Below are 57,005 nucleotides of genomic sequence, written 5' to 3'. Positions count from 1 at the left end.
CTGACCTGCGCGTCGGCTGTCGGCGCTGCGGCCGGCCGCCCGACCCGGCCGCAGCCGAGGTGATCCGGCTCGACCGGGAGATCGTCCTGCTCGCCGGGCGAATGGAGCAGGCCCGCCGGACGTACCTCGAACTGGCCGGGGTGGTGCGGTCGGCGCAGGCCCGCCGGGCGGAGCTGGCCGCCCTGGTGCGGGCGGTGACCCCGGCCGGCGCCCCGCGCCCGCCCGCGCCGCCGCAGGCCCGGCCCGTTCCCGCGCCCGCCGTCGGTCCTGCCCGGCCCGTTCCCGTGTCCGCGCCCGCACCCGCGCCCGCGCCTACGGTCGGCCCCGGCCGGCCCGCGCCGGGCCCGGCGGTGTGGGGTGCCGGACCGGTGCCGGCCGGGTCGCCCGGACCGGTGCCGCCGCAGCGGCCGGTGCCGGCCGCGCCGGTCGGCGGGGCGGAGACCTCCACCCGGACGGTGCAGGGGCTGCTCTTCGTCCTCGGCGGCCTGCTGCTCGGCACCGCGGCGGTGGTCTTCACGGCGGTCGCGTGGGCCGCCGTGGGCGTCGTCGGTCGGGCGCTGATCCTGCTCGCCTTCACCGCGCTCGCCCTGGCCGTCCCGCCGCTGCTGGCGCGGCGCGGGCTGCGCGGCACCGCGGAGACCTTCGCCGCCGTGGGGCTGCTGCTGGTGGTGCTCGACGGGTACGCCGCCTGGTCGGTGGACCTGTTCGGGGTGGCCGGCTGGTCGGCAGCCCGCTACGCCGCGCTGGTCGGGGGGGCCGGCGCGGCGCTGGCGGTCGGCTACGGCCGGCTGACCCGCCTCACGGTGCCGTGGTTCGCGGCGCTGCTCACCGTGCAGCCGGTGCTGCCCCTGCTCGCCGCCCCGGCCCGCCCCTCGGCGGCCGGGTGGACGCTGGTACTCATCGGCGTCGCGGCGCTGAACCTGGCCGTGGTCGCCGCCCTGCGCGGCCCGCGTGTGGCGGTCGGTCCCGGGCCGATGGGGGTGCCCGGTGCGTGGGTCGGTCCGGTTCCGGCGGGGGTGCCGGGTGCGTGGGTCGGTCCGGTTCCGACGGGGGGTGCGGGACCGGCGGTCGGGGGGCCGGCGGTGGTGGCGACGGCCGCCGGGGGGTCGGCCGTCGCCGCCGGGCGGGTGCTGGCCTGGCTGGGCCACGGGGTCGCGCTGGCCGCTGCGGCGGGGTGCGCGCTGGTGCCGCTCGCCCTGGGCCGGGTCGCCGGCACGCCGCTGCTGGCCGGGGGGCCGCTGCTGCTGGTGGCCCTGACGCTGCTCGGCGCGGCGCTGATCGCCGGCGGGCGGTTGTTCCGGGCGATCACGGCCGGGGCGGTGGTCCCGGTGCTTGCCCTGGCGCTGCTCCGGCCGGTGGCGGAGCTGCGGCCGAACCTGCTGACCGTGGCGACGGCGCTGATCGCCCTCGTGCTGGTCGGCGCGGTCCGGCCGCTGCCCCGCCTGGTCGGGCCCGGCCCCCGGGTCGGGGCCCTGGTGGTGGCCGCCGGGGCCGCCCACGTCGCCGCGCTGCTCGCGATCGTGCTCGGCGCGGTCGCGGTGGGCCGGGCGCTGCCGCCGTGGCGGGGCGTCGGCGCCGGTCCGGACCTGTCGTGGGGGTGGCAGGTCCCGGTCGCCGTGGTGCTGTCGGCGGTGGCGCTGGCGGCGCTGCTGCCCCGGGCGGCGAGGCCGGTAACCGGGGCGGTCACGGTCGCGTTCGGCACCCTCGCCCTCGCGGGCGTCGGGCCGGTGCCGTGGCCGGCGGTGCCCGCCGCCGACATGGTCGTCGGAGCGGCCCTGCTGCTGTACGCGGTCACCCGGGCCCGGCCCTGGTGGGAGGCGCTGGTGGCGGCGGTCGCCGGCGGGGCGCTGGTCGGGCACGCCCTCCTGGTCGGGCTGGCCACGCGGGCCGGGGAGGCGGTGCTGCTCGGCGCGGTCGTGCTGGTCGGGACGGCGGTCGCCGCCCGGGGCCGCCGGGCCACCGGCGTCGGCCGGGGCGTCGCCGGGGCCGCCCTGGCCGCCGCGCTGCTGGCCTTCCAGGGCGCGGTGGCCGTCGCGTGCTTCGCGGCCGGGGCGGCACCCTGGTGGCAGGCGCGGGCCGCCCTGGCCGCCGTCGGGCTGGCGCTGGTCGGCCTGCTCGCCGTTCGCCACTGGTGGCCCGAGCTGACCGGCTACGCCTCGACCGCCTTCGCCGTCGGGTCCGTGCTGGTCGGGCTGGCGCCGCTGGTCGTACGGGCCGACGAGCCGGTGGCGCTCTACGCCGCGCTGACGGTGCTGCTGACGGTGCTCGCCGGGCCGGGCACCCGCCCGACGGACGCGCCCCGGGTCGCCGGCCTGGGGCTGCTCGTGGTCGCGCTCCTCGCCGCCGTCCCGGCGGTCGTGGCGGCGCTGGTCGCCCCGCACGGCGGGCCAGCCCTGCCCTGGTCCGGTGCGCCGGCCGGTGGGACGGTCCCGGGGGCCACCCCGGCCGGCGTGGCCCTGCTCGTGCTCACCCTGGCGGCCGTGCTCGTGGGCCGGAAGCGGGTCGGAGGGCCGGCCGACGTGCAGCGCCCCGGGGCACCGGTGGGCGGGGGGAGCCGGGCCGGCGTGCTGCTGTCGGCGTTGCCGTTCGCCGCGGCGGCGCTGCCGGTGCTGCTGGTCGCCGCCGGCACGCCGTGGCCGGTGGTGCCGGCGGTCCTCCTGCTCACCGGGCTGGCCGCCCTGCTGGCCGCCACGCTCGCCGGGCCCCGGCCGCTGCTCGTCCCGGTCACCGTGCCGGTGGGGCTGGTGGCCACCGCGTTCGGGCTGGCCGGGCTGCTCGCCACCCGTGTCGGCACCCTCGCCGGCCTCGGCGCGCTGGTGGTGGCAGCCACCGCGGTCGCCGTCGGGGGCCGGGTGGGCCCGGTCCGGCAGGGCGGGGCCCTGGTGGCGGTCGGCGCGGCGACCGGGTTCGCGGTCACCGCCGCGTTGGCGGCGAGCCTGCCGCTGCGTTCGGCCTCGTTCGCCGTGCTGACGGTCGCGGTGCTGGTCCTGGCCGTCGCCGCGCTCCCGGCCGGGCGCGACCCGGCCCGGGGCCCGGCGCTGGACGCCGCCGCCCAGGCAGTCGCCCTGCTCGCGGTGCTGCTGGCCGTCGGGTCACCCCGGCATGCCGCCGCGGTATGCGTGCTCTGGGGGGTCGCCGTGGGGCTGCGGCTGCTGCGCCGCGGCGAGCCGGCCGGGCGGCGGTGGGCGTTCGCGGGCATCGCCGGGGGCAGCGAGCTGCTCGGCACCTGGCTGCTGCTGGGCGCGGACGGGGTGGTGCTGCTGGAGGCGTACACCCTGCCGACGGCCGGGGTGGCGCTGGCCGCCGGGGTGGTGGCGCTGCGCACCCGGCCGGGCCTGAACAGCTGGCTCGCGCTCGGGCCGGGGCTGGCCGCCGCGCTGCTGCCCGGCCTGGTGTCGGTGCTGTTCGCGCCGGAGCCGCAGCCCTGGCGGCGGCTGCTGCTCGGGGCCGGCGCGCTGGCCGTGGTGCTGGCCGGATCGGCCCGCCGCTGGCAGGCGCCGGTGCTGCTCGGCGGGATCACCCTGACCCTGCTCGCGCTGCACGAGCTGGTGCGTAGCTGGGACCTGCTGCCCCGCTGGATCTTCCTGGCCGTCGGCGGGCTGGCCCTGATCGGCCTGGCCGCCACCTACGAGCGGCGTCGGCGCGATCTTGCCCGGCTCCGGTCGGTGGTCGGCCGGATGGGGTGAACCCGCCGGCGTTCCGCACGTACGGTGAACACGCGCGGTGAACAGGACGAAGCCGGAGAGGGCGGGGCAGGGCGGGCATGGCCGGAGGGAGCCCGGGCGGGCCGGGGTAGGGCACGCCCTACCCCGGAGACGGGGGGTGCCCGGGTTACCCTGCGCAACCGGTCGCCGCAGACTTGACGGTAGGGCACGCCGTCCGGCGTGACTCGGTGCGGAGACGCAGGAGCCCAGATGGTGCGTGCAGCGACAGTGGACCGGCCCGCCAGGCGGGGCAGCGACTACGCGGAGTTGTCCCGGCGGATCAGCCGGGCGGGTCTGCTGGACCGCCGGCCAGGCGGGTACGCGGCCCGGATCGCGCTGACCGTGGCGGCCTTCGTCGCCGGTTGGGTGGCGGTGCCGCTGGTCGGCGACTCGTGGTGGCAGCTCGCGGTGGCGGTCGGCCTGGCGGTGGCCACCACCCAGGTGGCGTTCCTCGGGCACGACGCCGGGCACCGGCAGATGTTCCGCCGCCGGGGCCCCAGCGAGGTGACCGGGCTGCTCGCCGGCAACCTGGCGGTCGGGCTCAGCTACGGCTGGTGGGTCGACAAGCACAACCGCCACCACGCCAACCCCAACCATGAGGACGAGGACCCGGACGTGGGGGCCGGGGCGCTGGTCTGGACGTACGAGCAGGCCGCCGTGACCCGGGGGTTCGGCCGCCGGCTGGCCCGCCGGCAGGCGTGGCTGTTCTTCCCGATGCTGCTGCTGGAGGGGCTGGCCCTGCACGTGGCGAGCGTGCGGGCGCTGGTCGCCCGGGGGCCGGACGGCCGGTACGCGACGCCGATGCGACACCGGGCCGTCGAGGGGCTGCTGCTCGCGGCGCACGCCGTCGGCTACCTCGGCCTGCTGTTCGCGGTGCTGTCGCCGGGGAAGGCGCTGGCGTTCATCGCCATCCACCAGGGCCTGTGGGGGCTCTACATGGGCTGCGCGTTCGCCCCGAACCACAAGGGCATGCCGATGCCGACGGCCGACGACGACCTCGACTTCCTGCGCAAGCAGGTGCTCACCGCGCGCAACGTGCGGGGCGGCCGGTTCGTCGACAGCGCGCTCGGTGGGCTGAACTACCAGATCGAGCACCACCTGTTCCCGAACATGCCCCGGGGGAACCTGCGCCGGGCCCAGCCACTGGTGCGGGCGTACTGCGCCGAGCTCGACCTGCCGTACGCGGAGACGGGGCTGGTCGAGTCGTACCGGCAGGCGCTCGCCCACCTGCACGAGGTGGGACGCCCGCTGCGCGACTGAGCCCGGACGCGCGACGGGGCGGCGCCGACCGGCGCCGCCCCGTCCCGGTGCTCCGCACAGGTCAGCCGCCGAACGCCTTCTTCAGCGACTCCGGCGCCTCTTCGGTCTCGCCGGCCGCGGGCTTCTCCGGCGACACGGTGGCCCCGAAGTCCGAGTACGTGGTGGTCATCTTGCCCAGCGAGGCAAGCAGCACGCTGGTGTCCACGTCCAGCTCGACGAGCCGGCCCTCGGCGTCGGTCTTCGCGGTGAAGGGGACGGCCTTGGCCTTCTCCCCGAGCGCCTTGATGTCCTTGTCGTCCGGGTTGGCCTTGGTGTAGTCCAGCGTGCCGGAGAAAGCGCCCTCTCCGGTCTTCTTCACCTCGACCACGCCACCGATCATCTTCTTGGCGCCGCCCGGGTCGCCGTCGGGCATCAGGTTCATCTGCCCGTTGGCGCCGAGCTTGGTGGCGTCCATGTGCAGCCACTTGTCGGAGATGCTCTTCGCCTTGAGCCACATGTCGTCACCGATGGTGACCATGCGGATCTTGCCGCCCTGGGCGCCCAGGTCCAGCGTCATGTCGGCGGACTTGCTCCGCGGGTCCATCAGGCCGCCGCCGTTCATGACCGAGGACTTGATGTTCACCCGGACGCTCTGCTCGTTCAGCTTCAGCGCGGCGGCGGTCAGCTCGGCGAGCGCGTTGGCCGGGGCGCTGCTGGCGGGCACCGAGCTCGTGCCGGCGTTGCCGTTGCCGACTGGAGCGTCCCCTCCGTTCTGGTTGCCGCAGCCGGTGAGACCGAGACCGAGACCGAACGCGGCGACGAGCGCGACCCCCGTGGTTGCCAGTCGTCGAGTGTTCATTGTGGATGACTCCTCGTGAAGGGTGGGCCGGGCGGCGGCGTAGCTGCCCGGCCGGGCCGCGGGCCAGCGTAGCGGGCCGGGGCGACAACCGCTGGTCCGTCAGCGGCCACCTCCCCCCGCCTCCGTGCCCTGCCCGGCCCGTCCGCGCAGGTCGGCGGGGGCGGACGAGGTGGCGGGAGAGCCGGTCGCACAGCACTGCCGGTAGGGTCGGGGTCATGGCAGACGTGCTCACCGCAGAGGCGGTGCGAGACGGGCTGGGCGGCCTGGCGGACTGGACGGGGGACCCGACCGGGATCAGCCGTACCACCGAGCTGGGCAGCTTCCCGGCGGCGATCGCTGTGGTCGACCGGGTCGCCGAGGTGGCCGAGGAACTGGACCATCACCCCGACATCGACATCCGGTGGCGGGCTCTCACCTTCCGCTGCGTCACCCACTCGGCGGGTGGGGTCACCGAACGTGACCTGGAGTTGGCGCGGCGGATCGACGACATCGTCCGGAGTGCCCGATGAGATTCGAGATCAGCAAGGTGCTCGACGCCATCGAGGGGCGGGTCTGCACCGACCCGTCGCTGGCCCGGGCCGTCCTCGACCTGGCCGAGGTGATCCGGTACCAGAACCTCGACGGCGGCCGGCCGGCGAGCCTGCTGCGGCTCGGCATGGTGATCGACGCGCTCGCCCGCGACCTGGAGGAGGACAGCGTCCCGGTCTACGCGATCGTGCACCGGGCGCTGCTCTCCGACGCCGACCTGACGTCCAACGAACGGATGGTGGTCCGCCGCTGGGCCGACGACGGCCTGGTGGAGGTGCTCGACAACCCGGGCGACCGGATGCTGGAGGTCGCCGACCTGCTCGGGCTGCCGGTGCTCAGCCGGGCCCGGTTCGACGGCCTGCGCGGCCGGTTCCCGTGGGTGGCCGAGCAGCCCGGCCGGGTGCTGGCACCGGTGCCCGGCGCGGGCGGGCCGGTGTTCATCGGCCACGTCGGCGGCGGGAACGTGCCCGTCGCCGGCACCCGCTCGGCGACCGGCGCGAAGCTGCTCGCCCGGCAGTGGCGCTGCCCCGAGCCGGGCTGCGCCCTGTTCGGCGGCGGCGGGGGCGGCGGCGCGTTCGCCGACCTGGCCCGGGTGGAGCGGGCCCCGGCCGGGCAGCCGCCGCCCGCCCTGCGCGGCGGGGTGCCGACCTGCCCACGGCACGGCGCCCGGCTCGGCGACGCCGGGCCGCGCCCGCGTACCGAGGTGCTGGCCGTGCGCGTCGGCGGGCTGATCCGCCGTCGGTTCGTGCTCACCGAGGGGCAGTCGGTGCTGGTCGGGCGCGCGCCGGAGCAGCAGGGCGGAATCGTGCTCGGCCAGTGGCTCAACGACGAGGCGCGGCGCTGGATCAGCCGCGGCCACGTCCGGTTCGAGCTGCGGGTCGGCGAGGTGATCGTCACCGACGTCAGCACCAACGGCTCGGGCATCCGCCCGTCCGGCTCGATGGCCGAGCCGGACCGGATTCCGCTGAAGCCGCAGCAGTCCCGGGTGCTCTCCGCCAACGACATGGTCGAGCTGTACCCGGGGGTGCAGATCGGCCGCGCCGACGAGCTTCCGACGGGCGCCCCGTTCACCCCCACCTCGGTGATGGCCGAGGCCCCCACCATGGCGATGCGCCTGCCCCGGCCCTGACCCGGGCCGTCGGGCGGGCGGACGACGGCGGGCGCCGGGACCGTGGTCCCGACGCCCGCCGCTGTCGTACGAGAGGATCAGCCGGCCAGCACGGCGGCGAGCTGGGCCACGGCGTGGTCGATCTCCTCGGCGGTGATCACCAGCGGCGGGGCCAGCCGGAGCGTCGAGCCGTGGGTGTCCTTGGCCAGCACGCCCCGCTCCATCAGCCGCTCGCAGGCCTGCCGGCCGGTCATCAGCGTCGGGTCGATGTCCAGGCCGGCCCACAGGCCCCGGCCCCGGACGGCGACCAGCCCCTTGCCGACCAGCGACTGGAGGCCGGCGTGCAGCCGCTCGCCCAGCTCCGCCGAGCGGCGCTGGAACTCGCCGGTGGCCAGCAGCCGGACCACCTCGGTGGCGACGGCGCAGGCCAGCGGGTTGCCGCCGAAGGTCGAGCCGTGCTGGCCCGGCTTGAGTACCCCCAGCACGTCGGCGTTCGCGGCGACCGCGGAGACCGGCACGATGCCGCCGCCGAGCGCCTTGCCCAGCAGGTACATGTCGGGCACCACGCCCTCGTGCTCGCAGGCGAAGGTGGTGCCCGTCCGGCCCAGGCCGGACTGGATCTCGTCGGCGACGAGGAGCACGTTGCGCTCGGTGCAGACCCGGCGTACGCCCGGCAGGTAGCCCTCCGGCGGCACCACCACGCCCTGCTCGCCCTGGATCGGCTCCAGCAGCACGGCGACGGTGTTCTCGTCGATCGCGGCGGCCAGCGCGTCCAGGTCGCCGTACGGGACCACGGTGAAGCCCGGGGTGTACGGCCCGAAGTCCGCCCGCGCGTCCTCGTCGGTGGAGAAGCTGACGATGGTGGTGGTGCGGCCGTGGAAGTTTCCCTCGGCCACCACGATGTTCGCCTGCCCTGCCGGCACGCCCTTGACCTGGTAGCCCCACTTGCGGGCCACCTTGATCCCGGTCTCCACCGCCTCGGCGCCGGTGTTCATCGGCAGCACCAGGTCCTTGCCGCACAGCTCGGCCAGCTCGCGGCAGAAGTCGGCGAACTGGTCGTGGATGAACGCCCGGCTGGTCAGGGTCAGCCTGTCGAGCTGCGCGTGCGCGGCGGCGATCAGCCCCGGGTGCCGGTGGCCGAAGTTGAGGGCCGAGTAGCCGGCGAGGCAGTCCAGGTAGCGCCGGCCGTCCACGTCGGTGAGCCAGGCCCCCTCGGCGGAGGTGATCACCACCGGTAGCGGGTGGTAGTTGTGCGCGGTGAAGCGTTCCGCGTCCCGGACCGCGCCTGGCGTCCGCAGCCTGTCGTCCACGATCAATTGCTCGCCTTTCCCTGACGGAGCCGCAACGTGCAGCACTTCGGTCCACCGCCGGCCTTGCGCAGCTCGGACAGGTCGACACCGATGGTCTCGTAGCCCCGGTCGCGCAGCTGCGCGGCCAGGTCGGTGGCCTGCGCGGGCAGCACCACGTGCCGTCCGTCGCCGACCGCGTTCAGGCCCAGCACCTCGGCGTCGGCCATGGTGGCGTGGACCGCGTCCGGGAAGAGCCGGCGCAGCGCGGCCTGGCTGCCGGGCGAGAACGCCTCCGGCAGGTACGCCACGGTCCGCTCGTCGAGCACGGTCAGCGCGGTGTCCAGGTGGTAGAAGCGCGGGTCGACGAGCTGCATGGTGACCACGGGGTAGCCGAACACCTCCTGCAACTGGGCGTGCGACGCGTGCGCGGTGCGGAACCCGGTGCCGGCCAGCAGGACGTCGCCGACCAGCAGGATGTCGCCCTCGCCCTCGTTGACGTGCTTCGGGTCGTACACGTCGAAGCCGGCGGCCTCGAACCAGGCCCGGTAGGCGGGGGCCTCGTCGGCGCGCTGCGGGTCGCGGAACTGCACGGCCATCGCCCGGCCGTCGATCACGGTGCCGCCGTTGGCGGCGAAGACCATGTCGGGCAGGCCGGGCAGCGGGGCGATCTCCTCGACCGTGTGGCCCAGCTCGCGGTAGATCCCGCGCAGCTCCTCCCACTGCCGGATCGCCAGGTCGGCGTCGACCGGCGCGGTGGGGTCCATCCACGGGTTGATCGCGTAGTCGACGGCGAAGTACGTCGGCCGGCACATCAGCAAGCGCTGGCTGGTGGCGTCCATCGTCATTGTCCTGCTCCCAGGGGTCGGACGCGCCCCGGCCACCTTCGGCCCACGGGGCTGGCGCCGTGGCCCAACCGTATGCGGCCGGCGTCGACGACATCCACCGGTGGAACTTGCGTCGACCGACCGATCATTGCGTATAGCAGGCCCCGCCCGGCGATTCGTTGCGCAGCCCCCTCACCCACCAACACCCACCCCCACCGACCACCCCCCGGCCCCACCCCACCCCACTGACCCCACCCTCCCCGCGCCGATCTTGCAGTTGCGGCCCGGGCGAAGGGGACACAACGGGCGTACCGAGGGCCCGAAGTGCAAGATCGCGGGAGGGGGCTGGGGGTGCGGGGTGAGGCGAGTCCGGACGTGCTTCGGGGGGCGGCGAACCGCCGCCCCCCGAAAGAGGATGTGCCCGGCTGGTGAACCACCAGACTGGTCGGGCTGGGCCGGCGAACCGCCGGCGGGGATCAAACTGCCCGTCAGAAGCGGTCGACAAACTGTGAGTCAAGCCACTCACGGAGCCGCTGCACCCAGTCGCCGTCCGTGGTCGGCCAGTCGAACTGGCCGGTCATCGCGAGCACGCCGAGGACCACGGCGGCGATGCCGAAGGCCATGCCGAGCAGGGCGTCGGTCTTGCCGGCGATATGCCGGCGCCGGGTGGCGAGCAGGCCGAACACGGACAGCACCGCGCCGAGCACACCGACCGCGATGCCGTACCCGGCGAGGGTCCCGGTCAGCACGGCGAGCGCGCCGGCGACGCCGACGATCAGGCCGAGGGTGGCGAGCAGGCTGGCCCGGGGCCTCGGCCCGAGCGCCACCGGCTCCGGCCGGGTCTCGCCGTCGGCGCCGGTGCGGTCCACCGGCGCCGGCCGCTCGGCGGTACGGCCCCGGCCCGCCGGCCGTCCGATCGTGGGGTCGGCCGGCAGCGGCCGTCCGGCGGTGCGGTCCCGGTCGAGGTCGAGAGTCGGTTCCGTGGTGGGGGAGCCGGTCGTGGTGGGTTCGGCCGGCGCGGTGGACGGGCCGGTGGTCGGCCGCTGGGCCTCGCCGTCCGGGGTGCGGGCGGTGGCCGCGCGGGCGGTCGCGGCGCGGGCGCGGGCTCCCTGCTCGGCCGCCTGTCGATCCGCGTCCGAGGCCCGCTCGCCGTCGCTGGCGGTCGTGCTGCTGCGGTACGTCGTCTGCTCGTCGCCGCGGTCGGTGAGCACCGGCCGCCCGTCGGGGCGGCTGCCGGTGTCCGTCGCGACGGCCCTCTCGAACCCGTCGACGCGGCCGTCGCCGTTGCTGTCGTTCGTCGTCGCCGGCTCGTTCCGGCGCGACAACAGCGAAGGAATCTTCACCTCATCACCTCCTGATTTGTGCGTGATCTATGCGTGGCGGCCTCGGAAACGCTGGTCGGCAGCCACGCGGTACGGCGTCCGAGGTACCCAACCGGAGCCCCGCCGACACTTCCGCCACCCGTTCGGGGTGACGCTGCCGTCGCCGGAAGCCGGTGTGCGGGTGGGCGACAGGAGGTAGGTCGTGGCCACGCAGAGATCGCGCTCGAACACGGAATTAGTGGCCACCCAGCGCAGGTAGGCCACTAATTCCGTGTTCGAGCGTGCTTGTGTGACCCGCGCCCGGTCGGCGGGAGCGACCACGGTCGGTCGGTCGTTGGCCGCCCGGTCGTCGGCCGGCGTCGGGAGATACCGTTGCGGCGTGCCAGAGGGACACACCATTCACCGGCTCGCCGGCCGGCACGCCGAGCTGTTCGTCGGCGACAAGGTGCAGGCTGCCAGCCCGCAGGGCCGCTTCGCCGAGGGGGCCGCCCGGCTGTCCGGCACTGTCCTGGACGGCACCGAGGCGTACGGCAAGCATCTGCTGCACCACTACGCGCACGAGCTGACCCTGCACGTGCACCTCGGCCTGTACGGCAAGTTCGCCGACGGGCCGGGCGAGCCACCGCCGCCCGTCGGTCAGGTGCGGCTGCGGCTGACCAGCGACGCGCACTGGCTGGACCTGCGCGGCCCCACCGCCTGTGACCTGCTCACCCCGCCCGAGGTGGCGGCGCTGCGCGCCCGGCTCGGCCCCGACCCGCTGCGCGCCGACGCCGACCCGTCCCGCGCGTACGCCCGGATCTCCCGCAGCCCGACCCCGCTCGCGGCGCTGCTGCTCGACCAGTCGGTGGTGGCCGGCACGGGGTTGATCTTCGTCACGGAGGCGCTGTTCCGGGCCGGCCTGCCGCCGCTGCTGCCCGGCCGGGAGCTGACCCCGGCGCTGTGGCGGGAGTTGTGGGCGGACCTGGTGGCCCTGATGACCCGGGCCGTCGAGGCGGGCCGGATCGACACCGTCCGGGACGCCCACCTGCCGGAGGCCACCGGCCGGGCACCCCGGGTGGACCGGCACGGCGGCGAGGTGTACGTCTACCGCCGCCCCGGCCAGCCCTGCCACGTCTGCTCCGGCGAGGTGCGCCGGGGCGACCTCGCCGGGCGCAATCTCTACTGGTGCCCCACCTGCCAGCGATAGCTAGCCCAGGCCCGCGAGCCAGCGGGCCGTCTCGATTTGGTGGCCGGACACCGCGTCCTCGGCGATGCTCCAGGCCAGGTTGTGCCCGATCGCCCAGCCCCGGACCCGCTCCCGGTCCAGGCCCAGCTCGGCGGTCAGCCGGTCGAGCCGGTGCCGCACCGCCGCCGGGGAGTGGCCCAGCTCCCTACCCCGGACGATCGCCACCACGCCGAACTCGCGCTCGCCGGCCAGCGGCTTCGGGTCGATCACCAGCCACGGCTCGCGGCTGGCCCGCAGCACGTTGCCGGCGTGCAGGTCCTGGTTGACCAGCACCTGCTCGCCCTGCGTCCCGACCAGTTCGGCGAGCCGTCCCAGCGCGGTGTCCAGCAGCCGCCGCTCGTACGGCCGGCCGGCCCGTTCCCAGTCCGCCGGCATCCGCTCCAGCCAGCCGGCCGCCTCCTCGGCCAGCGGGGTGAACGGCGCGGCGGCCGGCCGCCAGAGCCGGGGGAGCAGCTTGGCGATCACGTCCAGCGCCTCGTCCGGCGGCGCGGCGTGCAGCGGCGTACCCGGGTCGCAGCGCTCCACCAGCAGCGCCCGCCGGCCCGGGTCGTGCGCGAGCAGCCGGGCCGCCCCGCCGCCCGCCCAGTGCGCCAGCGCCGTGGCCTCGTGCTCGCTGTCAGCGTCCGGGTACTGGAGCTTGAGCACCGCCCTGTCGCCGTCGGGCAGCTCCGCCGGCAGTGCCAGCGAGGCGAACGCCTGCGGGAACGGCCGCCCCAGCCGCAGGCCCCACTGCTCGACGCACCCGGCCAGCCGATCGGGAAGCGCCGCCAGCCACTCCCGGCCGGCGGGCACCCGTCGCACCCAGCCCAGCCCGTCGGGGATCTCCACCTTCGTCTCCATCGGACCATCCTGGCCCAACTGCCCGGCCGGCCGGTGTGGGCTTCTGTGGCCGACCTCTTGACTTCCCACTAACCCGGGCGTAAACAAAGCACAAGCAAAAACGAAACGGCGGTGAAACAACATCGTGTACGCCGAAGAGCGACAGCAGGAGATCCTTCGCATGGCCCGCACCGAGGGCCGGGTCGAGGTGGCGGGCCTTGCCGAGGAGCTCAGCGTCACGCCGGAGACCATCCGGCGCGACCTCACCATCCTGGAGCGGGCCGGGGTGCTGCGCCGGGTCCACGGTGGAGCGATCCCGGTCGAACGGATCGGGTTCGAGCCCGCCCTGGCGGCGCGCGACGCGGTGCTCATCGAGGAGAAGGAGCGCATCGCCAAGCTCGCCCTGAGCGAGGTGCCCGAGGAGGGCGCGATCATTCTCGACGCCGGCACCACCACCGCCCGGCTGGCCCAGCTGCTGCCGGTCGACCGGGAGCTGACCGTCGTGGTCAACTCGCCGGTCATCGCCACGACCCTCTGTACCTATGCCAACCTCAATGTCCTGCTGCTGGGCGGACGGGTCCGCGGGAAGACCCTCGCGACCGTGGACGACTGGGCACTGCGGCCGTTGGCGGACCTCTACGTCGACGTCGCGTTCATCGGGACCAACGGCATCTCGGTCGAGCGCGGCCTGACCACCCCGGATCCGGCCGAGGCGGCGGTTAAGCGGGCGATGGTCCGCGCGGCCCGCCGTACGGTGCTGGTCGCCGATCACACCAAGATCGGCAACGACTACCTGGCCCGGTTCGCCGACCTGGCCGACCTCGACCTGCTGATCACCGACAGCCGCGCCGACCCCGACCTGGTCGGGGACCTGGAGTCCGCAGGCGTCCGCGTGGTACGAGCATGAAAGCCGGCAGGGCATGATCGTCACCGTCACCCTCAATCCCAGCCTCGACCGGGCCGTCGAGGTCGACTCGCTCACCCGGGGCGAGGTCATCCGGGCCGCCACGGCGCACCTCGACCCCGGCGGCAAGGGCGTCAACGTGTCCCGGGCCCTGCTAGTGCTCTGACCATGAACGTTCACGGTGTTGATGACACGCCGTCTGGCCTGTCGGCTGGGCGGCGTCGTGACGGTCAGGCTGTGGCGGTGGCAGAACCTGTTCGCGTTCGGCGGCTCAGTGACCAGGAGGGTCAGCAGCTGCTGAGGATCACTCGTAGAGGTACCGGCTCGCCGATCCGGTTACGGCGGGCGATGGTCGTGCTCGCCTCGGCCGGCGGGAACACGGTGCCGGCGATCGCTCGCCTCGTCCAAGCCGACGAGGACACGATCCGGCAGGTCATCCACCGCTTCAACGAGATGGGGATGGCCAGCCTGGACCCTCAGTGGGCGGGTGGCCGTCCCCGCCAGATCAGTCCTGACGAAGAACAGCTCATCGTCGAGACGGCCAACACCCGCCCCGAGAAACTGGGGCGGCCGTTCACCCGCTGGAGCATCCGCAAGCTCGTCGACCACCTGCGCGTTCACTCCACTCGACGGGTCGGGGTGGGCCGGGAACGGCTGCGGCAGATCCTGCACCGACACCGGATCACCTTCCAGCGGACCAAGACGTGGAAGGAGTCCACCGACCCTGACCGGGACGCCAAGCTCGCCCGGATCGAGCACGTGAGCAACCACCTCCCGCAGCGGGTGTTCGCCTTCGACGAGTTCGGGCCCTTGGTGATCCGTCCGCAGGCTGGCACGGGCTGGGCGCCGGCCGGGCACCCACACCGGTTGCCCGCGAACTACCACAAGCTGCACGGCGTCCGACAGTTCCACGGCTGCTACTCCGTCGGTGACGACCAACTCTGGGGCGTCGTCCGTCGCCGCAAGAGCGCCGGGAACACCCTCGCCGCCTTGAAGTCAATCCGGGCCGCGCGTCCGGACGGGGCACCGATCTACGTCATTCTCGACAACCTGTCCGCGCACAAGGGCCGAAAGATCCGGGCGTGGGCGGCCCGGAACAAGGTCGAACTCTGTTTCACCCCGACCTACGCCTCCTGGGCCAACCCGATCGAGGCCCAGTTCGGGCCGCTACGCACCTTCGTCATCGCCGGCTCGAACCACCCCAACCACCCCACGCTGACCCGGCGGCTGCATGCCTACCTGCGCTGGCGCAACGCCAACGCCCGCCACCCCGACGTCCTAGCCGCCCAACGCCGCGAACGCGCCCGCATCCGCAGCGAACGCCAACGACGCTGGGGCCAACCCGCCACCCGCGCAGCCTGACCCCAACACCGTGAACGTTCATGGTCAGAGCACTAGCCAACGGGGTGCCGTCGGTGGCGGTGCTGCCGTCCGGCGGTGACGAGGGCGACCAGCTCATCCGCCTGCTCAAGGCGGAGGGGGTGGAGGTCCTCGCGGTGCCGATCTCCGGACGGACCCGTTCCAACATCACCCTCGCCGAGCCCGACGGCACGGTCACCAAGGTCAACGAGCCCGGCCCGGCCATGTTCCGCGCCGAGCTCGACGAGGTGACCGACCGCGTGCTCACCCGCGCCGTCGATGCCGACTGGGTCGTGCTGTGCGGCAGCGTCCCGCCCGGCCTGCCCGCCGACGCCTACGCGCAGCTGTGCCGGAAGCTGCGCGCCGCCGGCGTCAGGGTCGCCGTCGACACCAGCGGACCCGCCCTGCGTGAGGCCGCCCTGGCCGGGGCGACCCTGCTCAAGCCCAACCGCGACGAGCTGGCCGAGGTGGTCGGTAGCCCCCTGGCGGACCTCGGCGACGTGGTCGACGCCGCCCAGCGCCTGCGGGCGTGGGGGGCCGGCACCGTCGTGGCCAGCCTCGGTGCCGACGGTGCCGTCCTCGTCGACGCCGACGGGGTCGTCATGGGTACCTGCCCGGTCGTCCGGCCCCGCAGCACCGTCGGTGCCGGCGACGCGCTGCTCGCCGGGTTCCTCGCCGCGGGCGCGCGGGGCGCCGCCGCCCTCGCCGAGGGGCTGGCCTGGGGCGCCGCCGCGGTGAGCCTGCCCGGCAGCCGCATGCCCGGCCCCGCGGACCTGTTCCGCCACGCCGTCACCATCCACCCCCGACCGGACGAGCTTCTCCCCCTGCTGCCGCCCGGTCCCCCTTCCTGAAGGAGACGCCCCCGTGACCTCCTCCTACACACCCAAGGTGCAAGGCCAGGGCTTCAGAGCCTCGGTGCAACGCCTCGGCGGCCACCTGGCCGCGATGGTCATGCCCAACATCGGCGCGTTTCTCGCCTGGGGTCTGATCACCGCGTTGTTCATCCCGACCGGCTGGTTCCCCAACAAGACCCTTGCCGAACTGGTCGGCCCGATCATCAGCATCCTGCTGCCGGTGCTCATCGGCTACACCGGCGGCCGGCTGGTCCACGGGCAGCGCGGCGCCGTCGTCGGTGCGGTGGCGACCATGGGCCTCGTGGTCGGTGCCGACGTGCCGATGATCCTCGGCGCGATGATCATCGGCCCGCTCACCGCCTACGTCCTCAAGCTGTTCGACGGCCTGGTCGAGAACAAGATCCGCCCCGGCTTCGAGATGCTGGTCGACAACTTCAGCGCCGGCATCATCGGCGGCGCGATGGCCATCGGCGGCGTCTACGGCATCGGCCCCGTGGTCGAGTGGTTCACCAAGCAGGCCGGCTCGGGCGTCGACTGGCTCGTCGACAAAGACCTGCTGCCGCTGACCTCGGTGCTCGTCGAACCCGCGAAGGTGCTGTTCCTCAACAACGCCATCAACCACGGCGTGTTCGGCCCGCTGGGCATGGCCGAGGCGGCGGACAAGGGCAAGTCGATCCTGTTCATGATCGAGTCCAACCCCGGACCCGGCCTCGGCCTGCTGCTCGCCTTCATGGTCTTCGGCCCCCGCGCGCTGCGCCCCAGCGCCCCGGCCGCGATCATCGTGCAGTTCCTCGGCGGCATCCACGAGATCTACTTCCCGTACGTGCTGATGAAGCCGAAGCTGATTCTCGCCATGATCTGCGGCGGCGCCGCGGGCGTCGGCACCTTCATGATCACGGGGGCGGGCCTGGTCGCCACCCCGTCGCCGGGCAGCATCTTCGCCTACCTGGCGGTCACGCCCAAGGGCGACTACTTCGGGGTCATCCTCGGTGTCGTCATCGCCACCGCGGTCACCTTCGCGATCGCCTCGGCCCTACTCGGCTTCGGCCGCGGTGAACCCGCCGAGGACCCCCTCGGCCCCGACGAGGAGACGGTCGTCGACCCGGACGAGGCCATCAACAAGTCGGCGAAGCTGGAGGTTTGAACGCCATGCCCACGATCAACGGCACCGAGATCAAGAAGGTCGTCGTCGCGTGCGACGCCGGCATGGGCAGCAGCGTGATGCTGGCCAGTCAGCTACGGCGGCAACTGGCGAAGAACGCGGTGACCGTCGAGCACACGCCGGTCAACTCGATCCCGGCGGACGCCGACGTCGTCATCTGCCACCAGGGCCTCGCCGCCCGGGCCCGGGTCAGTGCGCCCGACAAGGTGATCGTGCCGATCCAGGTGTTCATCGGCGACCCGGCCGTCACCAAGGTCGTGAACGCGGTGCAGCGTGGTGGTGAGCTCAGTGGCTGAACTGCTGTCCCGTGACGCGATCCGGCTCGACGAGCGGGCCGGATCGCGGGACGAGGCAATCCGCCGCTGCGGTGCGGTGCTCGTCGAGACCGGCGCGGTCGCACCGGCGTACGTGGACGCGATGCTCGCCCGCGAGCAGAGTGTCTCCACATACATCGGGGAGGGCGTGGCGATCCCGCACGGCACGCTGAACAGCAAGGAGTCGGTCCAGCGCGACGCCCTCGCGGTGTTGCGCTTCCCCGGCGGTGTCGACTGGGACGGCTTCGACGTACGGGTCTGCGTGGCCATCGCTGCGGCAGGCGACGGGCACGTGGACATCCTGGCCAAGCTCGCCTCGGTGCTGATGGACCCGGCGCAGGCGGAGCGGCTACGAAACTCGACAAGTGCCGATGAAGTGATCACCATCCTTGAAGAGGAACCATCGTGAGAGTTGTTCGATTCCACGCCCCTGGTGACATTCGCATCGAGGACGCGCCTGAGCCCACGCCGGGCCCCACCGACGTGAAGATCCGCGTCCGGGCCTGCTCCACCTGCGGTACCGACGTGAAGATCTCCCGCTTCGGCCACCACCACATCGTCCCGCCGCGCGTGATGGGCCACGAGATCGCCGGCGAGGTCGTGGAGGTCGGCGGCGACGTCACGGGCTGGCAGCCGGGGGACCGGGTCCAGGTCATCGCCGCAATCCCGTGCGGCAAGTGCGCGGAGTGCCGGCGCGGCCGGATGACCGTGTGCCCCAGCCAGGTGTCGATGGGGTACCACTTCGACGGCGGGTTCGCCGAATACATGGTCGTACCGCACAACGTTCTCGACGTCGACGGGCTCAACCGCATCCCCGACGGACTCAGCTTCGCCGAGGCGTCCGTCGCCGAGCCCCTCGCCTGCGTCCTCAACGGCCAGAACCTCGCCGATGTCGGGGAGGGCGACGACGTGGTCGTCGTGGGCTCCGGGCCGATCGGCTGCCTGCACGTCCGCCTGGCCCGGGCGCGCGGCGCGGCCCGGGTGTTCCTCGTCGACCTCAACCGCGAACGCCTCGACCTGGCTGCCGACCTGGTCCAGCCGGACGCGGCGATCTGCGGTGCCGAGACCGACGTCGTCGACGCGGTGCTCAAACTCACCGAGGGCCGGGGCGCGGACGTCGTCATCACCGCCACGGCAGCCGGCGCCGCACAGGAGCAGGCGGTGCAGATGGCCGCGCGGCAGGGCCGGATCAGCTTCTTCGGCGGCCTGCCGAAGGACAAGCCCGTCATCTCCCTGGACTCCAACCTCGTGCACTACCGCGAACTGACCATCGTCGGCGCCAACGGCTCCAGCCCCGAGCACAACAAGCAGGCGCTGCGGCTCATCGCCGACGGCTCCGTGCCGGTGGCCGACCTCATCACCCACCGCCTGCCGCTCGACCGCGCCCTCGACGCCTTCGGCATCGTGGCCCGTGGCGAAGCGATCAAGGTGACGATCGAACCGTAGGAGGACTCGTGCCCACCAGGACAGTCGTCGTCGGCTCCGCCAGCGGGCTGCACGCCCGCCCGGCGGCGCTGTTCGTCGCCGAAGCGGCGAAGCAGCCGGTACCGGTCACCATCCGCACCGGCGACAAGAAGCCCGTGCCGGCCCGCAGCATGCTCGCCGTGCTGTCGCTCGGCGCCAAGAGGGGCACCGAGGTCACCCTGGAGGCCGACGGCGACGGCGCGCAGGCAGCCGTCGACACCCTGGCCGACCTCCTCGAACGTGATCTGGACGCCGTCGATGCGTGAACTCCGGGGAATCGGGGCCAGCCCCGGCGGTGCGGCGGGGCCGGTCCACCGGCTGGCCGCGCCACCTGCCCTGCCGTCCGTCCCGGCAACCGTCGATCCCGCGGCCGAGAAGGCGGCCGCCCGGGCGGCGGTCCTCGCCGTCGCCGCCGACCTGACCCGTCGCGCCGACGCCGCCCCGGACACGACCGCCGCCGAGGTGCTGCGGGCACAGGTCCTGATGGTGCAGGACGAGACGCTGATCGACGCGGCCGACGTCGCCATCGACGGCGGCACGGACGCGTCGCACGCGATCACCGACGTGCTCGCCGTGCACCGAGCCGCCTTCGAGGCCGCGGGCGGGTACCTCGCCGAGCGGGTCAGCGACCTCGACGACCTGCGGGACCGCCTCGTCGCGGCGTGCCGGGGGCTGCCGATGCCGGGTGTTCCGGACCCCGGCCATCCGTTCCTGCTCATCGCCCGCGACCTGGCGCCCGCCGACACCGCCGGGCTCGACCCGGCCATGGTGCTGGGCCTGGTCACGGCCGAGGGCGGGCCGACCAGCCACACCGCGATCCTGGCCCGGACACTCGGCATACCGGCCGTGGTCCGCTGCGCCGGCATCCTGGACGTGGCCGACGGCACGCTGGTCAGCCTCGACGGCTCGACCGGTGTCGTGGCGACCGGCGTCTCCGCCGAGACGGCAACCGGCGTCAACGCCGCCCGGCTCGCGGAGATCGAACGTCGCGCACGCTCCCACGGCCCCGGGCGGACCGCGGACGGTCATCCCGTCGCGTTGCTGGCCAACATCGGCTCCGCCCGCGACCTCACCGGCGAGGTCGAAGGCGTCGGGCTGTTCCGCACCGAGCTGCTCTACCTCGACCGCAGCGACCCGCCGTCGCATGAGGAGCAGGTCGCCGCGTACCGGGAGGTCTTCGCCGCGCTGCCCGGCCGCAAGGTCGTCGTGCGCACCCTCGACGCCGGCGCCGACAAGCCGCTGCCGTTCCTGCGCCTGGCCGGTGAACCCAATCCGGCGCTGGGCATCCGCGGTCTGCGGGTCGCGCGGCAGACACCGTCCGTGCTCACCACGCAGCTGGGCGCGATCGCGGTGGCGGCTGCGGCGGCGGACGCCGAGGTCTGGGTGATGACGCCGATGGTCGCCACGGCGGCGGAGGCGTCCGCGTTCACGGCATCCTGCCGCGAGCATGGCCTGTCGACCGCCGGCGTGATGATCGAGGTGCCGGCCGCGGCACTGCGCGCCGGCCAGGTGCTGCGTGACGTGGACTTCCTCAGCATCGGCACCAATGACCTCAGCCAGTACACGTTCGCCGCCGACCGCATGTGCGGGGACCTCGCCGAACTGCTCGACCCCTGGCAGCCCGCGCTGATCGGGCTCATCGCCTCCTGCGCGGCGGCCGGCGTCGAGGCGGGCAAGCCGGTCGGCGTGTGCGGAGAGTCCGCCGCGGATCCGGATTTCGCCCTGGTACTGGCTGGGCTGGGCGTCACCAGCCTGTCCATGGCACCCCGCAGTATCCCGGCGGTGCGCGAGTCCCTGGCCGCGCACACCCTGGACGAGTGCCGGCAGATCGCCAAGGCTGCCCTGGCCGCCGACACCCCGGCGGCAGCCCGGGCAGCGGTCCGCCGCTGAGGCGCGTCGACCCCAAGGAGGCGGGCGCCGGCCGGCGACTCGCCGGCCCCGGTGGAGAAGGGCGCCCCTCTCCCGGGTCGGGCGCGACGCCGGCCGGCGTTCAGCGCAGCCGCCGGCCGGGTCAGCGGAGCCGGCGGATGTCGCCGTAGGCCCGGTAGAAGCCGCCCCGGCCCGCCTCCCGGACCTCCGTGATCAGGTAGCGCGCCCCCGCCTCGCGGATGCCCTTGGGGAACTGCACCGACCAGTCGCGCTGGTAGCCGGCGGAGAGCACGTGGACGCGCAGCCGGCCGCCCTCGTCGACGCACTGCACCACCACGCCACCCAGGTCATCGGTGGCGACCTCCACCGTGGTCCAGGCCGCCGGCTCGGGCAGCCGCGCCGGGGCCTTGACGTCCACCACCTCCGGCACGCTGCCCTGCTCGGCGGCCCGGATCGCCGGCTCGCTCGCGTCGACGCAGGCCAGGTAGCCCGAGGTGGTGACCACGTAGAGCCGCTGGTCGTGGTACTGCATGGAGTACGCCGAGCCGCAGCCGGTGCCGAGTTTCCACAGCCGGTTGCCGGCCGCGTCGAAGCAGTAGATCGAGGACTGGTTGTCGCCGGCGAAGACGTACCGCCCGTCCTCGGCGGTGGCGCAGGAGAAGACCGGGGCGTCGCAGCGGTACGACCGCTCGGTGTGCCCGTCCTTGCGCAGCCGCACCACCTCGCGGGTGCCGGTGCCGGCGAACACGGCGTCCCGCTCCTGCCAGCCGAAGAGCACCGACCCGGTGCGGGTGTGCCACAGCTCCCGCCCGGTGCGCCAGTCGTAGCCGGTCACTCCCTGGGAGTGGCCGTGGTAGAGCGCGTCGGCATCGCAGCGCACCATCCACGCGGACCGGCCGCGCCCCGGCCGCCGCCAGAGGAACTCGTCCTCGTGGTCGATCGCGGCGATCCCGCCGTCGGCGTCGGAGACGCCCAGCACCCCGTCGTGGATGTCCAGCCAGTAGATGTCGATCTCCGGGGTGATCGCGTACGCCACCCGGGGCACCTTGCCGGAGAGGTCGTAGACGTTGCCGTCGTCGCAGCCCGCGTAGATCCAGGCGTCGTCGGCGACGATGCACTTCACCCCCTCGGGGAGCCGGACCTGGTTCAGCACCCGGGCGTCGTGGTCGAGGGTGGTGATCACCCCGTGCTCGTTGCCGACCATGCAGTGCTGCCCGTCGACGAAGATGCCGAACGCGGGCGCGCCGGAGGCGTACCGCCACAGCACCGGGGCGGTCCGGGCGGTCGAGCGGGTGCTGACGATCTGGCGGCGGGAGACCGGCCGCTTCTGGCGGGCGCCGGGCACCGCCGGGGCGTACCCCTTGCGGACCTTGTCGCCGATCTTCTTCGCGGCGGTGGCGCGGGCGCGGGCGTTGTCCGGGAAGGCCGTGGTCTTCACCTGACCCTGGTCACCGATCCGGCCGTAGCGAACGGTCATCGTGGTGTCGTCCACCACCACCTCGTAGAACTTGTGCGCCGCGCCGTCCACTTCGGACAGTTCGAGGTAGGTCGTCTCCTGCGACATGGGGATGCCTTTCGAGGGGGAGGGGCGCCGGACCCGGCACCGCGACAGCGCGCACGCTAACCGTGCCCCCCGACAGGTTCGGTCTGTCCCCGGCTGCGGTCGAGGGCGTCGACGGCCTTGCGGGCCGCGATCAGCACCGGGTCCCACACCGGCGCGTACGGCGGGGCGTAGCCGAGGTCGAGGGAGGTCATCTCGTCCACCGTCATGCCGTTCCACAGCGCCACGGCCAGGGTGTCGATCCGCTTCGCGGCCTCCGACCAGCCGACGATCTGCGCCCCGAGCAGTCGCCCGCTGGGGCGCTCGGCGATCAGCTTCACCGTCATCGGCCGCGCCCCCGGGTAGTAGCCGGCCCGGTTCGTCGACTCGGCCACCACCGAGACGAACTCGAAGCCGCTGGCCGTGGCGTCCCGCTCGCGCAGGCCGGTGCGGCCCACCTCCAGCTCGCAGACCTTCGTCACGGCCGTGCCGATCACACCGGGGAAGGTCGCGTACCCGCCGCCGAGGTTGATCCCGGCGACCCGGCCCTGCTTGTTGGCGTGGGTGCCGAGCGGCACGTGCACCGGCAGGCCGCTGACCAGGTGCAGGCTCTCCACGCAGTCGCCGGCCGCCCACACCCCCGGCGCCCCGACCACCCGCATCCGCCGGTCCACCCGGATCCCGCCCGAGGGGCCGACCGGCAGGCCGGCGGCCTCGGCGAGGGCGGTGTTGGGGCGTACCCCCAGGCCCAGGACCACGACGTCGGTCGGCACCGGCCCGTCGTCGGTGATCACGGCGGACACCCGCCCGTCGCGCTGGTCGAGCCCGGTCACCCCCACGCCGGTACGGATGTCGATGCCGATGCCGCGCATGGCCGTCGCGACGAGAGCGGCCATGTCCGGGTCGACGGTCGCCATCGGCTGGTCGGCCTTCTCGACCAGGGTGACCGACAGCCCGCGCTGCACCAGCGCCTCGGCCATCTCCACCCCGATGTAGCCGCCCCCGACCACCACCGCCCGCCGGGGCGTCGGGTCGCCGTCCAGCCAGTCGCGCAGGGCCCCGGCGTCGTCGAGGGTCTGCACGCCGAAGACGCCGCCCATGTCCGTGTCGGCCCAAGCGGGCTTTGTCGGCACCGCTCCGGCGGCGTACACCAGGTCGTCGAACCGCTCGCGGACCTCGCCGCCGCGGTCGAGGTCACGGGCGACCACCTCCCGACGGTCCAGGTCGATCGCGGTGACCTCGTGCCGCAGCCGGACGTCGATGTCGAACTCGTCGCGGAAGGTGGCCGGGGCGCGGGCGACGAGCTGGTCCCGATCCGCGACCATCCCGCTGATCCAGTACGGGATGCCGCACGCCGAGTACGACGTGTGGTGCCCCCGCTCGAAGGCCACGATCTCCAGGTCCGACCGGTCGCGGCGACGCCGCGCCTGGGAGGCCGCCGCCATACCGGCGGCGTCCCCGCCGATGACGACCAGCCGTTGCGCCACGCCGGTCATCCTGCCATCCCGAGCCCGCCGGCGGGCCCGTCCCGCCGGGACGCCCGCGCGGCTGCGGTGGGCTCAGCCACGGGTCTGCCGCGCCACGTCCCGTACCACGTCCACCAGGCTCCCGGTGCGCGCGAAGACCGCCCGCTGCCGGGCCGCCCCGGTGCCGTGCCGGCGCAGCCCGCCGAGCAGGTCGGTCACCTCGGCCAGGTCGTCGTGCCGCTCCAGCTCGGGGCGGAGCCGCTCGACGAGCCGGTCCAGCAGCTCCCACGCGGGGCGCAGCTCGCCGTCGGTCAGGTCGACGCCGTCGCCCTCCAGCCCGTCGTGGGCGGCCCGCCAGTGCGCGGCGACCAGCAGGTGGTGGTCGGTGCGGACGGGCTCCCGACCCTCGGCGATGTCGGTCATCGCGCTGGCCACCAGGGCTCGGACCAGGGCGGCGACCAGCACGGCGTCGTCCACCGACGGGCAGACGTCGCCGATGCGCAGCTCCACCGTCGGGTACTTCGCCGACAGCCGGGCGTACCAGTAGAGCATCCCCTCGTCGAGCATCACGCCGCTGGCGATGAGCTGCCGGATCAGCCGCTCGTAGTGCTCGTGCGACTCCAGGTACGGCGTCGGCGCCACCGACGGCCACCGCTCCCACTCCACGGAGCGCCAGCTCGCGTAGCCGGTGTCCACGCCGGCCGAGAACGGGGAGTTGACCGTCGCGGCGTGCAGGATCGGCAGCCAGGGCCGGACGTGGTTGAGCACCCGCACCCCGGTCTCGGGGTCCGGCACCCCGACGTGCACGTGCATGCCGTTGTTGCCGGGACCCGGCACCAGCAGCCGGAACCGCTCGATCATCCGGTCGAAGCGGGGCTTGTCGACCACCGGCGGGACCGGGCCGTCGACCGGGCCGGTGCCGATGGCCAGCACCCGTACACCGGCCCGTTCGGCGGCCTCGGACAGCGCCCGGCGCAGCACCCCCAGGGAGTGCCGGATCGACGACAGCTCCAGCCCTGGCGGGCTGCCGATCTCGATCTGGCTCGTCTGGAACTCGCGCTCGACCTGGCCGCGCAGCTCGGCCGGCACCTGCTCCATCACCAGGTCCACGGCCGGCACGGCGGTGCCGGTGTGCGGGTCGACGAGCAGGAACTCCTCCTCGACGCCGACGGTGAGCAAGTCGGTGCCGCCCGGGGCCACGGTCGGTTCCCGCTGCACCACTGAACCGCTCATCGTCCTCACCGTCCGTTTCCGTGCCGGCCGCGGCGCTGTGCCGCGACGTGACCGGCCATTACCCGCAGTATCGGTGCGGGGAAACTCCGCCGTCCGCGTGTCGCCCGCCGGCACGCCGCTCACGTTCCGCAACCCCGTTGCCGGGACCCCGCCCACGTTCGGGGAAGGAACGCCGGCCTTCGGGGGGAGGAACGCTCCGCCCGTCGGGGGGAGGAACGCTCCGGTCCTTCGGGGTGGACGGCGGGGCATAGGGTGATCGCGTGGGCGGGTTGCTGCTGACGGTGACGGGGATGTGGGCGTACGCGCTCACCCACCTGACCGTGCTCGCGGACCGCCCGGCCGAGCTGCTGGCCGGGGCGGCCGTGGCCGCCGCCGTGCTGCTCGCCGTGTTGCTCGCCGGGCGCCCCCCAATGGCGGCCGGCCCGCCGGCCAGGGCCGCCGGGCACGGCGTCGGCCTGCGGGAACGCGCCCGGCGCCGGGGTGTCCCCCGGCAGGTCGACCCGAACGCCGCCGGTCGTCCCCGACCCCGCGCGCCCGGACTGGGCCCCGCGGCCGGGTAGCTTCCCGGGCCGCGCCGGCTGCCGTCGGCGTCGGCCCCGGAGCGACGGACGGGGCCGTCGGCCCCGCGCGACGGACGGGCATTCCCCGTCGCGTCGCCATCCGCCATCCGGTATCCGGCCGCCTCTGCCGTCGTCCGTCCCGCCGCGCGCCCGTCTCCGGGCCGGTCGGGGCATCCGGAACCGGACCGAGGGGTCACCCATGCTCGCCTTCGCACCGCTGCACGACGCGGTCTCCGCCGCCGCCACCGCCGTCACCTGGCTCGCCGACACGCTGAACCCGCTGACCGGCGGGGCCGCCACGGCAGCCGCCATAGTTCTGTTCACCGTCGCCGTCCGCCTGCTGGTCTCGCCGCTCACCCTGGCCCAGGTCCGCGGGGAGCGGCGCCGCGCGGCCCTCGCCCCGCAGGTCCGCGACCTGCAACGCCGGTACGCCGACGACCCGGCCCGGTTGCAGAGCGAGCTGTTGGGGCTCTACCGGTCGGCCGGGGCGAGCCCGGTCGCCGGCTGCCTGCCGGCCCTGCTCCAGGCCCCGTTCTTCCTGATCATGTACCGGTTGTTCAGCACGGACGAGGGCGGCACCGGCCTGCTCGACGAGCGGCTGGCCGGGGTGCCGCTGGGCTGGCACCTCTCCGACGGCCTGATCGGGGCGGCCGGCCCGCTGTTCGGGGCGTTGCTGGCGGCGCTGGTGGCGCTGGCCTGGTGGTCGTCGCGCCGGGCGCGGCGCGCGGCGGCTGCCGTGGGCACCGTGGCCGGTACGCCGACCGAGGGGCCGGGCGCGGCCGCCCTGGGCCGGCTGGTCCCGCTGCTGCCGTACCTGACCGTGCTGGCGGCGCTGGTGGTGCCGTTGGCGGCGGTGCTCTATTTGGTCACCACGACGGCGTGGACGGCGGCGGAGCAGGCGGTGCTGCGCCGCCCCCAGGCGGCGCCCGTCGAGGTCCGTTGACCGCCTCCGTAGGGGACCGGGCCCCGTCGATGCGGCGTCACCCTCTGGACAGAAACAGTTAACAGTCCTAATAATAGGCGCCAACGTAGACGAGTGTGAATGCCCGTCCGGGCGTGGAGGGTTGCATGAAGCGTTCCCGATCCCTTGTCCTGGCCCTGGTGACGGCGCTGGCCGCGACCGTCGGGGCGGCCTGGGTGGCGCTGCCGGCGTTCGCCGCCGGGGCCACCGCGAACTTTGTCAAGACCTCCGACTGGGGTTCCGGCTGGGAGGGCAAGTACACGATCACCAACGGCGGCGCCACGGCCATCTCCGCGTGGACCGTCACCTTCGACCTGCCGGCCGGCACCGCCGTCGGCAGCTACTGGGACGCCCTGCTGACCACCTCCGGCCAGCGGTACACCTTCACCAACCGCTCCTGGAACGGCGGCATCGCCCCCGGCGCGTCGGTGTCGTTCGGCTTCCTCGCCACCGGCTCCGGCAGCCCGACCAACTGCCAGCTCAACGGCGCCCCCTGCGGCGGCGGCCCCACCCCGACGACCCCGCCGCCGACCACCCCGCCCCCGACGACCCCGCCCCCGACGACCCCGCCGCCGACCACCCCGCCGCCGACGACCCCGCCCCCGACCACCGCCCCGCCCACCGGCAACCTGCCGAAGCACATGCTCACCGGTTACTGGCACAACTTCGACAACCCGGCCGTCGAGCTGCGGCTGCGCGACGTCCCCGCCGAGTACGACCTGATCGCGGTCGCCTTCGCCGAGGCCACCGGCACCCCCGGAGCGGTCACCTTCGCCGTCGACCCCGGCCTGTCCGCCGCCCTCGGCGGCTACACCGACGCCGACTTCACCGCCGACGTGCAGACCCTGCGCTCGCGCGGCAAGAAAGTCATCCTCTCCGTCGGCGGCGAGACCGGCCGGGTCGCGGTCAACGACGCCGCGTCGGCCACCGCCTTCGCCAACACCACGTACGCCCTCATCCAGCGGTACGGCTTCGACGGCGTCGACATCGACCTGGAGAACGGCCTCAACCCGACGTACATGGCCCAGGCGCTGCGCGCCCTGCGGGCCAGGGTCGGGGCCAACCTGATCATCGCGATGGCCCCGCAGACCATCGACATGCAGTCCCCGGCCGCCGGCTACTTCAAGCTCGCCCTGGACATCCGGGACATCCTCACCGTGGTCAACACCCAGTTCTACAACTCCGGGGCGATGCTCGGCTGCGACAACAACGCCGCGTACGGCCAGGGCACGGTGAACTTCATCGTCGCGCTCGCCTGCATCCAGTTGGAGGCCGGGCTGCGCCCCGACCAGGTCGGGCTCGGCCTGCCCGCCGGCCCCGGCGCGGCCGGTGGCGGCGTCGTCGCCCCGAGCGTGGTCAACGCCGCCCTCGACTGCCTGGCGAAGGGCACCAACTGCGGCAGCTTCCGCCCGCCGCGCACCTATCCGGGCATCCGGGGCGCGATGACCTGGTCGGTCAACTGGGACGTCAGCAACGGCAACGGCTTCGCCCGCACCGTCAAGCCGCACCTGGCCACCCTGCCCTGACCCGGCCCCTTCCTGACCCGGCCCTGACCTGACCGCACCACCCCGCACCACCCCGCACCACCCCGCACCACAGTCCCCCCGTACCACCGTCCCCGCACCACCGCCGGCCCGCCCCGCGTGGGCCGGCGGTCCCGCCCACCCCCCTCGGGCGGAAACCCCCACCACCGGTCCCCTGGAGGCCACCGTGAAACTCCGGTCCCCCCGCGCGGCGACGTTCGCCGCCGCGCTCGCCGCCGCCGTCGTCGCGGCCACTCTCATGGCCCCGCCGGCCGCGTCGGCGGCCACCGCCGCCTTCGTCCGCACCTCGAGCTGGAGCAGCGGGTACGAGGCGAAGTTCACCGTCACCAACAACACCTCGGCCAGCATCGGCTCCTGGAACGTCCAGTTCGACCTGCCCGCCGGCAGTTCGCTCGGCGCCTTCTGGGACGCCACGATGACCACCGCCGGCCAGCACGTGACCGCCGTCAACAAGTCCTGGAACGGCGCCCTCGCCCCGGGCGCCAGCACGTCGTTCGGGTTCGTCGTCGCCGGCACCGGCGACCCGACCAACTGCACCGTCAACGGCGGCTCCTGCACCGGCGGCGGAAACCCGTCCGGCCCGGCCACCCCGGGCGGGCTGCGGGTCACCGGCACCACCGCCGCCTCGGTCTCGCTGGCCTGGAACGCCGTCTCCGGCACGATCACCGGCTACCGGGTGTACGAGGGCAGCACCGTGAAGGCCACCGTCACCGGCACCTCGACGACGGTGTCCGGGCTGGCAGCCTGCTCCGCGCACAGCTACACCGTGGCGGCGTACAACTCCTCGGGCGAGTCGGCGAAGTCGCCGGCCGTCTCCGCCACCACCACCGGCTGCAGCGGCGGGAACGCCCCGATGGCCGCCGCGCCGTACCTCTACCCGGGCTGGGGCGACCCGCCCGCGCCCTCGACGGTGATGGGTGCGACCGGGATCAAGTGGTTCACCATCGCGTTCGTCCTCTCCGGCGGCGGCTGCACCCCGGCCTGGGACGGCAGCGGCCCGCTCACCGGCGGCGCGCACGCCAACACCATCGCCGCGATCCGGGCCGCCGGGGGCGACGTCATCCCGTCCTTCGGCGGGTGGAGCGGCAACAAGCTCGGCCCGAACTGCTCGTCGGCCAGCGCGCTGGCGGCGGCGTACCAGCAGGTGATCAACGCGTACGGGCTGAAGGCGATCGACATCGACATCGAGAACAGCGACGAGTTCGAGAACGAGGCGGTGCAGGACCGGATCCTCGGCGCGCTGAAGATCGTCAAGCAGAACAACCCCGGGATCAAGACGATCGTCACCTTCGGCACCACGACCACCGGGCCGTCGTACTACGGCACCCGGCTGATCAACCAGGCCGCCGCGCTCGGGGCGAACATCGACACGTTCACCATCATGCCGTTCGACTTCGGCGGTGGCGCCAACATGTACCAGAGCACCGTCAACGCCTCCGAGGGGCTGAAGACCGCGCTGAAGAACGCCTTCGGCTGGTCCGACGCCACCGCGTACACGCACATGGGCATCTCCGGCATGAACGGCCTGTCCGACCAGCAGGAGCTGACCACCGCGGCGACCTGGACGCAGATCCGCGACTGGGCGAAGGCCCGGGGCCTGTCCCGGTTCACCTTCTGGGCCGTCAACCGCGACCGGCCGTGCCCCGGCGGGGGAGTGGTGTCGAACTGCTCCGGCATCGCACAGAACACCTGGGAGTTCACCAGCATCACCGCCCAGTTCAACTGAGCGGCAGCGTGCGGTCAGCGGCCGGTGGTCATGGACTGCCGGTCGCGCCGCGCGCGGCGGCGACGCACCTTCTTCACCGCCCAGCTCACGATCATCACGCCGAAGACCGCGAAGATCGCGTAGTTGAACCAGCTGCTGTACTGGTCCACATCCTCCCAGCGCGACCCGAGCGCGAAGCCGGCGCCGACGATCAGCGAGTTCCACACCCCGCTGCCCAGCGTGGTCAGCAGGATGAACTCGCCCAGCGGCATCCGGTTCGCCCCGGCGGGGACGGAGACCAGGCTGCGCACCACCGGCACCACCCGGCCGATCAGCACCGCCCACCGGCCGTGCCGCTCGAACCACCGGTTGGCCTTCTCCAGGTCCTCCCGGTCGACCAGGGGGATGTGATCCAGCCACCGCTTCAGCCGGTCCTCGCCGACGGCCGCGCCGAGCCAGTAGAGCACCAGCGCGCCGACCACCGAGCCGACCGTCGCGGCGACCACGATGAGGACGAGGTTGAACCGCCCCTCGGCCGCGAGGTACCCCGCCATGGCCAGCACGACCTCGCTCGGGATCGGCGGGATGATGCTCTCCAGGGCGACCAGCGCGGCCACCCCGACCGCGCCGAGCGAGTCGATCACGCTGGCCACCCACCCGGTCAGCCCAGTGAACTGGGACGGATCGACGTTCTGGGCGAGGGCCATGGTTGTCCTTCCGCGGGCCGCCGGGGGGATCGGAAGGTGTTACCCAGTCCGCGGGCGATCACACCTGCCGGTGACCGGGCCCGCCCCGGGACCCCCGCGTTCAGTCCTCCGGGTGCAGCGCCGCGTCCGCCGGGCCCCGCCGCCAACCGAGGAACCGGACCACCAGCCCGCCCCGGCTCGGCGAGCAGCAGAACGGCCCGGCCGACGCCTCGGCCTGCGGGGCGAGCGGGGCCAGCCGGACCAGCCGCCACGGCTCGTCGCCCGCGCGGGCCCGGACGGTCAGCGCGTCCCCGGCCCGGCTGACCCGGACCGTCACCTCCCGGCCTGCCCACTCCGGCACCGGCGCGACCGACCAGTCGGAGACCTCGCGGGTGACCACCGCGCCGACCTGCGGCTGCCCGTCGCTGACCTCCACCCCCGCCTTGACCCAGTTCCGCTCGTCCACCCGGACCAGCACGCCGGCCTGGTCGAACTGCTCGGTGAAGTCGAGCCGGAAGGTGACCTCCACGGCGGTGTCGACCGGCAGCGGGGCGAGCAGGGCCGGGCCGTCGTCGTGCACGAAGCCGTAGCTGGTGTGCCGCCAGAAGTCGCTTCCCGCGCCCGGCTCGACGACCAGCCCGCCGTCCGGGGTCGGCTCGGACCGCACCGGCTGGTGCAGCCACCAGCCCTCGGCCCAGTCCACGTCCCGGTCCCCTGCCTCCGACCCCACGCTCATGACCGGCACGCTACCGCCAGCCCGCCAGCCCGCCAGCCCGCCAGCCCGCCAGCCCAGCCCACCGCCCGGCCCTCGGCCCGGCTCCGCCCTGACGCGGGCGGCATTCGCGTTTGCCGGGAGCCGGAATCGGAGAAGGTACGCCGGCATGGGTGACAGGTGGTACTCCGAGGCGGTCGTCTATTGCCTCGACATCGACACGTACGCGGACTCCGACGGTGACGGGGTCGGCGACATCCGCGGCCTCATCGGCCGGCTCGACTACCTGGCCCGGCTGGGGGTGACCTGCCTGTGGCTGCACCCGATCCACCCGTCGCCGAACAAGGACGACGGCTACGACGTCACCGACTTCTACAACGTGGACCCCCGCTTCGGCAGCCTCGGCGACTTCGCCGAACTGCTGCACCAGGCGCAGAACCGGGGCATCCGGGTGATCATCGACCTGGTGGTCAACCACACCTCGGACGAGCACCCGTGGTTCCAGTCCGCCCGGTCCTCGCCCGACTCGCCGTACCGGGACTGGTTCGTCTGGGCCGACCACGAGCCGGACGACCGACACCAGGGCATGGTCTTCCCGGGCGAGCAGAACGAGACGTGGAGCTACGACCGGACCGCCAAGGCCTGGTACTACCACCGGTTCTACAAGTACCAACCCGACCTGAACTTCAACAACCCCGAGGTCCGCGCCGAGGTCAAGAAGATCGTCTCGTTCTGGCTCCAGCTCGGCGTCTCCGGGTTCCGGATGGACGCGGTGCCGTTCATCATCGAGCTGACCGAGCCGGGCAACCCGAACTCGCCGAAGGACTTCGAGTACCTCACCGAGCTGCGTCAGCACGTGCAGTGGCGGCGCGGCGACGCCATCCTGCTCGCCGAGGCCAACGTGGAGCCCGACCAGCTCCCCACCTTCTTCGGCGACGGCAGCGGCTCCGGCAACCGCATCCACCTGCTCTTCGACTTCATGCTCAACGGCCGGCTCGTGCTCGCCCTGGCCCGCCAGGACCCGGAGCCGGTGATCGAGGCGCTGCGGGACACCCCGATCCTGCCCACCGGCGGGCAGTGGGCCACCTTCCTGCGTAACCACGACGAGATCGACCTGTCCCGGCTCACCACCGAGCAGCGCAACCAGGTGTACGCCGAGTTCGGCCCCGACGAGGACATGCGGATCTACGACCGGGGCATCCGCCGCCGGCTCGCCCCGATGCTCGGCAACGACCGGCGGCGCGTCGAGCTGGCGTACGCGCTCCAGTTCTCGCTGCGCGGCACGCCGGTGCTGCGCTACGGCGAGGAGATCGGGATGGGCGAGAACCTCTCGCTGCCCGGCCGGGAGGCGATCCGTACCCCGATGCAGTGGTCGTACAAGCCGAACGCCGGCTTCTCCACGGCCGACCCGGAGAAGCTGGTCCGCCCGGTGATCGACAAGGGCGACTTCTCGTACGAGAAGGTCAACGTCACCGCCCAGCGCGGCGACCACAAGTCGCTGCTGTCCTGGTTCGAGCGGATGATCCGGACGCTGCGTGAGGCGCCGGAGATCGGCTCCGGCTCGACCACCCACATCGACGTGCCGACGCCGCACGGGGTGCTCGCCCACCGCGCCGACGGCTCGACCGGGACGATGGTCTTCCTGCACAACCTCGGCACCGACGACGTCGAGGTCGACCTCGGCACGCTCGCCGGCGAGGCGGACCTGCCGACAGACGTCCTCGCCGACCGCAACTACGGCGAGGTGGGCAAGCTCGACTCGCTCAAGCTCGCCGGCTACGGCTACCGCTGGATCCGCCTCTGTCGCGGGGCCGCCTACTGATCCCGGGGGTGGGCTAGGCTCCGAGGGTCGCCGTAGGTTACCGGGAGGTAGGCATGTCCGAGGAGCAGCGGGTCGCGATCGTCACCGGGGCCGCGCGGGGGATCGGGGCGGCCACCGCCCGCCGGCTGGCCGCCGACGGCCTGGCGGTCGCCGTGGTCGACATCGAGGAGTCGGCCACCAGGGACACCGTGGACGCGATCGTCGCGGCCGGCGGCCGGGCCCTCGGCGTCGGCGCGGACGTCGCCGTCCGGGAGCACGTCGAGGCGGCCGTCGAGCGGGTCGCCGCGGAGCTGGGCGCGCCGACCGTGCTGGTCAACAACGCCGGGGTGCTCCGGGACAATCTGCTGTTCAAGATGACCGACGCCGACTGGGACATGGTCATGGGCGTGCACCTGCGCGGCGCGTTCCTGTTCAGCCAGGCCACGCAGAAGCACATGGTCGAGCGGAAGTGGGGCCGGATCGTCAACCTGTCCAGCACCTCGGCGCTGGGCAACCGGGGCCAGGCCAACTACGCGGCGGCGAAGGCGGGCATGCAGGGTTTCACCAAGACCCTCGCCATCGAGCTGGGCCCGTTCGGCGTCACCGTCAACGCGGTCGCGCCGGGGTTCATCGTCACCGACATGACCGCCGCGACCGCCGCCCGGATGAAGGTGGACTTCGAGGCGCTCCAGAAGCACACCGAGTCGGAGATCCCGGTCCGCCGGGTGGGCCGCCCGGAGGACGTCGCCCACACCATCTCGTTCCTGGCCAGCGAGGGCGCCTCCTTCGTCTCCGGCCAGGTCATCTACGTGGCCGGCGGCCCAAAGTCCTAACCCCCCACCCCCACCCACGAATGGCCGCTCTTTCACGGAAAGAGTGGCCATTCCACATGCCACCCCCACTCTTTCCGTGAAAGAGCGGGGGTGGGGTGTGCGGGGTGGGGTCAGGTGGGGCGGGGGCGGGTGTGCCAGAGCCAGAGCAGGCCGAGCGCCGGTAGCACCAGCGGGACGTAGCCGTACCCGCTGCCGAACTGCGACCAGACCGTCTCGTCCGGGAACAGCTCGGGGTCGACCAGGCTGAGGACGCCGACGCCGAGCACCCCGACCAGCTCCACGGAGCAGCAGGCCAGCGCGACCCGCCGGCCCGCGTGGCCGGCCCGGGCCAGCCCCACCGCGGCCACGATGTAGATCAGCGCGGCCACCGCCGAGAGCAGGTACGCCACCGGCGCCTCGTCGAGCTTCGTGGCGATCTGCAACCCCGCCCGGGAGGTCGCGGCGATGGCGAACAGCAGGTACACGGCGATCAGCAACCGGCCCGGCCCGGAGTTCGTGGCCAGCCGGGGCGTTTTCGTCTCAACCACCGAGCACCTCCCAGGTCTGTTGCAGTCGGACCACTACGACCGGGGTCACCAGGCAGATCGCGCAGATGATCGCCGACCCCCACCGGGTCGGCTCCATCCGGGCCAGCACCCAGGCCAGCGGCGGCAGGCAGACCAGCGTCACCAGGTAGCCGAAGAACGCGCCGGGCTCGCCCGGCCGGTCGCCGCCGCCGAGCGCGACCAGCGCCGCCACCGTCAGCGCGAGCAGGCCCAGCTCCAGCACGGCCAGGCCGGCGAGCTGCACCCGATCCGGCGACCGGTCGCGCATCGCCGCCACCAGTGCCCACACCGCGAGTACGAGCGACAGCACGATCGTCGCCGTCGCGAGGATCCCGTCCACCGGCGAGCCGGCCGCGACGGCGCTGGTCATCAACGGCACCGGAGTCGGAGTCTCGGTCACCGGGACAGCCTACTAACCCGTGTAGTACTCGCCCCGCCCCGGCCCGCCGGTTCGCGGGCTGGCCTGGTCCGGTTCGGTCCGGCCCCGTCGGCTGCGTCGGATCGGCCGGGCGACTAGCGTGGATCACGGCTACGGGACTGCCGTGGCCAGCGACGACACCGGGAGTTCACGTGCTGCGGTTCGGCTTGTTCGGTACCGGCCACTGGGCGGCGGAGACGCACGCGGCGGCGATCGGCGCGCACCCCGGCGCCGAGTTGGCCGGGGTCTGGGGCCGCAACCCCGACAAGGCGGCGGATTTGGCGCGGCGGCACGGGGTGCCCGTCTTCACCGAGATCGACGCGCTGATCGACGCCTGCGACGCGGTCGCCGTGGCGCTGCCCCCGGATGTGCAGGCCGACATCGCCGTCCGGGCCGCCACGGCCGGCCGGCACCTGCTGCTGGACAAGCCGCTGGCGCTCACCCTCGCCGACGCCGACCGGGTGGTCGCCGCGGCCGCGCAGTCCGGCGTCGCCTCTGTGGTGTTCTTCACCCAGCGGTTCCACCCGAACGTGACCGGCTTCCTCGCCTCGACCGCGGCGGCCGGGGGGTGGCAGCACGCCCGGGCGACGATGTTCACGTCCATCTTTCAGCCCGGCAACCCGTACGGCGCGTCGCAGTGGCGGCGGGACCGGGGCGCGCTGTGGGACATCGGCCCGCACGCACTGTCGATCATCCTGCCGGTGCTCGGCCGGGTGACCCGGGTCGCGGCCACCGACGGCCCGAGCGGCCTGGTCCACCTGCTGCTCACCCACGACGGCGGGGCGACCAGCGCGGTGTCGCTCACCCTCGACGCGCCGCCCGAGGCCACCACCCGCGACTTCGTCTTCTTCGGGGAGAACGGCGTGGTGGAGGTTCCGCCCGGGGACGGCAACGCGCTGACCGCGTTCTCCGCCGCGATCGACCAGCTCGCCGAGGAGATCGACTCCGGCACCCGGGACCACCGCTGCGACGTCCGGTTCGGCCGGGAGGTGGTGGCCGTTCTGGTCGCCGCCGAGACCGCCCGCGCCGAGGGCCGCACCGTCGACCTCCCGGGCTGAGACTCGGCCGTCCGCCCACCGACGGGTGGACGTCGCGTCGACGTCGATGGGCGTCGTAGCCGTCGCTGCGGTGGCCGTCAGGCGAGGCTGCCCAGCGCCTCGCTCAGCTCGGTGGGGGAGGCGAACTCCTCAGCCGGCAGTGCGTGGAGCATCTGCAACACGTCCGTGCTGGCACCGTTCTCCTGCCCCCAGCGGACCAGGTCCTCCCGGGAGACCGGGTAGTCGAGCCCGGCCACGTACTCCTGCAACTCCGTCCCGCTGACCGTCATGCCGCCGGCTACCCGCTGCGCGGGAGAGCATGCCAGCCTCCGTCCCATCGATCTCGCCCCTCCGCCCCGAACCCGGCCGGGTGCCGGAGGGACGCTGATCCGGGTTGTCACTCAGGGCCTCGCCCGAAGGGCTCGGGGTTCGGAGCCGGCCGGTTTGCCCCGAACTGGGCCGGGTAGCCGCGGGCATGCTGGTACAGCGGCTCGGCGCGCCGAGCGACTTCGATCCGTTGCTGGAGCGGATCCGGGACGCCCGGATCGTGATGATCGGCGAGGCGACGCACGGCACCCACGACTACTACCGGCTGCGCGAGCAGCTCACCCGGCGGCTCATCGCCGAGCGGGGTTTCTCCTTCGTCGCCGTGGAGGGGGACTGGCCCGACTGCGAGCGGGTGCACCGGTCGGTCACCGCCGCCCCGAACGGCCTCGCCGACCCGCAGGCCGCCCTGGAGCGCTTCGAGCGCTGGCCGACGTGGATGTGGGCCAACGCCGAGGTGGCCCGGTTCTGCCGCTGGCTGCGGGCGTGGAACCTGGAGCAGCCGGTCCAAGGGCGGGCCGGCTTCCACGGCCTGGACGTCTACAGCCTCTGGGAGTCCATGCAGGCGATCTTCGACTACCTGGGCGAGGAGGACCCGACCTCGTTGGAGGCCGCGCAGGAGGCGTACCGGTGCTTCGAGCCGTACGGGCGGCGGGTCGAGGAGTACGGCGCGGCCAGCCGGTTCGTCTCGGCCCGCTGCGAGGAGGAGGTGATCAAGCTGCTGGCGCGTACCAGGGAACGGGCCGCCCTGGACGGCCCGGACCGCTTCTCGGCCTGGCAGAACGCGGAGGTGGTGGCCGGCGCGGAGCGTTACTACCAGGCGATGGTGGCGGGCGGCCCGGAGTCGTGGAACGTGCGGGACATTCACATGGCGGACACCCTGGACCGGCTCCTGGACTTCCACGGCCCGGACGCCCGGGGCGTCGTCTGGGCGCACAACACCCACGTCGGCGACGCCCGGGCCACCGACATGGCCGCCGACGGGCTGGTCAACATCGGCCAGTTGGCCCGGGAGCGGCACGGGGCGGACGACGTGGTGCTGGTCGGCTTCGGCAGCTACCGGGGGACGGTGGTGGCGGCTCCCCGGTGGGGGTCGCCCGCCGAGGCGATGGTGGTGCCGCCGGCCCGACCCGGTTCGGTCGAGCGGCGGCTGCACGAGCTGATGCCGGAGCGCGCGGTGCTGGTCTTCGGCGGCCCGGACCAGCCAGGCTGGGTCACGGACGAGCACGACCACCGGGCGATCGGCGTGGTCTACGACCCGACCTTCGAGTCGTGGGGCAACTACGTGCCGACCCGGCTGGGCGAGCGCTACGACGCCTTCGTCTGGTGCGACGACACCACCGCGCTGCACCCGCTGCCCGCGCTCACCACGTTCGGGGAGATGGAGACGTACCCGGCGGGGGTCTGAGCCGGAAGGGCCCCGCCCCGCCGGTTGAGCGGCGGTGCGGGGCCCCGGGGCCGGACCGGTCAGGCGTCGGCCGGCTTCTTCTCGGCGAGGTGGGCGCGCAGCCCCTCGCCCTCGATGTCCACGTTGGGCAGCAGCCGGTCGAGCCAGCGGGGAATCCACCAGGCTGCCTTGCCGAGCAGCGACATCACCGCCGGGACGATGGTCATCCGGACCACGAAGGCGTCGATGGCCACGCCGATGGCCAGCGCGAAGCCCATCGACTTGATGATCGGGTCGTCGAGGAAGACGAAGCCGCCGAACACCGCCATCATGATCAGCGCGGCGGCCGTGACGACCCGGGCGCCGTGCCCCATGCCGTTGACGGTGGCCTGCTGCGCGGTGTCGCCGTGCACGAAGTCCTCCCGCATCCGGGAGACCAGGAAGACCTCGTAGTCCATGGCCAGCCCGAACAGGATGCCGATGAGCAGGATCGGCAGGAAGCTGACCAGCGGGCTCGGGGTGTCCAGGCCGACCAGGTCGGCCAGGTGCCCCTGCTGGAAGATCGCGACGGTGATGCCGAACGTCGCGGCGACCGTGAGCAGGAAGCCGAGGGCGGCCTTGACCGGCACCAGGATCGACCGGAACACCAGCATCAGCAGCAGGATCGACAGGCCGACGACGAGCACCAGGTAGACCGGCAGCGCGTCGGAGAGCTTCTCCGACACGTCGATGCCGATCGCGGTCACGCCGGTCAGCAGCACGTCCGCGCCGGTGACGCCGGAGACCTGCCGGCGGATGTCGTGCACCAGGTTCTCGGTGGCCTCGTCGGTCGGGCCGCTCTTGGGGATGACCCCGAGCAGCGCGGTCCGCCCGGTCGGGTCGGTCTGCGGCGGGGCCACCGCGAGCACCCCGTCCGTCTGCTGGACGAGCTGGGCGACCTGCGGTGCGGCGGCGGCCGTCGCCTCCCGCGAGTCGGACGTGACGACGAGCGCGAGGCGGCCGGTGAAGCCGGGCCCGAAGCCCTCCCGGATCAGGTCGCTGTTCACCCGGGCCGGCGAGCCGGTCGCAGCCGTGCTGGCGTCCGGCAGGGCCAGCCGCATGTCGGGGGCGGGCAGCGCGAGCAGGCCCAGGCCGACCAGGGCAACCAGGATCACCGGTACGCGCAGCCGGGTGACGAGGCGTGCCCAGCGGAAGCCGAAGCCGGACCGGTCCTCGGCCGCGGCAGCCGCCTCGGGGGTTCCGGCCGGCCCGGCCCCGGCGGCCGCCTCGGCCTTGCGCAGCTTGCGGGGGAGCACCCGGGTGCCGGCGAAGCCGAGCAGGGCCGGGGCGAGAGTGATCGCGACCAGCACGGCGATGGTCACCGTGCCGGCGGCGGCCAGGCCCATCACGGTCAGGAACGGGATCTGCACCACCGCGAGGCCGGCCAGCGCGATGACCACCGTGGCACCGGCGAAGACCACCGCCGAGCCCGCGGTGCCGACCGCCCGGCCGACGGCCTCCTCGGCGGACAGCCCTTCCAGCAGGTTCTGCCGATATCGGGAGGTGATGAACAGCGAGTAGTCGATGCCGACCGCCAGGCCGAGCATCAGGGCCAGGATCGGCGCGGTGCTGGTCAGCTCGATGGCGCCGCTGAGCGCGAACAGGCCGGCCATGCCGACGCCGACGCCGATCAGCGCGTTGAGCATGGTCATCCCGGCCGCGACCAGCGAGCCGAACGTGATGATCAGGACGACCGCCGCCACCAGGACGCCCAGCGCCTCGGTCGAGCCGATCTCCGGCTCGGCGTTCAGCACCTCGCCGCCCGGGGCGACCTGCCAGCCCTGCGCCTCGGCCTGCGCGCCCACCTTCTCGTACGCGTCGCGCTGGGCGTCGGTGACGTCGTCCGCGCGGCCGGCGAACTGCACCTGGATCAGCGCGTACCGGCCGTTCGGGGAGATCGCCTGGGCCTGGTACGGGTCGACCGCGCCGACCACTCCGGGCAGGGTGGCCGCCTCCTGGGTCACCTGCCCGACCAGGGCCTGCCCCTGGGGCGTGGCGAGTTGGCCGTCCGCCGGAGCCTTCACGGCGATGGTGCCGGTGGCCCCGCTGGCCTCCGGGAACCGCTCGCTGAGCAGGTCGATCGCCTGCTGGGACTCGGTGCCGGGCATGGTGAAGTTGCTCGCCGTGGGGCCGCGCAGCGTCGCCGCGGCGAGGCCGAGGCCGACGAGCACGACGAGCCAGACGACGGCGACGAGCCGTCGGCGGCGCAGCGAGGCCCGGCCGAGCCGGTACAACAGGGTCGCCATCAGATTCTTGTCCTCGATCGTTGGTGAACTGGACGGTGGTGGGGTCAGCCGGGAGGGGCCAGTGCGCGCCGGACCAGGCCGAGCAGGGCGTCGCGCAACTCGTCGTCGGCGACGTCGCCGAACTCGCCGCACGTCTCGGCGATCCCGGCGAGGACGACCAGGGCCGCGATCCGGGCCGCCGGGCGCGTCGAGTGGCCGGCGAACGCCGCGATCAGCCGCTCGGAGAGCTGGTGCACGTGCGCGAACGCCGGCTGCTGGAGCAGCTCGGGGAACTCCCCGCGGAGCAGCGCGATCTCCCGCCGGAAGCGCACCGCGAGGTTCACGAAGCCCTCGCCGGCGACCCGCTGGGCGTCCGCGCCGGTCAGCCCGGCGAACCGGTCGTCCAGCTCGTGCAGCGCCGCGATCGCCGGGGCCATCAGCTCGCTGAGCAGGGCCTCCTTGTTGGCGAAGTGGTAGAGCACGGTGGCCTTGGAGACGCCCACCTCGCGGGCGATGTCCTGCAACGAGGTGCCCTTGTACCCGGTCACGGCGAACCGCCGCGCCGCTGCGGCGAGAATCTCGGCGTGCGTCTCCGGTACTACGCGAGCCATGTCGGCCACCTCCCGCCCACCAGCATGCCTGACCGATCGGTCAGACCCTGACCGATCGGTCAGAGAGGTCGGTGGTCTTCGCCACAGCCCGCCGGTCCGGGGTTCGCTGTACCCACTCGTCACCCAACGACACCGATGCCTGATGTCAGACGCCGGGTGAGGGTGAGCATCCGCCGGCTGATCCCATCGACCTGCCGTTCCAGCTCGGTGGAGCGGACCGGCCCGTGGGAGGCGGCCACCAGGATGCCGATGCTCCACTTGCCGCCCACCCGGTCCAGGACCTCCCGGACGGTGCACGCCGGGGCCTGGCCCGGGGCGAAGGGCACCCCGCTGTTCCCCTGGGACATCGAAGTGCCTCCTTCCGCTCCGCTGAGCGGTCACAGACGATGGCCTCGGTAACAAATTGTGGGCCAAGGGGTGCCGGCATGCCGGCAAGAGCCCGGAGAGCGGGAAACATCGCCCTCGCCGTGCGCGACGCGTGGTGCGCGACACGGCTCTTTAGAAGAACAGCCGTCGCCCGGATGGCTGCCATGATGCGGTGATGACCGAAAACTCATCGACTCTCGTCGAGCGCGCGGACGCGCTGCGCGCCCTGCACAAGACCGGCGACCCGCTGGTCCTGCCCAACGCCTGGGACGCCGGGTCCGCCCGGGCCGTCGCCGCGGCCGGTTTCCCGGCCGTCGCCACCAGCAGCGCCGCGGTCGCCGAGTCCCTCGGGTACGCCGACGGCGAGGCCACCCCGGTCGACGAGATGTTCGCCGCCGTCGCCCGGATCGCCCGCGCCGTGCCGGTCCCGGTCACCGCCGACCTGGAGCGGGGGTACGGTCTGAGCCCGGCCGAGCTGGTCGAGCGGATGCTCGCCGCGGGCGTGGTCGGCTGCAACCTGGAGGACTCCGACCCGCGCACCGGGGCGCTGTACGACGTGGAGGAGCAGGCCGACCTGCTCGCCGCCGTCCGGGCGGCGGCCGACGCGGCCGGGGTGCCGCTGGTGCTCAACGCCCGGATCGACCTGTACCTGCGTGAGGCCGGCGACCCGGACGGGCGTACCGCCGAGGCGGTCGGTCGGGCCCGGCGCTACCGGGCCGCCGGGGCGGACTGCGTCTACCCGATCTTCCTGACCGACCCGGAGCAGATCGCGGAGTTCGTGGCCGGCGCGGACGCCCCGGTGAACCTGGTCTTCAAGCCCGGCGCCCCGAGCCTGGCGGAGCTGGCCCGGCTCGGCGCGGCCCGGGTCAGCTACGGCGCCGGCCCGTACGCGGCGGTCAAGGCGCGGACCGCCGCGCTGCTCGACGCCGTCCGGGCCGGCAGGAACCCGTACGCCCCGCCCTCTGCGTAGGGGCGCCTTGTCGACGTTCCTCCGGCCAGGGCTGACCGCCCGGCCCCGCCGGCCAGGGCTGACCGGCGGGGCGGGCGGCACGGATCGGCCGGGTGCCCCCTACCCGAAGCGATGGCGTGCCGAACGGGGGGACCACCAGGCCGTCAGGCCACGGCGATGCCGTGCAGCAGGCCGTCCTGGTCGCCGACGAGGAGCATGTCGCCGATGACGACCGGTGGGCTGTAGCAGTATGCGGTGGTGGTGAGCTGGAGCCGGGTCCGGACCGACCCGGTGGTGAGGTCGAGGGCGACCAGCAGGCCGGTGGTGGTCGGGGTCCACGCGATGTTGTCGTGGATCGCCGCGCCGGTGTTGACCGGGCGGGCGCCGAGGCCGGCGGTCCACCGGGCCTGGCCGGTGGCCGGGTCCACCCGGGCGGCGGTGCGCCCGCCGTCGTCGAACATCAGCACGTCGCCGTTGTCGAGCAGCAGCTTGGGGGCGTAGATGTAGGAGCCGGTCATCGACCAGCGCGGCTCGCCGGTGGCGGGGTCGAGCGCGAACGCGTTGGTCACGGTGGACACCAGGAGCAGGCCGTTGGGAAGTACCTCCAGCGTGTCCGCCCAGGGGCCGTAGATGAGGCGGCTGTAGGCGGTGGCGCGGGTGGTGGTGGAGAACGACCACAGCGCGGCACCGGTGCGGGCGTCGTGGGCGTAGACGTTGCCGTCCCCGGCTCCGGCGTAGACGCGGGTACCGTCGCTGGCCGCACGCCCGGCGAACATGCCCTGTCCGGCCACGGTCCACACCGTCTCGCCCGAACGCGCGTCGACGGCCTGCCGGGTCTGGCCGGCGGACAGGACGACCAGGGTGCGGCCGTCGACCGTGGTCACCAGCGGGCTGCCGAGCACCGGGGCCCGGCGTCGTGGGTGAACCGGCGCCGGCCGGTGGCCGGGTCGAGGGCGTAGAGGCGGTGGTCGTCGGAGGGAACGTAGACGGTCCTGCCGTCGGGGGCGAACGCCGGCCGGCCGTGCACCGGGCCGATCCGGGTCTGCCAGCGCCGGCGCAGCCCACGGCGGGTGGGCCGGGCGCCGATGACGGTCCCGCCGGTGGTCGCGGCGACCAGCAGATCGTCCCGGGCGGCCAGGCCGGCCTGCACCGGTGCGCCGAGCTGTTCGCTCCAGCGCAGTCGCCGGCCGGCGTCGGGGAGAGCGAAGGCGCGGGTCTGCTCGTGCCAGGCACCGTCGGGGTCGGTGACCCGTACGGTCATCCGGTGCTCGCCGGGCGGCAGGGTGGTGATGTCCAGGCCGCCGGTGAACCGACGGCCGGCAGAGTCGGGGGACAGGTTCCGCCACGGGCCGGCGTCCTTGAGCCCGTAGGTGTGCTGCGGGTAGAGCTTGGCCTGCACGTTGGCGGCCCGGGCGTGCGGGGAGAGTCGTACCGACACCGCCAGCGCGGCGCCGGCCGGGTCGAGCGAGACCGCCTGGGGCCGTTGCTCCGCGGCGATCCGTGGGCCGGCGAGCGGAATGTCCAGCACCGGCCGGGCCTCGGCGCTGCCGTCGGCGGCCCGCTGCACGGCCGTCACCTTCAGCATCGGGCCGTCGGACCCGACCGCGCGCTGCACCCAGTAGTAGATCGGTGTGCCGCGGGTGTCGTCGACCGCCAGCTGGGTCACCCCGTTGAACCGTTGTACCTGCTCGGCGTGCACGTGCCCGGCGAACATGGCCCGCACGTCGTAGCGGTCGAGCAGCTTCAGCAGCCGCTCCTGGTCGGAGACGTAGTAGTTGTCGCCCCCGAACGGGAAGTGGCACAGCAGCACGATCGGCACCCCGGGCGCGACCTTGTCCAGGTCGCGGGTCAGCCACTGGATTCCGGACTCGCCGAACCCGCCCGGCTCCTGGAGCAGGTGGCTCGGGTCCAGCGCGACGAAGTGCAGGCCGTCGAAGTCGAACGAGTACCGGCTCGGCCCGAACAGCGATCCGTACCGCTTACCGGCGGTGCTGTCCCACCGCCAGTCGTGGTTGCCCGGCACGTGCCGGATCCGGGGCCGCAACGCCGCCGGGATGGTGTCCAGATAGGTGTCGTACTCGGCCACCGAGCCGTGCTCGACGAGGTCTCCGACGTGGCAGACGATCGGCGGGTTCGCCGCGGCGATCTGCTGGTACACCCAGCGCACCCCCTCGGTCCGCTCAGGAAGATCCACGTCGATCTGCGTGTCGCCCAGCAGGGCGAACCCCGACGACCCCGGCCCGCCCGGCCCACCGTGCCCGGGCGAGCCGGCCGCCGCGGGCGAACCGCCGACCACCGCGCCGGTGGCCGCCGCGGTGACCGCGCCGACGCCCAGGCCGAGCAACCGGCGACGGTCCATCGAAAGATGGGCATGGTCCTGGGCTGGCAGCGATGGCATGATCTGTTCCTTCCGGCGGGCTCGCTTGGAATGCCGGGGAGTTTGGCACGGGCCCAACCGCCTGACCAACGGTTCTCCGGCAGATTCCCGGTGATTTCGCAGGGATTCGTCAAGCTTGATGGGCGGATGGTCGGTTCCTTGCATCCGCTCGCAGGTCCGCGCCCATGTAGAGCGCGCTGAGCGCCCTGACCCGGCTGAACCGGCTCCGGGTATCCGTCGACCGGACACCCGAGAGCACGGCCGGATTCAGTCCGCGGTGCCGTGCGCCTGGTCGTAGGCGCCCCGGGCGTCGGCGACCGCGGTGTGGTGCCGCTCGGCCCAGCTGGTCAGGGCGACCAGTGATTCGTAGAGCTCCAGTGCGATGGGGGTGGCGGTGTACTCCACCTTCGGTGGCACCGTCGGGTACACCCGCCGGTGCAGCAAACCGTCGCGCTCGAGGTTGCGCAGGGTGAGCGTGAGCATCCGCCGGCTGATTCCCTCGATCTGCCGCTCCAACTCGGTGAAGCGCACCGGACCCTGGGACGCGGCGACCAGGATGCCGATGCTCCACTTGCCGCCCACCCGGTCGAGCACCTCGCGGACCGTGCACGCCTTCGCCTGGCCGGGAGGGAAGGGGCGGCCGCCGGCCTCGCACCTCGTCAGGCTGCCGGGCGTCACGGGCACATTGCTGTTCTCCTGGGACATGAAAGTGCCTCCTTACGCTCCGCCTCATAGTCACAGATGATGGCGTCGGTAACAAACAGTGCACCAAGGAGGCGTTCGGTGATGACCCGTTCCGTCCCGCCCCGCTGGCCGGCGCTGCTCGTGCTCTGCGCCGGCAGCCTGATGATCATCTTGGACGGCACCGTCGTCGCGGTGGCGCTGCCGGCGATCCAGCGCGACCTCGGCTTCACCGCGACCGGCCTGGCCTGGGTGGTAAACGCCTACCTGGTCGCCTTCGGCGGGCTGCTGCTGCTCGCCGGGCGCCTCGGCGACCTGCTCGGCCGCCGGCAGGTCTTCCTCGCCGGCGTCGCGCTCTTCACCCTCGCCTCGCTGCTCTGCGCGGTGGCGACCGGGCCGGGGGTGCTGGTCGCCGCCCGTTTCCTCCAGGGCGTCGGCGGGGCGCTCACCATGGCGGTCAGCCTCGGCCTGATCGTCCGGCTCTTCCCGGAGCCGGCCGAGCGGGCCCGGGCCATCGCCGTCTTCAGCTTCACCGGTGCGGCCGGCGCCTCGCTCGGCATGCTCACCGGGGGAGTTCTCACCGACCTCGTCGGCTGGCCGGCGATCTTCCTGATCAATCTGCCGATCGGGGTGGTGATCCTGCTGGCCGCCGTACGCCTGATCGGGGCCGACCGGGGCCTGGGTCTGCGGGCCGGCCTGGATCTGCTCGGCGCGGTGCTGGTCACCGCCGGACTGATGGCCACCGTGGTGGCGGTCGTCGGCACCGGTGAGCACGGCTGGACGTCGGCCCGCACGCTCGGCGCCGCCGCGCTCGCCGCCGTCCTGCTCGGCGGCTTCGTGCTGCGGCAGCGGGCGACCGCCACCCCGTTGTTGCCGCCGAGGGTGCTGCGCACCCCGACCTGGTGGCCGCCAACACGGTCCTGGGTCAGTAAGCCGGTCGTGGCGCCCAGGTATTGACGCCATACAGGACGGATCGCCTTGACATCACCCACGCCAGCGGCAAGTCGCACCTGGGAACTGGCCGAATTTTCGTCCCATGCTGTCAACCGACTCCCACGCCGATCCCGATAGAAGGGTGACACCGGAGAGAGGAGTCCCAGTTTGTCGACAGATGATGACCAGGAGTTCGTCGAGTACGTCTCGACGGCCCTGGGTCGGCTGCGGCGTTCCGCCTATCTGCTCTGTGGGGACGCCCACCGCGGCGACGACATAGTGCAGTCCACCCTGGTCGCGGTCTACCTGCGGTGGTCGAAGGTGAAGGCTGTCGACAACATCGACGGATACGTGCACCGCATCCTGGTACGCCGCTACCTCGACGAGACCCGCCGATCCTGGGCGCGGGTGCTGTTGGCGTGGCGGATGCCGGAGTCACCGGCACCGGCGGGTGCGGGCGTCGAGGACGCCGACGCGGTGCGCTCGGCGCTCGGCACGCTGAGCCGGGGGCAGCGCAGTGTGCTGGTACTGCGGTTCTTCTGTGACATGTCCGTGCAGCAGACGGCCGACGCGCTCGGTTGCTCGGTGGGCAGCGTCAAGAGCCAGACATCCCGGGGACTTGCCGCGCTGCGCGGTCTGCTGGGTGCGCAGTGGCTCGACGCCGCACCCGCTCCAGCCCGGCCGGCCCCTTCTGACAACGACCGACTTTTTGCGACAGGGAGTGTGCGATGACCGGCGACACGATGGGCGGCGACGTGACGAGGAACGATGTCGAGGACCGCGACTCGGCGGCGGCCCGTTCGCTGCTGTCCACAGCGGAGGTCCCGGCCGGCCGGTTGACGTCGAGCGGGCTGCTCGCCCGTGGTCGGCGGGTACGCCGACAGCGCCGTTCGACTGCGGCGGTCGCCGGGGTCCTCCTGCTCGGGCTGGCCACCGTCGGCGGGATCGGGCTGGTCGACCCGGGATCGGCCGACCAGGTCGCGCAGTCTTCGTCGCTGCCCCTGCCGCCCGGGTCCACCGCAGCCCGGCCCGCCGGGTGCACCGTCGAGGCGTTGGCGTTGCCGGCCCGGGCGACGTCCGGCCAGGTGAACGACGGATCGCCGAGCGGCCGGTACCTGGTCGGCTTCACTGCGGTTGGCGGGTCACTGACCACGCCGGTCCGCTGGGACGGGACGAAGCTGGAGAGCATCAAGATCAAAGGCGTCGGCGAGGCCCACGGAGTGAACGACAGCGGGATGGTGGTCGGCGAGGGCCAGCGCACATCCGGGGGGCCGTCGTACGCCTGGGCGTACGTCGGGGGCAAGGTGGTCGAGCTGCCGGTTCCACCGGGCTACGTCGGTGCGGAGGCGAACGCGGTCAACGCCCGGGGAGAGGTTGCCGGCATGTTGTACACGTCCGGCGGTACGGCGGCCGTGGTCTGGCGTGGTGTCGGCGCGAGCCCCCGGGCGGACGTGCTGAGCGCCTCGCGCGGGGCGGTGGCCTCCGGCATCTCCGACGCCGGTGTGGTGGTCGGTGAGCTGGGGGGCGTCAACGGTGCCCCCTATCAGTGGGACGCCAACGGGCAGGGCAGCCAGTTGCCCAGGGCGGCCGGGACCGTGGGCGGTGGCGCGCACGGAGTGCGCGGCGGCTGGGCGTACGGCCTGGTGTTCCGGGATCCGAAGAACGTATCGGCGGCGCTGGACCGGGGAACGGCCCAGGGACGGGGCGGCTCGGCTGGTCCGTCGGCCGGTCCGGTCCTGATCGGGGGTGACCGGGCGGTGCTGTGGAACCTCGCGACCGGCCAGGCCACCGTGCTGGAGGACCGCCGGATCGAGGCCGTCAACCCCTGGGGTGCAGCGGTGGTCAATCACACCGTCGATCGGACCGCCGCACTGCGGGAACCGGCCGGAACCGTTCGTGAGCTGCCCGGCCTCACCAGCGGGGCACACGTGTACGCGTACGCGCTGAACGACGCCGGCACGCTCGCCGCCGGTACCAGCGGTTCCGCGGCGGTCCGCTGGCAGTGTGCGAATTGAGGAAACTGATGCGCAGCCGTAGACAACCGGTTGCCGGACTGGGCCTGGTCGTGGCCATCCTGGCCACCGCACAGCTCACGCCGGGCGGCGCCAGCGCCGCAGCGGCGGGTGGCCAGCCTGTCGCCGTACGGCCGGACCTCGCCGCCGCAGCGACGTCGGCGAAGGAACCGGCCCGGACGGTCACCCTGCTCACCGGAGACCGGGTCACGGTGTACGGCGCGGACCAGGCCCGGTGGTCGGTCACCCGTGGCCCGGGGCGGGAGAACGTCACCTTCCAGGGCAGCAGAGTGGGCGACCACCTGCGGTTGGTGCCGAGTGACGCGGTCGGCCCGCTGCGCGACGGCCTGCTGGACCGCCGGCTGTTCGACGTCACCACGCTGCTCGACAGCGGGTACGACGACCGGCGGCCCGACCTGCCGCTGATCGTGACGTACGCCGACGCCGCCGCCCGGACCACCCGGGCCAGCGCCGGGGCTCGGGTGGTCCGCGCCCTGCCCGGCCCGGCCACCTTCGCGGTACGCGCCGAGCGGAGCGACGCCGGCGGATTCTGGCGAAGCCTGGGCACCGGCGCCCGGGGCTTCGCCCCGACCAGTGGGGTCCGGAAGGTGTGGCTGGACGGCCTCCGTCAACCCACGCTGGCCACCAGCGTGCCGCAGATCGGCGCGCCGGCGGCCTGGCAGGCCGGCTACACCGGGGCGGGGGTGACGGTGGCGGTCCTGGACAGCGGGGTCGACGGCACCCATCCGGACCTGGCCGGCCGGGTCGTAGCGAGCGAGAACTTCACCGAGGGCGTCGAGGACGACCGTGACCTGGTGGGACACGGCACCCACGTGGCGTCCACGGTGGCAGGCAGCGGGGCCGCCTCGGACGGACGCAACCGGGGAGTCGCTCCGGACGCCTCGCTGGTCATCGGCAAGGTCTGTGTCGTGTACGGCTGCCTCGAGTCGTGGATCATGGCCGGGATGCAGTGGGCCGCCACCGAGCGGCACGCGAAGGTCGTCAACCTCAGCCTCGGCGGCCCGGACAGTCCGGAGACCGATCCGCTGGAGCAGACGGTGGCCGAGCTGAGTGCCCGGTACGGCACCCTCTTCGTGGTCGCCGCCGGCAACCAGGGCGCCGAGGCGTCGGTCGGCTCACCGGCCAGCGCGCCGGCCGCCCTGGCCGTCGGCGCGGTCGACCGGAACGACGCGCTCGCGAGGTTCTCCAGCCGGGGGCCCGGGATCGGTGACGCCGCGGTGAAGCCCGACGTGACCGCCCCGGGGGTGGAGATCACCGCGGCCCGTGGTGCGGACGCCGACTTCCGCACTCCGGGCGAGGCCTATGTCGCCCTCTCGGGCACCTCGATGGCGAGCCCACACGTGGCCGGCGCGGCGGCTTTGCTGGCGCAGCAGCATCCGGGCTGGTCCGGCGAACGGCTCAAGGCCACGTTGATGGCCGCCGCGGTCCGGTCGACCGACATCGGGGTCTTCGGGCAGGGCGCCGGCCGGGTGGACCTGGGCCGGGCGCTCAACCAGTCGGTCACGGTGACCCCGCCCAGCGTGGCGCTCGGGTCACACCGGTGGCCGCACGGCGACGACGAGCCGGTGGTCGAGACCGTCACCTACCACAACAGCGGCAGCCAACCGGTGCAGTTGGAGTTGGCCGTGCAGGCCACCGGACCCACCGGCGCGCCGGCCCCGGCTGGGATGTTCACCCTGGGCGTCAGTCGGCTCACCGTACCGGCCGGCGGGGACGCGCGGACCATGGTGACCGCGGACACCCGGCTGGGCACCCACGACGGCAACTACGGCGGCTACCTGCTGGCCACCGCCGGGAACCTGGTGGTGAACACCCCGATCTCGGTCGGCCGGGAGGCCGAGAGCTACGACCTGACCCTGGTGCACACCGGCCGGGACGGGGCGCCGGCCACCGACGTCTCGCCGGCGGTGTACCGGATCGACGGCGAGACCACGGAAATCGCGGTGCCCGCCAGTGGTCGGCTGCGGCTGCCCCGTGGCAGGTACCTGGTCTACACCTGGATCTACGGTCCGGACGGCGATTTTACCCACCTGGTGTGGCCTCGGCTGGAGCTGACCGGGGACCAGACCGTCAACCTGGATGCCCGGCTGGGTAGACCACTCCAGGTGACCGTGCCCGACCCGACGGCCGGCTCGATTCTGGCCGAGCTGATCGCGACCATCCCGACCGAGGACAACCTCGGCGTCTCCACGGTGTCGTACGGTGACTCGTTCGACCGGACCTACAGCGCGCAGCTCGGTCCGGTGGACCCGCTGGACGGCGTCTGGGCGAAGATCGGCAGCCAGTGGGCCAAGGGAGGCGTCGACGGGAGGTCGAACAGCCCGTACGGCTACCGCCTGGCCTGGTACGAGCGGGGTCGGCTGCCCACCGGGTTCACCCGGCACGTACGCCCCGACGACCTCGCCACGGTGCGGCACTCGTACGCCAACTCCACTCCGGGGCTGCGGGGTCGGTTCAGTGCGATCGCGGCGGCGGACGATCTGCCCCGTGGTGGATTCCTCATCGACATCGGCTTCGCGCTGCCCACCACCCGGACCGAGTACTACCTCACGGATGACAGATTGACCTGGGAGAACGAGTTTACCGAACACAGCGTGGACAACATGCAACTGCTGACCTCGCTGTGGGGGGTGAGTCGCTACCGAGCGGGCTGTGCCTACCAGGAGAGCTGGAACCGGGGTGTGCTCGGTCCGGCCTTCTTCGGCCTCGACATTCCCGACCGCGAACCGAAGGAGGTGGCCCGGATCGGCGATACCATCCACACCTACCTGTCGCTGTATTCGGACGCGGCGGACCGGTTCGGGCTCGGGCAGGAAGCCGACTACATCACCTCGCTGCACCGGGACGGGGTGTTGGTCGGCACGGCGAACGGCTGGGAGAGCAGTTTCAACGTCCCGGCCACCGAGGCGGGCTACCGGCTCCGGTTCGAGGCCCAGCGTGCCGCACCGGCCAGCCTGGCCACCCACACCACCGTCGAGTGGACCTTCCGGTCCGGCGCCAACGGCGGCGGCAACACCATGCTGCCGGTTTCGGTGGTGCGGTTCGCGCCACGGCTGGACGAGGTCAACGCGGCACCCTCCGGGGCCACGGTCCGGTTCCCGGTGACGGTGCTCCGGCAGCCCGGCTCGACCGCCGGAACGGTCCGGGCGCTCACCGTCGACGTGTCGTACGACGACGGGCAGACCTGGCAGCGGGCGGAGCTGAAGCGTTCCGGTGGCGGCGGGACGCTCACCCTGCGCCATCCGGCGTCCGCCGGGTATGTGTCGCTGCGGGCCAGGGCGACGGACAGCGCCGGCAACACCGTGGACCAGACGATCATGCGGGCGTACCGGCTGCGTGAGGGGTGATCGCGGCGATCCTGAGCTTCTCGCGGTTGTAGCTGCCGATCGTGCGGTCCCAGTGGGGGACGGCCGTGAGCCCGGGGCCCGGGTCTCACGGCCGTCCCCCACTGACCGCTGACGGCCGGACACATGACTAAAGCCCCTGACCGGGTTTTGCCTGGTCAGGGGCCTTTTCGTGTTGGTGAAAGATTTCCTAGCAAGTGTGCCCCCGGCAGGATTCGAACCTGCGCCACCGCCTCCGGAGGGCGGTGCTCTATCCCCTGAGCTACGGGGGCTCAGCGACTGGAGAAGACTAGCAAACGCCCTCGACGATCGCCGAATCGGTATCGGCGATCGACTTCGTGTCGCCGATGTGGCGGTGCCGGTCGCCCGGCTTGCCGGCCGTCAGGCGGCGGCCACGCGTCCGCAGCTCGGCAGCGGGTGCAGCGCGATCCGCCGGGGTAGCCGGCGCGGCCACTCGTTCTTCGGCCAGGAGCCGTCGACGATGAGGTGCACGGGCCGCTCGTCGGTCCCGCTGAGCCGCAGCACGAAGTCCCGGGGCAGCGGCGGGTCGACCGACGGGGTGGTCACCATGAACCGGACCCGCCCCCGCGACGAGACGGCGGAGACCACGTCGGCCGCCGGCATGGTCCCGCGCAGCCGCACCCGGCCGATCCAGTAGACCTCGGCCAGGTGCTCCTGTGCGGCCCGGGTGATCGCCGGGTACTCGCCGCGCACCCAGCGCTCGACCGCGCCGACGCAGAGCCCGCAGGCGCGCTCGCGCGGCTCGCGCGGCCCTAACCCCCAGGCCCGCAGGTACGCCCCGACGGCGCCGACGTCCATCGCCGGGTCGAAGCGGCGCTGGACGAGCGTCGTGAGGCTCTGCCGCGTCCACAGCTCCTCGTCCAGGCCGAACTCGTCGGGGTGGACGCCCCGCAGGACGTCGATCAGTTCCAGCTCCTGTTCGCGGCTGAGCGTTCCCGGCTCGCCCTGCCGCTGTCCGCGACGGACGGCTGCCACCGTTCCGTCACCGCCGATGGTGTGGCGCCGGCACCAGCTGGTGACCGAACGCCCTGCGTCTCTGAGTGCAACCCCCACGTCCTGCGCAACGAGCCCGAATCGCTACTGGTCACGATATGTGGGTAGAAAAGTCCACCAACCTCAGCATTCGGGCGTCAAACCCCTAAAGCGGCCAATCGGACAGGGGTCGGGGGCGGGTGGACAGGGCTCGGGGGAGGGGTGGGAGGACGACCGAAGGCCCGCACCCCGCCGTGTCGGCGGGACGCGGGCCTTCCGGGCCGTGCGGGGGTGCCTCAGCCCTTGAGCCGGTCGAGGGCGGCCCTGAGGTTGGTGAGGTCCGTCTGCTGGGTGTTCTTCATGGTCTGGGCGGTGCGCACAACGTCGGACTCGTCGCTCACGTCGAGGATGCCGTCGATCATGTGGATGCCGCCGAGGTGATGGTCGATCATCAGCTCCAGGAAGAGGACGTCCAGCTCCCGACCCTGGGCGGCGCGCAGGGTCGCCAGCTTTTCCGGGGTGGCCATCCCCGGCATCAGCCCGTCGCGGACCGCCGCCTCCCCGTCCGGCATCCACGCCATCCGGGGCTGCGACCCGGTCGGGTCGAGGCCCCAGGAGCGCAGCCAGGTCTGCATGGTGCCGAGCTCGCCCTGCTGGCCGGTGGCGATGTCGCCGCCGATGCTGACCACCTCGGGGTCGGTGCCCCGCTGGAACACGATCAGCCCCATCTCCACCGCCTGGGCGTGGTGGCTGGTCATGTCCCGGGCGAAGCCGGCCTCCGCCGAGGTGTCCCCCGGTCGGGTGAGCTTCGGCGTGAGCAGGCCGCCCGTGTACCCGAGGAGGAGACCGACCACGACGGCGGCGGCGACCACCAGGACGCCGAACCGGCGCCCGGCCGGCCGGCCGCCGTCGTCAGTCAGCGGGCCACCCGCCAGGTCGCGGTTCGTCGTCGTGGATGCGGTCATCGGGGCCACGTCCTCGCTGTCCGGATCACTGGGTGGGCATCTGGTTGCCGTCACGCGGCGTGGTGCCGGTGGCCGTGATGCCCTGGGCGCAGTTGGCGGTCGGGCCCTCGATCGAGGCGTTCACCCGCAGCGTCTTGATGAACTCGTCGATCCGGCTGTCGTCGGCTTTGTCGACCTTGAGCTGGTACCCCCAGGTCTGGAGGGAGACCGCCTTGTCCAGCCCTTCGTACGGGCTGAGCATCATCTTCTCCTTGCCCGCGACCTTGTCCTTGAGCTTCGCCAACTGGTCGGCGGGCAGGTCGGGGCGGTAGGTGATCCACACCGCGCCGTGCTCCAGGCTGTGCACCGCGTGCTCGTTGGCGATCGGCGCGTCGTAGACGTCGCCCATGCAGTTCTGCCAGGACGCGTTGTGCGGGCCGGCCACCGGCGGGGCCTGCGCGTACTTGAGCGAGCCCTGCTGGTGGTTGCTGCCCTTGACCAGTTCCGGATCCTTGTCGCGGAAGTTGACGATGCCGCTGATGTCGTCGGCCCGCTTCTCCCACGACTTCGAGCCCTGGAAGGTGGCCCACGCGCCGAAGCCGATGATCGACACGGCGAGCACGCCGACCGCGACGAACAGCGCGATCGGCCCCCAGGACCGGCCCTGGCTGACCTTCACCGGGGCGATCGGCTTGCGGGGGCCCTTGCCCTTGCCGCCGGCCGCGGGGCGTGGGCTGTCGCCCGTCGACTTGCCGGCCCCGGGCTTGGCGCCGGACGCGGGCCGGCCCGCCGCCGGCTTCTTGCCGGTGGTGACCACGGTCGGACGGCGCTCTGGGCCGCCCGGGGTGCTGATGCTCATCGTGCCTCGTCAGGTCGGTCGGTCAGGGTGGGTGGCGGGCCGAATTCACGCGCAGGGTCGCCGCCGAGTGCCCGAGTCTACCCCCGATAACATGGTTCGGTGACTCCCGCAGAACTAGCCGATGCCGTCCTCTCCGCAGCCCACGCCGTCTTCGCCGACCGGGGCCTGGACCGCGCGGCGCTCCCGGAGCGCACCGCCGTCGAGCGACCGCGCAATCCTGAGCACGGCGACTACGCCTCGACGCTCGCTCTCCAGCTCAGCAAGAAGGTGGGCGTGCCTCCGCGGGAGCTGGCCGCCGCGCTGGCCGAGCAGCTCGGCCGGGCCGCCGGGGTCAAGTCGGTGGAGGTCGTCGGCCCGGGCTTCCTCAACATCCGGCTCGACGCGGCCGCCGCCGGCCAGCTCGCCCGGTCGATCGTCGAGGCCGGCCCGGCGTACGGGCGCGGCGACGCGCTCGCCGGCCAGCGGCTCAACCTGGAGTTCGTCTCGGCCAACCCGACCGGCCCGGTGCACATCGGCGGGGTCCGCTGGGCCGCCGTCGGCGACGCGCTCAGCCGGCTGCTGCGCGCCACCGGCGCCGAGGTCGGCACGGAGTACTACTTCAACGACGCCGGCTCCCAGATCGACCGGTTCGCCCGGTCCCTGCTCGCCGTCGCGAAGGGCGAGCCCGCACCGGAGGACGGCTACGGCGGCGCGTACATCGCGGAGATCGCCGCCGAGGTGCGCACCCGCAGGCCCGACGTGCTGGAGCTGGACGACGCCGCCGCCCAGGAGGTGTTCCGGGTCGAGGGCGTGCAGCTCATGTTCATCGAGATCAAGTCCTCGCTGCGCGAGTTCGGGGTGGAGTTCGACACCTACTTCAACGAGAAGGACCTGCACGACCGGGGCGAGCTGGACCAGGCCCTCGCCCGGCTGCGTGAGCAGGGTCACGTCTTCGAGACCGACGGGGCCGTCTGGCTGCGCACCACGGACTTCGGCGACGACAAGGACCGGGTGCTGCGCAAGTCCAACGGCGAGTGGACGTACTTCGCCGCCGACTGCGCGTACTACCTCGACAAGCGCGAGCGCGGCTTCGACCGCGTGGTGATCATGCTGGGCGCCGACCACCACGGCTACATCGGCCGGATGAAGGCGATGGCCGCCTGCTTCGGCGACGACCCGGACACCAACCTGGAGATCCTGATCGGCCAGCTCGTCAACCTGGTCCGCGACGGCGCCCCGGTGCGGATGAGCAAGCGCGCCGGCACCGTGGTCAACCTGGAGGACCTGGTCGACGCGATCGGCATCGACGCCTCCCGGTACGCGCTGGCCCGCTACTCCAGCGACTCGCCGATCGACATCGACGTCGAGCTGTGGACCCGGGCCACCCGGGACAACCCGGTCTACTACGTGCAGTACGTGGCGGCCCGCACGGCCAGCGTTGGCCGTAACGCCGCCGAGGTGGGGCTGACCCGGGGCGACGCCGACGCGTTCCGCCCCGAGCTGCTCGCCGACGAGAAGGAGAACGCGCTGCTCAAGGCGCTTGCCGAGTTCCCCGCCGTGGTCGCCTCCGCCGCCGAGCTGCGCGAGCCGCACCGGGTGGCCCGGTACCTGGAGGGGCTGGCCGGGGCGTACCACCGGTTCTACGACAACTGCCGGATCCTGCCGCGCGGCGACGAGGAGATCACCGACCTGCACCGGGCCCGGCTCTGGCTCAACGACGCCACCCGTACGGTGATCGCCAACGGACTGCGCCTGCTCGGCGTCTCCGCGCCCGAGAGGATGTGATCGCGTGCGAGCGCGAGGAGTGAGCTTGCGAGCCCCGCAGTCGCGAAGTGGAGAGCAGTGATGCGGGCTCACGAGGCCGGTGCGCTGCACAGCGACATCGGCAACCGGGGGCCGGCCTGGCTGCGTACCCCGGTCGACGTCAACGCCCTGGTGCCGCAGCTCTGGCCGCGCACCGCGACCCGGGCCGCCGACGGCGCGCTCGCCATCGGCGGGCTCGGCGTCCGCGAGATCGCGGCCGAGTTCGGCACCCCGGTGTACGTCCTCGACGAGGACGACCTGCGCTCGCGCTGCCGGGACTTCCGGGCCGCCTTCGCCGACGCCGACGTCTACTACGCCGGCAAGGCGTTCCTCTGCCGGGCCGTGGTGCGGATGATCGCCGAGGAGGGCCTGTACCTCGACGTCTGCACCGGCGGCGAGCTGGCCACCGCGCTGTCCGCCGGGATGCCACCGGAGCGGATCGGCTTCCACGGCAACAACAAGTCCGTGGCCGAGCTGACCCGGGCCCTGGATGCGGGCGTGGGGCGGATCGTCCTCGACTCGTTCACCGAGATCGACCGGCTCACCGCGCTGGCCCGGGAGCGCGGGGTCCGCCCCGGTGTGCTGATCCGGGTCACCGTCGGGGTGGAGGCGCACACCCACGAGTTCATCGCCACCGCCCACGAGGACCAGAAGTTCGGCTTCTCGCTCGCGGGCGGGGCCGCCGCCGCGGCCGCGTTCAAGATCCTCGACGAGGACGTGCTCGACCTGCGCGGCCTGCACTCGCACATCGGCTCGCAGATCTTCGACGCCAACGGCTTCGAGGTCTCGGCCCGGCGGGTGCTCGCCCTCCAGGCGCAGATCCGCGACGCCCGGGGCGTCGAGCTGCCCGAGCTGGACCTGGGCGGCGGCTTCGGCATCGCGTACACCACCCAGGACGACCCGGCCGCCCCGCAGGAGCTGGCCAAGCGGCTTCGCAAGATCGTCGACGGCGAGTGCGCGGCCGAGCGGCTGGCCGTGCCGCGCCTGTCCATCGAGCCGGGCCGGGCGATCGTCGGCCCCGCCGTGTTCACCCTCTACGAGGTCGGCACGGTCAAGGACGTCGACGGGATCCGGACGTACGTGAGCGTGGACGGGGGGATGAGCGACAACATCCGCACCGCCCTCTACGACGCGTCGTACTCGGCGACGCTGGCCTCCCGGGCCTCGGCCGCGCCGCCGCTGCTCGCCCGCGTGGTGGGAAAGCACTGTGAGTCCGGGGACATCGTGGTGAAGGATGAATTCCTGCCCGCTGACGTGCAGCCCGGAGATCTTGT

Annotated in this window: 49 protein-coding genes, 1 tRNA gene and 3 pseudogenes (2 of these 53 running past the window's edge); 30 read left to right on the top strand and 23 right to left on the bottom strand. The window is 73.4% G+C overall.

Annotated elements, in window-relative coordinates:
- Nucleotides 1–3,686, top strand: the 3' portion of a protein-coding gene (locus OG617_RS08635; RefSeq protein ID WP_405100257.1) for an SCO7613 C-terminal domain-containing membrane protein. 43 nt of this gene lie to the left of the window's left edge; only the last 3,686 of its 3,729 coding nucleotides appear in the window; the start codon falls outside the window, past its left edge; the stop codon is at nucleotides 3,684–3,686.
- A gap of 228 nt (nucleotides 3,687–3,914) precedes the next feature.
- Nucleotides 3,915–4,964 carry a fatty acid desaturase family protein gene (locus OG617_RS08630; protein WP_405100255.1) on the top strand — a complete coding sequence of 350 codons (1,050 nt, stop codon included), beginning with the start codon at nucleotides 3,915–3,917 and terminating at the stop codon, nucleotides 4,962–4,964.
- A gap of 61 nt (nucleotides 4,965–5,025) precedes the next feature.
- On the opposite strand, the gene OG617_RS08625 is transcribed toward OG617_RS08630, so the two are convergent.
- Nucleotides 5,026–5,802 carry a hypothetical protein gene (locus OG617_RS08625; protein WP_405100253.1) on the bottom strand — a complete coding sequence of 259 codons (777 nt, stop codon included), beginning with the start codon at nucleotides 5,800–5,802 and terminating at the stop codon, nucleotides 5,026–5,028.
- Between the two features lie 215 nt (nucleotides 5,803–6,017).
- On the opposite strand from OG617_RS08625, the gene OG617_RS08620 reads away from it, so the two are divergent.
- Nucleotides 6,018–6,311 (top strand): 4a-hydroxytetrahydrobiopterin dehydratase, encoded by a 294-nt coding sequence (locus OG617_RS08620; RefSeq protein ID WP_405100251.1) that lies wholly within the window; start codon nucleotides 6,018–6,020, stop codon nucleotides 6,309–6,311.
- Nucleotides 6,308–7,459, top strand: coding sequence for an FHA domain-containing protein (locus OG617_RS08615; protein ID WP_405100249.1), 1,152 nt, complete (start codon nucleotides 6,308–6,310; stop codon nucleotides 7,457–7,459). The genes OG617_RS08620 and OG617_RS08615 overlap by 4 nt, the downstream gene beginning before the upstream one ends.
- 77 nt (nucleotides 7,460–7,536) lie before the next feature.
- On the opposite strand, the gene rocD is transcribed toward OG617_RS08615, so the two are convergent.
- The 3 genes from rocD to OG617_RS08600 all read right to left on the bottom strand — a co-directional run bounded on the left by rocD (nucleotide 7,537) and on the right by OG617_RS08600 (nucleotide 10,894).
- Nucleotides 7,537–8,751, bottom strand: coding sequence for an ornithine--oxo-acid transaminase (gene rocD / locus OG617_RS08610; protein WP_405103567.1), 1,215 nt, complete (start codon nucleotides 8,749–8,751; stop codon nucleotides 7,537–7,539).
- Nucleotides 8,751–9,566: a dimethylargininase gene (ddaH, locus tag OG617_RS08605; RefSeq protein ID WP_405103565.1), complete on the bottom strand. Its 816-nt coding sequence runs from the start codon at nucleotides 9,564–9,566 to the stop codon at nucleotides 8,751–8,753. The genes rocD and ddaH overlap by 1 nt, the downstream gene beginning before the upstream one ends.
- Nucleotides 9,567–10,039: 473 nt before the next feature.
- Nucleotides 10,040–10,894 (bottom strand): thrombospondin, encoded by an 855-nt coding sequence (locus OG617_RS08600; protein ID WP_405100247.1) that lies wholly within the window; start codon nucleotides 10,892–10,894, stop codon nucleotides 10,040–10,042.
- A gap of 358 nt (nucleotides 10,895–11,252) precedes the next feature.
- Here OG617_RS08600 and OG617_RS08595 point away from each other — a divergent pair, with 358 nt between their 5' ends.
- The gene (locus OG617_RS08595) at nucleotides 11,253–12,059 is read left to right on the top strand and encodes an Fpg/Nei family DNA glycosylase (RefSeq protein ID WP_405100245.1); all 807 of its coding nucleotides are present in this window, start codon (nucleotides 11,253–11,255) and stop codon (nucleotides 12,057–12,059) included.
- On the opposite strand, the gene OG617_RS08590 is transcribed toward OG617_RS08595, so the two are convergent.
- Nucleotides 12,060–12,938 (bottom strand): aminoglycoside phosphotransferase family protein, encoded by an 879-nt coding sequence (locus OG617_RS08590; protein WP_405100243.1) that lies wholly within the window; start codon nucleotides 12,936–12,938, stop codon nucleotides 12,060–12,062.
- A 124-nt stretch (nucleotides 12,939–13,062) separates the two neighbouring features.
- On the opposite strand from OG617_RS08590, the gene OG617_RS08585 reads away from it, so the two are divergent.
- The 10 genes and pseudogenes from OG617_RS08585 to ptsP all read left to right on the top strand — a co-directional run bounded on the left by OG617_RS08585 (nucleotide 13,063) and on the right by ptsP (nucleotide 20,864).
- On the top strand, nucleotides 13,063–13,824 hold the full coding sequence (locus OG617_RS08585; protein ID WP_405100241.1) for a DeoR/GlpR family DNA-binding transcription regulator: 762 nt from the start codon (nucleotides 13,063–13,065) through the stop codon (nucleotides 13,822–13,824).
- Between the two features lie 13 nt (nucleotides 13,825–13,837).
- Nucleotides 13,838–13,978: pseudogene (locus OG617_RS08580) on the top strand (1-phosphofructokinase); the annotation flags it as partial.
- Nucleotides 13,979–14,064: 86 nt separating this feature from the next.
- Nucleotides 14,065–15,183 (top strand): IS630 family transposase, encoded by a 1,119-nt coding sequence (locus OG617_RS08575; RefSeq protein ID WP_405095183.1) that lies wholly within the window; start codon nucleotides 14,065–14,067, stop codon nucleotides 15,181–15,183.
- 32 nt (nucleotides 15,184–15,215) lie between these two features.
- Nucleotides 15,216–16,031, top strand: a pseudogene (locus OG617_RS08570) (1-phosphofructokinase family hexose kinase); the annotation flags it as partial.
- 13 nt (nucleotides 16,032–16,044) lie between these two features.
- On the top strand, nucleotides 16,045–17,178 hold the full coding sequence (gene mtlA, locus OG617_RS08565; protein WP_405100239.1) for a mannitol-specific PTS transporter subunit IIC: 1,134 nt from the start codon (nucleotides 16,045–16,047) through the stop codon (nucleotides 17,176–17,178).
- 5 nt (nucleotides 17,179–17,183) lie between these two features.
- Nucleotides 17,184–17,492 (top strand): PTS lactose transporter subunit IIB, encoded by a 309-nt coding sequence (locus OG617_RS08560; RefSeq protein WP_405100237.1) that lies wholly within the window; start codon nucleotides 17,184–17,186, stop codon nucleotides 17,490–17,492.
- On the top strand, nucleotides 17,485–17,919 hold the full coding sequence (locus tag OG617_RS08555) for a PTS sugar transporter subunit IIA (protein ID WP_405100235.1): 435 nt from the start codon (nucleotides 17,485–17,487) through the stop codon (nucleotides 17,917–17,919). Before OG617_RS08560 ends, OG617_RS08555 begins: the two co-directional genes overlap by 8 nt.
- Nucleotides 17,916–18,956: a zinc-dependent dehydrogenase gene (locus OG617_RS08550; protein ID WP_405100233.1), complete on the top strand. Its 1,041-nt coding sequence runs from the start codon at nucleotides 17,916–17,918 to the stop codon at nucleotides 18,954–18,956. Before OG617_RS08555 ends, OG617_RS08550 begins: the two co-directional genes overlap by 4 nt.
- Before the next feature lie 8 nt (nucleotides 18,957–18,964).
- Nucleotides 18,965–19,240 carry an HPr family phosphocarrier protein gene (locus tag OG617_RS08545; RefSeq protein WP_405100231.1) on the top strand — a complete coding sequence of 92 codons (276 nt, stop codon included), beginning with the start codon at nucleotides 18,965–18,967 and terminating at the stop codon, nucleotides 19,238–19,240.
- A complete protein-coding gene (ptsP, locus tag OG617_RS08540; protein WP_405100229.1) occupies nucleotides 19,233–20,864 on the top strand; it encodes a phosphoenolpyruvate--protein phosphotransferase in 1,632 nt (543 codons plus the stop codon). The genes OG617_RS08545 and ptsP overlap by 8 nt, the downstream gene beginning before the upstream one ends.
- A gap of 121 nt (nucleotides 20,865–20,985) precedes the next feature.
- Here the strand turns inward: ptsP and OG617_RS08535 are convergent, their stop codons facing one another.
- From OG617_RS08535 to OG617_RS08525, 3 genes are all read right to left on the bottom strand, one after another.
- On the bottom strand, nucleotides 20,986–22,407 hold the full coding sequence (locus tag OG617_RS08535; RefSeq protein WP_405100227.1) for a WGR domain-containing protein: 1,422 nt from the start codon (nucleotides 22,405–22,407) through the stop codon (nucleotides 20,986–20,988).
- Between the two features lie 56 nt (nucleotides 22,408–22,463).
- Entirely contained in the window at nucleotides 22,464–23,870 is a 1,407-nt protein-coding gene (locus OG617_RS08530; RefSeq protein ID WP_405103563.1) for an FAD-dependent oxidoreductase, read from the bottom strand.
- A gap of 72 nt (nucleotides 23,871–23,942) precedes the next feature.
- Nucleotides 23,943–25,091 carry a glutamate--cysteine ligase gene (locus OG617_RS08525; protein ID WP_405100225.1) on the bottom strand — a complete coding sequence of 383 codons (1,149 nt, stop codon included), beginning with the start codon at nucleotides 25,089–25,091 and terminating at the stop codon, nucleotides 23,943–23,945.
- 251 nt (nucleotides 25,092–25,342) lie between these two features.
- On the opposite strand from OG617_RS08525, the gene OG617_RS08520 reads away from it, so the two are divergent.
- From OG617_RS08520 to OG617_RS08505, 4 genes are all read left to right on the top strand, one after another.
- The gene (locus tag OG617_RS08520) at nucleotides 25,343–25,642 is read left to right on the top strand and encodes a DUF6412 domain-containing protein (RefSeq protein WP_396684112.1); all 300 of its coding nucleotides are present in this window, start codon (nucleotides 25,343–25,345) and stop codon (nucleotides 25,640–25,642) included.
- Between the two features lie 199 nt (nucleotides 25,643–25,841).
- Complete coding sequence (locus OG617_RS08515) at nucleotides 25,842–26,585, top strand: YidC/Oxa1 family membrane protein insertase (protein ID WP_405100223.1); 744 nt, start codon at nucleotides 25,842–25,844, stop codon at nucleotides 26,583–26,585.
- 125 nt (nucleotides 26,586–26,710) lie between these two features.
- A complete protein-coding gene (locus tag OG617_RS08510; protein WP_405100221.1) occupies nucleotides 26,711–28,129 on the top strand; it encodes a chitinase in 1,419 nt (472 codons plus the stop codon).
- Nucleotides 28,130–28,313: 184 nt separating this feature from the next.
- Nucleotides 28,314–29,873, top strand: coding sequence for a cellulose binding domain-containing protein (locus OG617_RS08505; protein ID WP_405100219.1), 1,560 nt, complete (start codon nucleotides 28,314–28,316; stop codon nucleotides 29,871–29,873).
- Nucleotides 29,874–29,887: 14 nt separating this feature from the next.
- Here OG617_RS08505 and OG617_RS08500 read toward each other — a convergent pair whose 3' ends face one another.
- Both OG617_RS08500 and OG617_RS08495 read right to left on the bottom strand, forming a co-directional pair.
- On the bottom strand, nucleotides 29,888–30,559 hold the full coding sequence (locus tag OG617_RS08500; RefSeq protein ID WP_405100217.1) for a DedA family protein: 672 nt from the start codon (nucleotides 30,557–30,559) through the stop codon (nucleotides 29,888–29,890).
- 100 nt (nucleotides 30,560–30,659) lie between these two features.
- Nucleotides 30,660–31,274, bottom strand: a complete 615-nt coding sequence (locus OG617_RS08495) for a DUF1349 domain-containing protein (protein ID WP_405100215.1) — start codon at nucleotides 31,272–31,274, stop codon at nucleotides 30,660–30,662.
- Nucleotides 31,275–31,419: 145 nt separating this feature from the next.
- On the opposite strand from OG617_RS08495, the gene OG617_RS08490 reads away from it, so the two are divergent.
- Nucleotides 31,420–33,072, top strand: coding sequence for an alpha-amylase family protein (locus OG617_RS08490; RefSeq protein ID WP_405100213.1), 1,653 nt, complete (start codon nucleotides 31,420–31,422; stop codon nucleotides 33,070–33,072).
- A gap of 53 nt (nucleotides 33,073–33,125) precedes the next feature.
- Complete coding sequence (gene fabG / locus OG617_RS08485) at nucleotides 33,126–33,884, top strand: 3-oxoacyl-ACP reductase FabG (RefSeq protein ID WP_405100211.1); 759 nt, start codon at nucleotides 33,126–33,128, stop codon at nucleotides 33,882–33,884.
- A gap of 110 nt (nucleotides 33,885–33,994) precedes the next feature.
- Here fabG and OG617_RS08480 read toward each other — a convergent pair whose 3' ends face one another.
- Nucleotides 33,995–34,411, bottom strand: coding sequence for a hypothetical protein (locus OG617_RS08480; protein ID WP_405100209.1), 417 nt, complete (start codon nucleotides 34,409–34,411; stop codon nucleotides 33,995–33,997).
- The gene (locus OG617_RS08475) at nucleotides 34,404–34,799 is read right to left on the bottom strand and encodes a hypothetical protein (protein WP_405103561.1); all 396 of its coding nucleotides are present in this window, start codon (nucleotides 34,797–34,799) and stop codon (nucleotides 34,404–34,406) included. Before OG617_RS08475 ends, OG617_RS08480 begins: the two co-directional genes overlap by 8 nt.
- A 203-nt stretch (nucleotides 34,800–35,002) precedes the next feature.
- Between OG617_RS08475 and OG617_RS08470 the strand changes: the two genes are divergently transcribed.
- A complete protein-coding gene (locus OG617_RS08470; RefSeq protein ID WP_405103559.1) occupies nucleotides 35,003–35,905 on the top strand; it encodes a Gfo/Idh/MocA family protein in 903 nt (300 codons plus the stop codon).
- A gap of 77 nt (nucleotides 35,906–35,982) precedes the next feature.
- Here OG617_RS08470 and OG617_RS08465 read toward each other — a convergent pair whose 3' ends face one another.
- Complete coding sequence (locus OG617_RS08465) at nucleotides 35,983–36,174, bottom strand: DUF2795 domain-containing protein (protein ID WP_396684238.1); 192 nt, start codon at nucleotides 36,172–36,174, stop codon at nucleotides 35,983–35,985.
- A 185-nt stretch (nucleotides 36,175–36,359) separates the two neighbouring features.
- On the opposite strand from OG617_RS08465, the gene OG617_RS08460 reads away from it, so the two are divergent.
- Nucleotides 36,360–37,616 carry an erythromycin esterase family protein gene (locus OG617_RS08460; protein WP_405100207.1) on the top strand — a complete coding sequence of 419 codons (1,257 nt, stop codon included), beginning with the start codon at nucleotides 36,360–36,362 and terminating at the stop codon, nucleotides 37,614–37,616.
- Between the two features lie 59 nt (nucleotides 37,617–37,675).
- Here OG617_RS08460 and OG617_RS08455 read toward each other — a convergent pair whose 3' ends face one another.
- The 3 genes and pseudogenes from OG617_RS08455 to OG617_RS08445 form a co-directional block, all read right to left on the bottom strand.
- Nucleotides 37,676–39,880, bottom strand: a complete 2,205-nt coding sequence (locus OG617_RS08455; RefSeq protein ID WP_405100205.1) for an MMPL family transporter — start codon at nucleotides 39,878–39,880, stop codon at nucleotides 37,676–37,678.
- Between the two features lie 44 nt (nucleotides 39,881–39,924).
- Nucleotides 39,925–40,470, bottom strand: a complete 546-nt coding sequence (locus OG617_RS08450) for a TetR/AcrR family transcriptional regulator (RefSeq protein ID WP_405100203.1) — start codon at nucleotides 40,468–40,470, stop codon at nucleotides 39,925–39,927.
- A 149-nt stretch (nucleotides 40,471–40,619) separates the two neighbouring features.
- Nucleotides 40,620–40,817: pseudogene (locus OG617_RS08445) on the bottom strand (winged helix-turn-helix transcriptional regulator); the annotation flags it as partial.
- Between the two features lie 194 nt (nucleotides 40,818–41,011).
- Between OG617_RS08445 and OG617_RS08440 the strand changes: the two are divergent.
- The gene (locus tag OG617_RS08440) at nucleotides 41,012–41,806 is read left to right on the top strand and encodes an isocitrate lyase/phosphoenolpyruvate mutase family protein (protein ID WP_405100201.1); all 795 of its coding nucleotides are present in this window, start codon (nucleotides 41,012–41,014) and stop codon (nucleotides 41,804–41,806) included.
- 143 nt (nucleotides 41,807–41,949) lie between these two features.
- Here OG617_RS08440 and OG617_RS08435 read toward each other — a convergent pair whose 3' ends face one another.
- From OG617_RS08435 to OG617_RS08425, 3 genes are all read right to left on the bottom strand, one after another.
- Entirely contained in the window at nucleotides 41,950–42,669 is a 720-nt protein-coding gene (locus tag OG617_RS08435) for a PQQ-binding-like beta-propeller repeat protein (RefSeq protein WP_405100199.1), read from the bottom strand.
- Nucleotides 42,666–44,183, bottom strand: coding sequence for a metallophosphoesterase (locus tag OG617_RS08430; protein ID WP_405100197.1), 1,518 nt, complete (start codon nucleotides 44,181–44,183; stop codon nucleotides 42,666–42,668). The genes OG617_RS08435 and OG617_RS08430 overlap by 4 nt, the downstream gene beginning before the upstream one ends.
- Before the next feature lie 246 nt (nucleotides 44,184–44,429).
- Nucleotides 44,430–44,846 carry a winged helix-turn-helix transcriptional regulator gene (locus tag OG617_RS08425; protein ID WP_405103557.1) on the bottom strand — a complete coding sequence of 139 codons (417 nt, stop codon included), beginning with the start codon at nucleotides 44,844–44,846 and terminating at the stop codon, nucleotides 44,430–44,432.
- A gap of 102 nt (nucleotides 44,847–44,948) precedes the next feature.
- Between OG617_RS08425 and OG617_RS08420 the strand changes: the two genes are divergently transcribed.
- From OG617_RS08420 to OG617_RS08405, 4 genes are all read left to right on the top strand, one after another.
- A complete protein-coding gene (locus tag OG617_RS08420; RefSeq protein WP_405100195.1) occupies nucleotides 44,949–45,800 on the top strand; it encodes an MFS transporter in 852 nt (283 codons plus the stop codon).
- Nucleotides 45,801–45,944: 144 nt separating this feature from the next.
- Nucleotides 45,945–46,508, top strand: coding sequence for a SigE family RNA polymerase sigma factor (locus OG617_RS08415; RefSeq protein ID WP_405100193.1), 564 nt, complete (start codon nucleotides 45,945–45,947; stop codon nucleotides 46,506–46,508).
- On the top strand, nucleotides 46,505–47,791 hold the full coding sequence (locus OG617_RS08410) for a hypothetical protein (protein WP_405100191.1): 1,287 nt from the start codon (nucleotides 46,505–46,507) through the stop codon (nucleotides 47,789–47,791). Before OG617_RS08415 ends, OG617_RS08410 begins: the two co-directional genes overlap by 4 nt.
- 8 nt (nucleotides 47,792–47,799) lie before the next feature.
- Nucleotides 47,800–51,156 (top strand): S8 family serine peptidase, encoded by a 3,357-nt coding sequence (locus OG617_RS08405; RefSeq protein ID WP_405100189.1) that lies wholly within the window; start codon nucleotides 47,800–47,802, stop codon nucleotides 51,154–51,156.
- A 197-nt stretch (nucleotides 51,157–51,353) separates the two neighbouring features.
- Here OG617_RS08405 and OG617_RS08400 read toward each other — a convergent pair.
- The 4 genes from OG617_RS08400 to OG617_RS08385 form a co-directional block, all read right to left on the bottom strand.
- A tRNA-Arg gene (locus OG617_RS08400) sits at nucleotides 51,354–51,425 on the bottom strand.
- A 109-nt stretch (nucleotides 51,426–51,534) separates the two neighbouring features.
- Nucleotides 51,535–52,227 (bottom strand): winged helix-turn-helix domain-containing protein, encoded by a 693-nt coding sequence (locus OG617_RS08395; RefSeq protein WP_405100187.1) that lies wholly within the window; start codon nucleotides 52,225–52,227, stop codon nucleotides 51,535–51,537.
- 215 nt (nucleotides 52,228–52,442) lie between these two features.
- On the bottom strand, nucleotides 52,443–53,111 hold the full coding sequence (locus OG617_RS08390; protein WP_405100185.1) for a DUF305 domain-containing protein: 669 nt from the start codon (nucleotides 53,109–53,111) through the stop codon (nucleotides 52,443–52,445).
- A 25-nt stretch (nucleotides 53,112–53,136) separates the two neighbouring features.
- Nucleotides 53,137–53,949 (bottom strand): DUF3105 domain-containing protein, encoded by an 813-nt coding sequence (locus OG617_RS08385; RefSeq protein WP_405100183.1) that lies wholly within the window; start codon nucleotides 53,947–53,949, stop codon nucleotides 53,137–53,139.
- Nucleotides 53,950–54,048: 99 nt separating this feature from the next.
- Here OG617_RS08385 and argS point away from each other — a divergent pair, with 99 nt between their 5' ends.
- Both argS and lysA read left to right on the top strand, forming a co-directional pair.
- Nucleotides 54,049–55,713 (top strand): arginine--tRNA ligase, encoded by a 1,665-nt coding sequence (gene argS / locus OG617_RS08380; protein WP_405100181.1) that lies wholly within the window; start codon nucleotides 54,049–54,051, stop codon nucleotides 55,711–55,713.
- A 60-nt stretch (nucleotides 55,714–55,773) separates the two neighbouring features.
- A protein-coding gene (gene lysA, locus OG617_RS08375) for a diaminopimelate decarboxylase (protein ID WP_405100179.1) crosses the window boundary here: on the top strand, nucleotides 55,774–57,005 show its 5' portion. Its footprint extends 154 nt past the window's final position; only the first 1,232 of its 1,386 coding nucleotides appear in the window; it begins with the start codon at nucleotides 55,774–55,776; its stop codon lies off the right edge, out of view.

Source organism: Micromonospora sp. NBC_01412 (assembly GCF_045040215.1).
GTDB lineage: Bacteria > Actinomycetota > Actinomycetes > Mycobacteriales > Micromonosporaceae > Micromonospora > Micromonospora rubida.
Note: the sequence above shows the minus strand (reverse complement) of the source record. Positions and strands in the feature narration are given on the sequence as shown.

Bases quoted from the DNA above. Each gene is read 5' to 3' on its own strand.
- OG617_RS08630 (WP_405100255.1), top strand. From the start codon at position 3,915: ATGGTGCGTGCAGCGACAGTGGACCGGCCCGCCAGGCGGGGCAGCGAC.
- OG617_RS08625 (WP_405100253.1), bottom strand. From the start codon at position 5,802: ATGAACACTCGACGACTGGCAACCACGGGGGTCGCGCTCGTCGCCGCG.
- OG617_RS08620 (WP_405100251.1), top strand. From the start codon at position 6,018: ATGGCAGACGTGCTCACCGCAGAGGCGGTGCGAGACGGGCTGGGCGGC.
- OG617_RS08615 (WP_405100249.1), top strand. From the start codon at position 6,308: ATGAGATTCGAGATCAGCAAGGTGCTCGACGCCATCGAGGGGCGGGTC.
- ddaH (WP_405103565.1), bottom strand. From the start codon at position 9,566: ATGGACGCCACCAGCCAGCGCTTGCTGATGTGCCGGCCGACGTACTTC.
- OG617_RS08590 (WP_405100243.1), bottom strand. From the start codon at position 12,938: ATGGAGACGAAGGTGGAGATCCCCGACGGGCTGGGCTGGGTGCGACGG.
- OG617_RS08560 (WP_405100237.1), top strand. From the start codon at position 17,184: ATGCCCACGATCAACGGCACCGAGATCAAGAAGGTCGTCGTCGCGTGC.
- ptsP (WP_405100229.1), top strand. From the start codon at position 19,233: ATGCGTGAACTCCGGGGAATCGGGGCCAGCCCCGGCGGTGCGGCGGGG.
- OG617_RS08535 (WP_405100227.1), bottom strand. From the start codon at position 22,407: ATGTCGCAGGAGACGACCTACCTCGAACTGTCCGAAGTGGACGGCGCG.
- OG617_RS08515 (WP_405100223.1), top strand. From the start codon at position 25,842: ATGCTCGCCTTCGCACCGCTGCACGACGCGGTCTCCGCCGCCGCCACC.
- OG617_RS08510 (WP_405100221.1), top strand. From the start codon at position 26,711: ATGAAGCGTTCCCGATCCCTTGTCCTGGCCCTGGTGACGGCGCTGGCC.
- OG617_RS08500 (WP_405100217.1), bottom strand. From the start codon at position 30,559: ATGGCCCTCGCCCAGAACGTCGATCCGTCCCAGTTCACTGGGCTGACC.
- OG617_RS08495 (WP_405100215.1), bottom strand. From the start codon at position 31,274: ATGAGCGTGGGGTCGGAGGCAGGGGACCGGGACGTGGACTGGGCCGAG.
- OG617_RS08490 (WP_405100213.1), top strand. From the start codon at position 31,420: ATGGGTGACAGGTGGTACTCCGAGGCGGTCGTCTATTGCCTCGACATC.
- fabG (WP_405100211.1), top strand. From the start codon at position 33,126: ATGTCCGAGGAGCAGCGGGTCGCGATCGTCACCGGGGCCGCGCGGGGG.
- OG617_RS08475 (WP_405103561.1), bottom strand. From the start codon at position 34,799: ATGACCAGCGCCGTCGCGGCCGGCTCGCCGGTGGACGGGATCCTCGCG.
- OG617_RS08465 (WP_396684238.1), bottom strand. From the start codon at position 36,174: ATGACGGTCAGCGGGACGGAGTTGCAGGAGTACGTGGCCGGGCTCGAC.
- OG617_RS08460 (WP_405100207.1), top strand. From the start codon at position 36,360: ATGCTGGTACAGCGGCTCGGCGCGCCGAGCGACTTCGATCCGTTGCTG.
- OG617_RS08455 (WP_405100205.1), bottom strand. From the start codon at position 39,880: ATGGCGACCCTGTTGTACCGGCTCGGCCGGGCCTCGCTGCGCCGCCGA.
- OG617_RS08450 (WP_405100203.1), bottom strand. From the start codon at position 40,470: ATGGCTCGCGTAGTACCGGAGACGCACGCCGAGATTCTCGCCGCAGCG.
- OG617_RS08440 (WP_405100201.1), top strand. From the start codon at position 41,012: ATGACCGAAAACTCATCGACTCTCGTCGAGCGCGCGGACGCGCTGCGC.
- OG617_RS08430 (WP_405100197.1), bottom strand. From the start codon at position 44,183: ATGCCATCGCTGCCAGCCCAGGACCATGCCCATCTTTCGATGGACCGT.
- OG617_RS08420 (WP_405100195.1), top strand. From the start codon at position 44,949: ATGACCCGTTCCGTCCCGCCCCGCTGGCCGGCGCTGCTCGTGCTCTGC.
- OG617_RS08410 (WP_405100191.1), top strand. From the start codon at position 46,505: ATGACCGGCGACACGATGGGCGGCGACGTGACGAGGAACGATGTCGAG.
- OG617_RS08405 (WP_405100189.1), top strand. From the start codon at position 47,800: ATGCGCAGCCGTAGACAACCGGTTGCCGGACTGGGCCTGGTCGTGGCC.
- OG617_RS08390 (WP_405100185.1), bottom strand. From the start codon at position 53,111: ATGACCGCATCCACGACGACGAACCGCGACCTGGCGGGTGGCCCGCTG.
- OG617_RS08385 (WP_405100183.1), bottom strand. From the start codon at position 53,949: ATGAGCATCAGCACCCCGGGCGGCCCAGAGCGCCGTCCGACCGTGGTC.